Source organism: Niveispirillum lacus (assembly GCF_002251795.1).
GTDB classification, from domain to species: domain Bacteria; phylum Pseudomonadota; class Alphaproteobacteria; order Azospirillales; family Azospirillaceae; genus Niveispirillum; species Niveispirillum lacus.
This window is the reverse complement of record NZ_NOXU01000024.1, coordinates 225765-283435: the sequence shown is the minus strand read 5'-3', so window position 1 is coordinate 283435 and position 57671 is coordinate 225765. Positions and strand designations below refer to the sequence as shown.

Genomic DNA, 57671 nt, shown 5'->3' with positions numbered 1-57671 from the left:
GTCCAAGGACGCCGATGGCCGATGGGTGGGAGGCGCCATCATGTTGCAGGCCTTGCCGCCCGAAGATGCTGGCACCTTTGCCGATCATCAACCCGGTGTCCGGGACGAGGATTGGCATCGCGCCGGCGTCCTGCTGGAGACGGTGACCGCGCAGGAGCTGCTGGACCCGGCTCTAACGGTCAACGACCTGATCTACCGCCTGTTCCACGAGGAACGCCCGCGCATCTATGAACGCAAGGAGCTGCGCCCCGGTTGCCGCTGCTCGCGCGAACGGGTGACAGGTGCCCTGCGCAGCATCGACCGGGCTGATCTGGATGACATGCGCATTGATGGGGTCGTTGCGGTGAGCTGCGAGTTCTGCAACGCTACCTATAATTTCACCGATACCGACCTGGACGAGGTTTATGCCGGGTTCTGACCCGGCATAAACCGTCACGGCGCGCATGCGCCGCAAGCCAGGCTGCTGAATGCGGGTATCCGGCTTCGCGTCCTGCCAGGCCCGATTTAACCGTTGCTGACCGCCATTCCATCCGTGTGATGCCGCCTTTCATGTGGTAGGGATACCCGACCGGCCGCCCTTCCTGGGGGTCGGGCCTGGTGCTTCGCGGATGGAACTGGTCAGGCCATGACGATGATGAGCGGCACCCCGGCGATCCTGCCGGAGGTGGGGCGCAGCCCCGATCCCGTAGCCGGCGCACGGCGCCTGCTGGCGCGGTTGCGTGACGTCATGGCGGGCAGCGGGTCGGCGCAAGGTCGGCTCGACAAGATCGTGATGACCATCGCCCACGAAATGACGGCGGACGTTTGCTCCTGCTATGTCATGCGTGCGGGTGAGGTCCTGGAACTGTTCGCCACCATCGGCCTGAACCCGGATGCCGTTCATAAGACCCGCATGCGTGTGGGCGAGGGGCTGATCGGCGATGTCGCGGCCCATTCCCGCCCCATCGCGCTGGCCAATGCGCCCAGCCATCCGAATTTTGCTTATCGTCCGGAAACGGGGGAAGACCCGTTCAACGGCTTCCTGGCCGTGCCCATCCTGCGCGGGGGCCGTGTGCGCGGTGTGCTGGCCATCCAGCACAAGGACCGGCGCGAGTATGATGAACAGGAAGTGGAGACGCTGCAGACCATCGCCATGATCGTGGCAGAACTGGTGGTCGTCGGCGAACTGGTCGATAGCCGCGAATTGTCGGTGGTCAATGATCTGGTCCTGCTGCCCTCGCGCGTTGAAGGCACCAGCTTGAACCGCGGCGTGGGCATGGGCGTGGCGGTCCTGCACCGGCCGCAACTGACCATCCGGCAGATGGTGGCCGATGATCCGGAGACCGAACTGGCCCGCCTGAAAGAGGCTGTGACCAGCATGCATTCGGCCATTGATCAGATGCTGATCGCGGTGGGCGAGTCTGACAGTGAACATGCCGAGATCATGCAGACCTACCGCATGGTCGCCGCCGACCGCGGTTGGCTGAACCGGATCCGTGAGGCGATCCGGTCGGGCCTGACGGCGGAAGCGGCGGTACAGCGCGTGCAGGATGACAATTCCGCCCGCATGGCACAGGTGGCAGACCCCTATATCCGTGACCGGTTACTGGACCTGAACGATATCACCAACCGGTTGTTGCAGCATCTGGCCGGTAAGCCTGTGGCAGCCACGGGTGGCACCCTGCCCGATGAATTTGTGCTGGTGGCCCGCAATCTGGGGCCGGCGGAACTGCTGGATTATGATCGCCGCCGCTTGCGGGCCCTGGTGCTGGAGGAAGGGTCGGCCTACAGCCATGTCGCCATTGTGGCCCGCGCGCTGGATATCCCTGTCGTGGGGCAGGCCGCCGATATTTTGCGCCGGGTTGAACCATTGGATTTCCTGATTGTCGATGGCGACAATGGTCAGGTCTTCGTCCGGCCCGCTGATGATATCCAGGCGGTTTTTGTGGCCAGCCTGGCCGCGCGTCAGCGACGTCAGGCGGAATATGCCCGGCTGCGCGACCTGCCCGCTGTCACCCTGGACGGGCAGCATGTGACCTTGATGTTGAATTGCGGCCTGTTGATCGACTTGCCGCATCTGAAAACAACCGGGGCGGACGGTGTCGGGCTGTACCGCACCGAAATCCCCTTTATGGTCCGCCCTTCCTATCCCGACGTGGCAACCCAGTTCGACAATTACAGCAAGGTGCTGGAGGAAGCCGGCGATAAGCCGGTCAATTTCCGCACCCTGGATGTCGGCGGCGACAAGACCCTGCCCTATTTTCCGGAACTGGGCGAAGAGAACCCGGCGCTGGGCTGGCGTGCGATCCGCATCGGCCTGGATCGCCCGTCGATGCTGCGCAAACAACTCCGCGCCATGCTGATGGCCGGGGCGGGCCGCGAGGTGCGGATCATGTTCCCCATGGTGGCCACCGTGGCGGAATTTATACAGGCCCGCCGCATCCTGGACCTGGAGGTCAAGCGCCTCAAGGAGAGCGGCCATCCGGGGCCGGCCAACCTGAAGGTCGGTGTGATGATGGAGGTGCCGGCCCTGCTGTTTCAGTTGGATGCCCTGCTGCCGCTGGTCGATTTCATGTCGGTCGGCTCGAACGATATGTTGCAGTACCTGTTTGCCAGCGACCGGGGCAACCCGATGCTGAACAACCGCTATGATCTTTTGTCGCCGGCTTTGCTGCGGGTCTTGAAGATGCTGGTGGAACAATGCGGGCAGTCGGGGGTGACCCTGTCGCTGTGCGGGGAAATGGCCAGCAAACCCCTGGATGCCATGGCCCTGCTGGGGGTTGGCATTCGCCACCTCTCCATGTCCGCCCCCGCTTTTTTTGAGGTGAAAAGCATGTTGCGCACCCTGCATGCGGGGGATTTATCGGCCTATATGGACCGGCTGTACCACCTGCCCGTCCGCAGCCTGCGCCCCTATCTGAAGGCCTATGCCGCCGATCATGGGATAGTGCTGGGCTGAGACCCACACTCGCCTGCCCTGACCGGGACCGGCGGGCGTGAAGCCGTCACCCGGTTTCGCTACGGGCCAGCATGGCGCGAAACTGTGGCAGGGCAACCGCCAGGAAACCCGCGCCCAGGCCGGCCAGCACCAGCATCTGCGGCCAGACAATCTCCAGTCCGGCCCCGCGATAAAGGATGGCCTGGGCGAGCTGGACAAAATGCATGGTGGGCGACAATTGGATCAAGGTGCGCAAGGCATCCGGCATGCTTTCCAAGGGGGATGTCGCCCCCGACAGCATGTTCAGCACCATGAAGATTGGAATGGCGATCAGGGCGAATTGCGGCATGGACCGGGTAACGGTGGCCAGCAGAATGCCCAGCGATGTGGTGGCAAACAGGTAAAGCGCCACCCCGGCCAGAAACAGGCCCAACGACCCTTGGATGGGCACACCCAGCCAGCCTTCGACAACAAAGGCCAGCGACAATCCCGACGCCACCAGGATCACCAGACCATTTGCCCAGATCTTGGCCAGGGCGATTTCCGACGCCGTGATGGGCATCACCAGCAGATGCTCGATGGTGCCATGCTCCCGTTCCCGGATCACGGCGGCACCGACCAGAAGAATGGACAGGATGGTGATGAACTGGATCACCGCCATCACAGCCTGGAACCACAGGCCTTCCAGATTGGGGTTGAACAGGGTGCGGGACACCAGGGCGACGGGAGTGACTGTGCTTGCCCGTGGGTCCAGGGTTTCAGCCACTTCCTGGGCGATGATCTGCTGGATATAGGCGCTTCCCAGCCCAGCCTGGGTCATGGCGGTAGCGTCGATATTCAGTTGCACCAGGGGCGAATGGCCGCTGCGCAGGTCCGCCTCCATCCGCGGGGGCAGGTCAATGATGAACGTATAGTCACCGCGATCCATGGCGGCATCGACGTCACTGCGGTCCAACCGGTCGGGCGCGCGGAAATAGGGGGGGAGCAGGGCGTCCCCGATGCGGTGTGTCAGGGCTGACCGGTCACCATCGACCAGGGCGACGCGGGCATGGCTGACATCGGTCTTCACCCCGGTCGCCACCGTGTAAACCGACAGGGTGAAACTATAAAGGATCAACGCCAGCAGCACCTTGTCCGCCAACAGGGAGGACAGTTCCTTGCGGCCCAGGAACCAGACAGTGGCCAACCAGTGCCGCATGTTCAATCCTCCTGCTTGTTCAGCAACAGGCAGGCCGCGCCCAGAAACAGCAGGGCGAACAGGGCCAGCATGGTGAATTCCAGATGGAACGCGGCAAAGCCCCGTGCCTTGGCGAAGCTGCCCAGACTGATGGTTTGAAACCACAAGGAGGGGAAGGACAGGCCAAACAGCCGCGCCCCGCCTTCCAGCGTGGCGGCGGGATACAGAAAGCCGGAGAAGTTGACGGCGGGCACCGTACAGAGAATGGCCGTCAGGGCGATGGCTGCCACCTGTGTGCGCACAAAGGTAGAGATCAGCAGGCCCAGTCCCGTGCCGGCCACGATATAGAGCACCACACCCAGGCACAATGCCGCCAGCGACCCTTTCACCGGCACGGCAAACAGCAGCCAGGTCACGATCAGCATGATCAGGAAACTGGCAAATCCGATCAGGATATAGGGTGCCTGCTTGCCGATCAGGAACTCGCCGACACTGGCGGGCGAGGCGTAGAGATTGGCGATGGACCCGATCTCCCGCTCCCGCACCACACCGATCGCGGTTAGCATGGGCGGGATCATGATCAGCAGCACCATGATCACGCCGGGCAGGATCGCGGCCGCACTGCGGAATGGCTGATTATAGCGGAAGCGGGGTTCGATCCTGACGGTGACGGCGGCCGTGTCGGGCGCGCGGGATCGCTGTGTCAGATCCTGGATATAGGCCAGGGCGATGCCCTGCACATAACCGTGGGCCGTTTCCGCCCGGAACGGCATGGCCCCGTCCAGATAGACGGCCAGTTCCGGCCGACGTCCCTGCATCAAGTCACGCCCGAACGCGGGCGGGATGGAAATCACCAGGCGCAGCTCGCCGGTTTTTAACCGATGTTCGATGGCGCTGTCGCTGGTCACCGGCGCACGTTCCTGGAAATACCGCGACCCGGTCAGGTTTTCCACCAACTGCCGGCTTTCCAGGCTCTGGTCTTGATCATAGACGGCAAAAGGCAGGGCCTCCACGTCGAAGGTGATGCCATAACCGAAGGTCAGCAGCAGGATCAGCGGTCCAAAAAGGGCAAAGGTCAGGCGGACACGGTCGCGCAGCACCTCCACCATCTCCCGCCGGGCAAAGGCCCAGATCCGGGCTAATGACGTGGAAACGCCTCCTCTGGCATCGCGCGTCGCCGGTTTATGGTCGAGCGTGGCGGCAGGCGGCGGCTCCTCGCGGATACCGCCGGCCTGTTTCAGCACCATGACGAACGCATCCTCCAGCGTCGCCGCCCCCTGCCCGTCGCGCAACTCTGCCGGTGTGCCGACGGCCAGCACCCGGCCGGCATGCATCAGGGAAATACGGTCACACCGCTCTGCTTCATTCATGAAATGGGTGGAGACAAAGATCGTCACCCCATCACGGCGCGACAACGCGCCCAGATACCGCCAGAACAGGTCGCGGGCGCCGGGGTCTACCCCGGATGTCGGTTCATCCAGGATCAGGATTTCCGGCCTGTGCAGGCAGGCCGCTGCCAGTTGCAGCCGCTGCCGGATACCCAGTGGCAGCGCGGGGGGGAGGGCGTCCGCCACCTCTGACAACCCGAAATCGGCCAGGGCTTGCGTTGTGACCGCGGCCACGCGGTCGGCCGCAAGTCGGTACAGCCGCGCATGCAGTTCCAGATTGGCGCGGACGGATAATTCCTCGTACAGCGAAAAACTTTGGGACATGTAGCCAACGCGCAGCCGCGTTTCCAGATCGGCTTTACCGATGGGCTGGCCCAACAGGGTGGCCGTGCCCGATGTGGCGGGCAGCAGACCCGTCAGCATCTTCATGGTGGTGGTCTTGCCGCAGCCGTTCGATCCCAGGAAGCCGAAAATCTCACCCCGCCGGATGCAGAAGCTGACCTTGTCAACCGCCGTGAAATCGCCGAACCGACGGGTCAGCCCATCGGCCATGATGGCATCCGGCCCGTCCCGGTGGACAAAATCCGGCATGGTAAGCGGGGTCGGGCGGGTTCGGCCGCCGGCTTGCAGGACCGCATAGGCCTGTTCCGGGGTGGCGGCCCCGGCTTGAGCCAGCATCGCATCCTGCGGTCCGGCGGCCAGAATACGACCCTGGTCCATGGCGACCAGATGGTCGAAGCGCGCTGCCTCGTCCATATAGGCGGTGGCAACCAGAAGGGTCATGCCGGGCCGCTCGGCACGGATGGCATCGATCAGGGTCCAGAATTGTCGCCGGGAGAGCGGGTCTACACCTGTGGTCGGTTCATCCAGGATCAACAGGTCAGGGTCATGGATCAACGCGCAGCACAAAGACAGCTTTTGCTTCATGCCCCCGGACAATTTGCCCGCTGCCCGGTCTGGAAACGGGTCCAGGCCCGTGGCTTTCAGCAACCGACCAATACGTGCCGCCCGCTCTGTTGGTGTCTGCCCATACAGGCGACCGAAAAAGTCGATATTTTCTGTCACAGACAGGGTTGGATAGAGGTTGCGGCCCAGCCCCTGCGGCATATAGGCGATACGCGGGGATACAATGTCCCGGTGGCCCGCGTCGTCCATTTGCCCACCCAGCACCCAGACCCTCCCCGTCTGGAGTTTCCGTACACCGGCGATCAGGCCCAGCAGGGTGGATTTGCCCACCCCGTCCGGCCCGATGATGGCGACGCTCACCCCTGTCGGGATCGTCAGGCCAACCCCCGCCAGCGCCTGCTTTTCCCCATAGGCATGGTGGACGCCTGACAGGGTGATGGCGGGATCAGTGGCCGGCATGGGCGGGCGCTGCTGGTAGTTTCGTGGCCAGCCGATCCGGCCAGGCCACCGCCGGGTCCAGCTTGACATAGGCCTGCCCCGTCAGGCCGGCGCGCACATAGTCGCGATAAATGGTCAGCAGCGCCGGATCAATGGACAGCTTGACCCGGTACATCAGCTTTTCGCGTTCATCCGCCGTTTCTACCGCCTTGGGGGTGAACTGCGCCTCCGCCGCGACAAAGCTGACCTTGGCCGGGATCACATAGTCCGGCGCAGCGTCCAGCACAATGCGGGCATCCGACCCATGCGCCACCCGCCCTGTCTGACCCGTTGGCAGAAAGACGGTCATGAACACATCCGACAGGTCCAGCAAGGTGGCTACCCGCCCGCCGGCGGCCAGCACTTCGCCGGGATGGGCCAGCCGGTATTCGATGCGGCCGGCTGTGGGGCTGGTCAGATCGGTTTCCGCCAGGTTGGTGTCGATCAACAGCAGTTGCGCCTTGGCGGCCTCCCAGGCGGCCTTGGCATCGCCGACATTGGCCCGCGCCGCTTCCAGCGTGGCGGACGCGACATCATTCTGCGCCTTGCGCCGGTCCACCTCGCTGGCCGGCATAGTACCGGTACGCGACAGTTCCATGCCGCGTTTCAGTTCCACCCCCGACAGTCTGACTTCAGCCTGCCGGACCGCCACCTGCGCCTCGGCCTGCAGGATCGCCTGTTCGGCGCGGCGGACGGCAGCCATTGCAGCGGCCCGCTGGGCCATCAACTCGGCCTTGTCCAGGCGCGCGACCACGGCCCCACGCGCCACCCCATCGCCCTCGCGTACGGCAATCTCCAGCACACGGCCAGGCAGCTTGGTGGCAATGTCGATGCGTTCCACCTCTACCCGGCCATTGGCATGGGCCAGTCCCTGCGGCAACTGTCCGGCTTGTGCGTTCCACCAGTAAAGGCCGAAACCACCCCCCACGGCAGCCACAGCCAGCAGGGCGATCAGGGGTGGCGCACGCATGGGAACACTCCGCAACAGCCGGATGATGCGGTCACCCTAGCGTGCGGACAGGATATGGGCATTGCGGCATGTCAATTCCGCACCTGCGAAAGGCGTCTGGGCTGGCCCGCCTGGGTCTCAGCCTTTGGCCATGGCAATCTCGGCCGCCTTGGCTTCAACCAGTTTCACCAGATGATCGACGATGCTCTCGTCCTTCAGGCGGTGCGCCGGCAAGCCCCCCAGATAGACCTGATGTGTGCCCTTGCCGCCGCCGGTGAAACCGATATCGGTCATGGTGGCTTCCCCCGGCCCGTTCACCACACAGCCGATGACAGAGACAGTCAGCGGCGTGGTGATATGGGCCAGCCGTTCCTCCAGCACCTCCACGGTCTTGATGACGTCAAACTGCTGACGCGCGCAGGAAGGGCAGGAAATGACGGTCACGCCCCGGCGACGCAGGCCCAGGCTTTTCAGCATCTCATAGCCGACCTTCACCTCCTCCACCGGATCGGCGGACAATGACACGCGGATCGTGTCGCCGATACCGGACCAGAGCAGCATGCCCAGTCCGATGGAGGATTTGACAGTGCCGGCCCGCAGGCCCCCCGCTTCGGTGATGCCGATATGCAACGGATAGTCACAGGCTTCCGCCAGCCCCTGATAGGCGGCGACAGCCAGGAAGACGTCGGATGCCTTCACCGAGATCTTGAACTCCCGGAAATCATGGTCTTCCAGGATCTTGGCATGGGTCAACGCGCTTTCCACCAGCGCCTCGGGGCAGGGTTCTCCATACCGTTCCAGCAGGTCCCGTTCCAGGCTGCCGGCATTGACCCCGATACGGATGGAACAGCCATGGTCCTTGGCCGCCTGCACCACTTCGCGTACCCGCTCCGCCGACCCGATATTGCCGGGATTGATGCGCAGACAAGCCGCTCCGGCCTGAGCCGCCTCGATGGCGCGACGATAATGGAAATGGATATCGGCCACGATCGGCACCTGGGCCGCGCGTACGATCTCGCCCAGGGCCGCCGTGCTTTCCTCATCCGGGCAGGAAACACGGACAATGTCGGCCCCCGCTTCTTCGGCCCGCCGGATCTGCTCGATGGTGGCCTTCGCGTCCGCTGTGGACGTGTTGGTCATGGTTTGCACTGTGATCGGCGCATCGCCGCCCACCAGCACCGATCCGACCCGGATCTGGCGGGATTTACGGCGCAGGATCTGGCGCCAGGGACGGTGGGCGGCGGGGTCGTGGTTGGGGCTCATGGATGAACCTTCAGGAAAAGGGGGGCGTGCAGGCCGGGTTGCATGTTACCGTCCGGCCAGCGCTTCCGGTGTCAGGGGGACGCTCCGCAGTACCTGGGACTTGGCCCCCAGCGGGGCAAGGTCGCGACCATCCAGGCTGACCACCAGACCACCGGCATTGCCGGTATTCAGCACCATGCCCGGTATGTCGGGGGCCCGGAACAGGTCGCCCCGGCGCAGCACACGGGACGCCCAGAGGGTACCTTTGCCGTCCCGTACCTCCACCCAACTATCCTCGACGGCGCGGATGGTGACACGCACATTGCCCTCTGCCTGACCGAAGACCCGGCCCGTCGGCACCACCTGTTCGGGTGTGGCGGTCGGGGCGTTGGCGGCGGGCGGCGCCGGCATGGCAGCGGCCTCGCCGGCAGCGACCGGTTCCACATCCGGGGTGGCCGGGTCAGCAGCGGGCGGCAGGCCCGTTTGCCCCAGATCGGGCAGTTGTGGCACTTCGCTGTCTTCGTCATTGACCGGGCCCTCAGCCACGGGGCTGGTATCGGTCGCGGGCAACGGTGTGCCGGCATCGGGGTCACGGCGCTGAACCGGCGCCGGCAGGGGGCTGGCCCCGGCCCCCCCCACTTCCGGTGCCGACGGGGCCGATCCCTCGACCAGCGCTTCCACCTGGCCGGCATTCAGCATGGGTGTCGGGCTAGGTGGTGGCTCCACCACCGTGCCATCCCCATAGATCAGCTTCGACAGCCGTTCCGGCAAGGCGGGGACCATGTCGCCGACCGACCGGTTGGACGCGGATAGTACGTACCAGCCGCCATAGACAGCGACGGCCAGCAGGGCCGACAGCAACTGGACGGCCCCCCCTGGCACGCGGCTTTCATTCACCGGTTCGGGGAAATAAAGTTCCGGGGCCGGTTCATGCCCGGCCGCATCCTGCTTGAACCGGAGCAGCACCGCACCGGGGTCCAGCCCCACGATCTGGGCATAGGAACGCAGAAAACCGGTGGAATAGGCATGGCCCGGCAGATCCCCCCAGCGCCCTTCCTCGATCGCTTCCAGAAAGTTGAGGCGGATGCGCAGATTGGCGGCCAGATCGGGCAGTGCATAACCCAGCGCCTCGCGCCGCGCCTTCAGCGCTTCGCCGACATGCCGGGGTCCGGCCGGCGCCTGTGCCGCCGTGTCGGCGGTGTCAAAGGCTGCGGTTCCACCCTGGCGCATGTTGCGCAGATCCTGCTGTTGTCCGTACTGGTCGCCCATGGTTCCCCGCCGGCTTGGCCCTGGCCTGATCTGACCTGTCTTACCAACCGCCGCCCACCGGCGCAACCCGCCCGCCCCAAGGGTACGAAGTCCCCATAAATAACACCGCGAAGCGCAGGCTCCGCGGTGTTTTCAGACAGTGAAGGCGACAATCGGATCAGGCATTGCCCTGCGCATCGCCCATTTCGCCCTGCTGGGACAGGACCTGACGGCGGTACAGGTCAACAAAGTCCAGCGGCTGCAACAGCAGCGGCGGGAATCCGCCCTGGGCGGTGACGTCGGCGATGATCTGGCGGGCGAACGGGAACAACAGGCGGGGCCCTTCGATCAGCAGCACGGCGCGTTGCGTCTCGGCCGGCATGTTGGGCAGGGTGAAAACCCCGGCATAGACCAGTTCGGCAATGAAGGCCGTTGCCTCACCCACGGTGGCTTCGGCGCGCAGGCGGATCTGCACTTCGGCGACATTGTCGGCCAGACCCTGGGCCTGCAGATCGACCTGCAAATCGATCTTCGGCTGTTCGGATGCGCTGGCCAGGATGCGCGGCGCGTTCGGGTTTTCGAACGACAGGTCCTTCACATACTGCATATTGACGACCAGTGGCGGCACCGGGCGCGCGGACTGGGCTTCGGCGGCGTCATCACCCTGATTGATCGTCTCGTCGGACATCTGGAACTCCGGAAAAAAGCGTGAAGGGTTTGGCGCGGGACCTAGCACGGATCAGCCCCCTTCGGCAACCAGACCCTTGCCGCCATGCATGTGCGTGGCTTGACAAGCCGGCAGCGGCGGGATTTAACGGTTCCCGCGTGGTGATTTGGTGACCGGATTGCAGGCCACGTTAAACGAAGCTGCTAAAAGGTCGAAGCCAGGGATCAGGCGCCGAAAGGGCGCCACCGGGCCTCGATCGAACCGGTCGAGGCTTTTTGAGGACCCTGGCCATGAGCGACCTGCCTGATGATCTGAACCCCGCCACCCAACTGGTGCATGGCGGCACCCGCCGTTCCCAGTTTGAGGAAACGAGCGAGGCGATCTTCCTCACTTCCGGCTTTGTCTATGGCAGCGCCGAGGCCGCCGAGGCCGCCTTTGTCAATGATGGCTCGCGCTTCGTCTATTCCCGGTTCCGCAATCCGACCGTGGCCATGTTTGAGGATCGGCTGGCGCAGTATGAAGGCTTCCCGCGCTGCTTTGCCACCGCATCGGGTATGGCCGCTGTTCATGCCGCCGTCTTTGGCCTGTTGAAGGCCGGCGACCGACTGGTGGCCAGCCGCGCCCTGTTCGGCTCCTGCCTTTACATCGTGTCCGATCTGGCCCGCCGCTTCGGTATCGAAAGCGTGATCATCGACGGCACCAAACATGAGGAATGGGAAAAGGCGCTCTCGGTCCCTACCAACCTCGTTTTCCTGGAAACACCCAGCAACCCCTGCCTGGAAGTGGTTGATCTGGAGCATGTGGTGCCACTGGCACACAAGGCCGGGGCCAAGGTGGTGGTGGATAATGTTTTCGCCACGCCGGTTTTGCAGAAACCGCGCCAATATGGCGTGGATGTAGTCGTCTATTCCGCGACCAAGCATATTGATGGCCAGGGCCGCTGCCTGGGCGGTGCCATTCTGTGTGATGACGAGGTTGCGGCTCAATTGGCGCCCTATCTGCGCCATACCGGCCCGGCCATGAGCCCGTTCAACGCCTGGGTGCTGCTGAAGGGTCTGGAAACCCTGGAACTGCGGGTCAAGGCGCAGTCGGCCAGCGCCTTGGCGGTGGCCACCTTCCTGGAAAACCACCCGGCGGTGGAACGGGTCCTCTATGCCGGTCTGGACAGCCACCCGCAGCGCGCCCTGCTGAAAAAGCAGATGAAGGCCGGCAGCAACCTGATCTGCTTCCATCTGAAGCCGGTGAACGGTGATGCCAAGGCGGCCGCCTTTGCCACCTTGAATGGACTGAAAATCGTCAAGATTTCCAACAATCTGGGCGACTCGAAATCGTTGGCCACCCATCCTTCCACGACGACGCATCAGCGCCTGACGGTGGAGGAGAAGGCGATCCTGGGCATCGGCCCCGGCACCATCCGCCTGTCGGTGGGCCTGGAGGATGCCGACGACATCATCGCCGACCTGAAGCGGGGCTTGGATACGCTGGTATAAGAAGCGGCTATCAGGTGCTTTTCCGCTGATCCTGTGGGCTGATCCTGTGGGCGGTGAGGGTTCTACCGCATCCACCGTCACCCCGGCTTTCGCCGGGATGACGGTGGAGAGTGTGGAAAGTCGTTACAGACCAGACTGCCGCTGGGATGGCCCGCCATGGGCACCCAGCCATAAAGGCTGATTTTCCACCCCTTTCGTGCTACGCTTTGCGCGTCAACCCTATCGTCACGTCTATTGACCGGAGCCGGAACCCTGTCCGCTCCGAATAGACCTTCATTTCTGTTTCACAATGTTTCATCCGGTTAGAGCGGGGCTTCCCCGCGCGCTGAAACACACCCTGTTTTTGTGGTGCAGACTGTTGCATAGGCCCGGAGTCCGGGCCTGGCTGGCTCCGAATGGTCGGCAACCCCACACCCTGGCAGGCGTGCCTTGCGCCCCGCCATTCTGGACAGGGCTTTCCTGGATCGTTACATGAAAGCTTCCCACGGGTGCGGATGCTGATCTGTGCCCTGTCCGGGCATTGCCAACCACATGGGTGTCCCATGACCGCGTCCAACCAGACCTTCCAGCCCTATCCCGCCGCCGAACCCAACCCGGATTTTCCGCGGATTGAGGAAGAGGTGCAGCGGATTTGGAAGGAGAACGCGGTTTTTCAGCAGTCGGTGGATTTCCGCCCGCTGGAAAAGGATGGCAAGCACAATGAATTCGTCTTTTATGACGGCCCGCCGTTTGCCAACGGCTTGCCCCACTATGGCCATCTGGTCACGGGCTTCGTGAAGGATCTGGTACCGCGGTATCAGACGATGAAGGGCCGCAAGGTCGAACGCCGCTTCGGCTGGGACTGCCATGGCCTGCCCGCCGAATTGCAGTCGGAAAAGGAACTGGGCGTTTCCGGGCGTCACGACATCCTGAAATACGGGATCGACAAGTTCAACGCCCATTGCCAGGTGTCGGTGCTGCGCTTTACCCAGGAATGGGAATATTACGTCACGCGCCAGGGCCGCTGGGTCGATTTCCAGAATGATTACAAGACCATGGACATCACGTTCATGGAAAGCGTGATGTGGGCCTTCAAGCAACTCTGGGATAAGGGGCTGGTCTATGAAGGCTACCGCGTTGTGCCCTATAGCTGGGCCGTGGAATCGCCGCTCTCCAACTTTGAAACCCGCCTGGACAATTCCTACCGCGAACGCCAGGACCCGGCGCTGACCGTGCGCTTCCGCCTGGACCCGCGTGAGGGTGATGCAGGACCGCTGGACATCCTGGCCTGGACAACCACGCCCTGGACCCTGCCGTCGAACCTGGCCTTGGCTGTGGGGCCGGAGATCGAATACGCCGTCATGCGCAAGGGCGATGACCGGCTGATCCTGGCCAGCGCCGCTGTGGGCAAATATGCCAAGGAGCTGGAAGGCTACGAGCAGGAAAGCACGCTGTCGGCGGAAGACCTGCGTGGCCGTACCTACGAGCCGATCTTCCCCTATTTCAAAGGGCTGGAAAAGGCGCACCAGATTCTGGTGGCCGATTTCGTCACCACCGGCGATGGCGTGGGCATCGTTCACATGGCCCCCGGCTTTGGTGAGGACGACTTGGCCGTCTGCAAGGCCAACGGCCTGCCGGTCAAGGTGCCGGTGGACGTGGCCGGCAATTTCACAGCGGAAGTGTCCGACTATGTCGGCCTGAATGTGATTGAGGCCAACAAGCCCATCATCCAGGACCTGAAGGCGCGGGGCGTCGTGCTGCGGCACGAGACGTACCTGCATAACTACCCGCATTGCTGGCGCACCGATCAACCGTTGATCTACAAGGCGGTGAATAGCTGGTACGTGGAAGTATCCAAGTTCAAGGACCGGATGGTCGAACTGAACCAACAGCAGATCAACTGGGTGCCCGGCCATGTGAAGGATGGGTCCTTCGGCAATTGGCTGGCCAATGCGCGGGACTGGAACATTTCCCGCAACCGCTTCTGGGGTTCGCCCATCCCGGTCTGGCGCAGCGATGATCCCCGCTATCCGCGCATCGACGTCTATGGCTCCATCGAAGAACTGGAGCGGGATTTCGGGGTGAAGGTCACCGATCTGCACCGCCCCGCCATTGATCATCTGGTCCGCCCCAACCCCGACGATCCGACCGGCCAGTCGATGATGCGCCGCGTCGAAGACGTGCTGGATTGCTGGTTTGAAAGCGGCTCCATGCCCTTTGCCCAGCAGCATTATCCGTTTGAGAACAAGGAACGGTTTGAAGCCGCCTTCCCGGCCGATTTCATTGTCGAATATGTGGCCCAGACCCGCGGGTGGTTCTACACGCTGATGGTTCTGTCCACGGCGTTGTTCGACTGTGCGCCGTTCAAGAACGTGATCTGTCACGGTGTTGTGCTGGACGAGGACAAGCAGAAACTGTCCAAGCGTCTGCGCAACTATCCCGACCCGGTGGAGGTGCTGAACAACCAGGGTGCCGATGCGCTGCGCTGGTATCTGGTGTCCAGCCCCCTGATGGTGGGCGGCGATCTGGCCATGCCCAAGGATGCGCGCGGCATCGCCCAGGCGTTGCGCCAGGGCGTGCTGCCGCTGTGGAACGCCTACAGCTTCTTCACGCTTTACGCCAATATCGATCAGGTGAAGGGCACGATCCGCGCCGACCAGAAGGGTCTGTTGGACCGCTATATCCTGGCCAAGACGCGTGAACTGGTGGAAGGCATCGAATCCCGTCTGGACGGTTACGACCTGCCCGGCGCTTATGCCATCATCACCGGCTATTACGACGCGCTGAACAACTGGTTCATCCGCCGCTCCCGGTCGCGTTTCTGGCGTGAGGCCGGTGAGGGTGATGGTCAGGACAAGATTGATGCCTATGACACGCTCTACACGTGCCTGGTCACAGCCACCAAGGCGCTGGCTCCCCTTCTGCCGCATGTGACGGAGCGGATTTATACCGCGCTGACTGGCGAGGCATCCGTGCATCTGGCGGATTGGCCGGACGTGTCCTACCTGCCGTCCGATCATGAGCTGACCAGCCAGATCGATCTTGTTCGCGAGATCTGCGCCTCTGCCATGTCGTTGCGCGAAGCCAAAAAGCTGCGCATCCGTCTGCCGTTGCGCACGCTGACCATCGTCCATCCTGATGCCGATCGGCTGAAGGGCCAGTTCGATACCGTGCTGGGTGCCCTGGTGGCGGACGAGGTGAATGTGAAGAGCGTGTTGGTCTCCTCCGACATCTCCCTGGTTGGCAGCCGCCAGCTGGCCGTGAACGCCGCCATTGTCGGCCCCAAGGTGGGCCCGAAGATGAAGGAGGTGATGGCCGCCTCGAAGCAGGGCCACTGGACCGACAAGGGCGATGGCACCGTGGAGCTGGCCGGTGTCGTGCTGGAAGCCGGCGATTTCGACATCCGCATTCAGGCCAAGGAAGGCACCCATGCCGCGCGCTTTGCCGGCGGCAAGGGTGTGGTCGTGCTGGATGTGACCGTGGATGCGGAGCTTGAGGCCGAGGGCTGGGCCCGTGACTTTGTGCGTGCGGTGCAGTCGACGCGTAAGGAGTCGGGCTTCCAGGTGACGGACCGTATTACGATCCATACCGTTGTTCCCGACAACATCGCCAGTGCCCTGACCACGCATGCCGAGACCATCAAGCGGGAGACGCTGGCTTTGTCGCTCACGGTCAACCCGCCGGTCGATATCGGCGAAGCTGCTGTGTCGGTGGATATGTCGGGAACCTCGATTTCGTTGCTGTTGCTGCGCGAAAAGATTGAGGGCTGACGTCTAACAACAGATCCCAAACCGGCCTCCGCCGCGAAAGCGGGGAAAGCATTGTCTTCATCACGGCAATCCGTGTGCCCCGCGATGCGCACGCGCCTCCCCCTCAATGAAAATTCCGCCCTTCTCCGAACACCCGCGCCGGCCGGGCGTCGGGGTAGGGTGTGTCATGGGGGGTGGACGGTTCCTCACTCAGGGCGTGCAGATGCGCGGACAGGTCGATCAACCGGTCGGCCACGACATGGATCACCTCGCCTTCCCGCTGCAGCCTTCCACGCACCCCCAGCAGGGTGGCGGTCATCAGGGGGCGCCGGAAACGTTCCATGACCGATGGCCAGACCACAAGGTTGGCGACCCCCGTCTCATCCTCCAGTGTCACAAAGATCACCCCCGACGCCGTGCCCGGTCGCTGCCGCACCAGCACCAGGCCCGCCGTGCCGACCATGCTGCCCGGCCTGCCATCGCGCAGGGACGCCGCCGGCCCCATGCCCAGCCCGGTGAGCGTGGGGCGCAGCAGAGCCAACGGATGGGTTCGCAGGCTCAAGCCCTTGGTGCGGTAATCCGCCCATACCTGCTCACCCAGGCCCATCGCCGGCAGGATCGCCTCCGGTTCGTCGCCCATATCCACGGGTGGACGGTTATCGCCCACCCGTCGCGTCTGATCGGCGGCCTGGAACAGGGGCAGGGGTTTGGCCCCCAAGCGCTTCACCTCCCACAGGGCCTGACGCCGGTCCAGCCCCAGAGCGGCGAAGACATCGGCGTCGGCCAGTCGGTCCAGAATGCCCACACCCAGGCCTGTGCGCTGCCATAGGTCGCGGATCGTGTCATAGCCGCCGGCCCGTTTGCGGGCGATGGTGATGGCTGCATCCTCTCGCATGCCTTTCACCTGCCGGAACCCTAGGCGCAGCGCGGGTCCACCGCGCCCCTCTTCCAGCGTGCAGTCCCATTCCGATCGGTTGATATCCACGGGCCGTACCTCCACCCGGTGCTCCACCGCGTCGCGGACGATCTGGGCCGGTTGATAAAAACCCATGGGCTGGCTGTTCAGCAGGGCGCAGGCAAAAATCGCGGGGTGATGGCATTTCAGCCAGGAGGATTTATAGGCCAGCAGCGCAAAGCTGACCGCATGGCTTTCCGGGAACCCGTAGCTGCCGAAGCCCTGGATCTGCTTGAAACAGCGGGCGGCATAATCGGGGGTATAACCTTTGCCGATCATGCCATCGATGAATTCCTGTTCAAAGGCCCCCACCCCGCCTGTCTTCTTGAAAGTAGCCATGGCGCGCCGCAGCTGATCGGCCCGCCCCGGGGAAAAGCCGGCAGCGACGATGGCCATGCGCATGGCCTGTTCCTGGAAAAGCGGCACCCCCAGGGTCCGGTGCAGCACGTCGCGCAGTTCCCGACTGGGGAAGGTTACCGGCTCCAGCCCGTGACGGCGGCGCAGATAGGGATGCACCATGTCGCCTTGGATCGGACCGGGGCGGACAATCGCCACCTCGATCACCAGATCATAGAATTCGCGGGGTCGCAGGCGCGGCAACATGGTCATCTGCGCCCGGCTTTCGATCTGAAACACACCGATCGTGTCAGCCCGGCAGATCATCTCGTACGTATCGGGGTCATCATCGGGAATGTCGGTCAGGGCCAGGGGACGGCCCAGGCGCTGGCTCAGCATGTCAAGGCCGCGCCGCATGCAGGACAGCATGCCCAACGCCAGTATATCAATCTTCAGCAGGCCCAGTGCCTCGACATCGTCCTTGTCCCATTCGACGACGGTGCGATCCTCCATCGCCGCATTCTCGATGGGGACCAGTTCGTCCAGGCGTGAACGCGAAATGACGAAACCGCCGACATGCTGTGACAGATGCCTGGGAAAGCCGCGCAGGTCGTAGGCCAGTTCCATGCAGAGCGCCAGCGTCGGATCGGACGGGTCCAGCCCCGCTTCCCGCGCGGTCGCCTCATGGCTGCTGCTCTGACGGTTCCAGCCCAGCCGGACCAGGGCGCCGATGACATCGTCTGACAGGCCCAGGACCTTGCCCACCTCCCGGATGGCCATGCGGGAGCGATAGCAAATGACGGTTGCCACCAAGCCGGCATGGTCGCGGCCATATTTTTCATAGATATACTGGATCACCTCCTCCCGCCGTTCATGCTCGAAATCAACATCGATATCGGGCGGCTCGCCCCGATCTTCGGAAATGAAGCGTTCGATCAGCAGGTCGTGATGGTCGGGATCGACAGCCGTGATGCCCAGGCAGAAGCAGACGGCCGAATTGGCGGCCGATCCCCGCCCCTGGCACAAGATTTCGCGCGACCGGGCAAAGCGGACAATGTCATGCACCGTCAGGAAATAGGGTGCATAGTCCAGCTTGCCGATCAGGGCGAATTCATACTCCAATTGCTGACGCACCTTTTCCGGGATACCCCGGATATAATGGCGTTTCGCCCCCTCCCAGGTCAGCCGCTCCAACTCCTGCTGCGGGGTCAGACCGTCAGCGATGGGGTCGATGGGATAGTCATAGCGCAGTTCATCCATGTTGAACCGGCAGCGGTCGGCGATGGTGAATGCATTGGCCAAGGCGTCAGGGCGATCAGCGAACAGGGCTGCCATCGCCGCTGCCGGCTTGGGATAATGTTCGGCATGCGGCGACAGGATACGGCCGGCATTGGCCAGGGTGCGGCCATGACGGATGCAGGTCAGGATATCGTGCAGCCGCTGCCGGTCTGGATGGTGGTACCGCACATCATGCGTGGCCAGCAGACCGATACCCAGATCGTCCGCCATTTGTCCCAGCCGCAGCAGGCGTGACCGGTCATATCCCTGGTAAAGCGGGGCCACAGCCAGATACAGGCCGGCCGCCGGCAGGGTTCGGAACCGGTCCAGCATCCCCGACAAGTCTGCCAGCCGTTTCGGCGTGGCCCGGCCCTCGGGCGCCAGAGCGGCCAACACCTGTCCGGCCGCCGCATCGGTCAGATCGGCCAGGGTCAGGTGGCATTCTCCTTTGGCCCCGCGTCGTTTACCCAGCGTCAACAGGCGGGTCAGCCGTCCATAGGCCGAACGGTCGGTGGGATAACACAGCACAGGCGGCGCATCGGCCAGTGTCAGGCGGCAACCGACCACCAGTCGCAGGCGATGTTGTTTACAGGCTACATGCATACGCACGGCGCCGGCCAGACTGTCATGGTCTGTGATAGCGATGGCCTGGCGCCCCAGTGCGGCGGCGGCCAGCACCAGTTCATGGGGATGCGACCCGCTGGCCAGGAAGCTGAAATTGCTGGTCACCTGCAGGTCGATGAAATCCGGGTCGGTCATGCGCACAGACCGTGCAAATACCACGCCCCCCGATCATCCACGGTGCGGAACAGCCAGAGCCGGCGGCCATCAGCCAATTGCGCCCGATAATAATCCCGTGTTGGCCCTATGCGTGCCCGCCACCAGTCGGGCCGGATGCGTTCCGGCCCTTCCAGCCAGTCTATGGGCAGATAGTGTCCGCGCCAGGACAGGCCTGACCCGACCTGTACCGGTTCCGGTGGGTGCAGTAACAGCAGGGGTCGGGGGCCTTCCATCGCCCAGGTGCGGGGGCGTGCGGGCAGGGGACGGGTGGGTTGCGGTTTGGGCCAGGGACTGGTCGGTGTGGTGGCGTCGGCGGCGGTCCTGCACGCTGGAAGTTTTCTCAGGGTCGGGGAGCAAAGGGTCCCCGTATCGGTCTTCCCCTCCACTTCCCTGACCAGTTCCATGACCTGTTCCGGCCGGTGTGTGTCGCGGGGGAGGGGATGGCCCACCTGATCCTCGCCCAAGCGGTTGACCAGCCGGTCCAGAAGCCCCATGACGGCAAAGGCATCGCCACCACCAACCGCCAGCCCGGCCTGTTCGCCGGTGAAGCTGTCCGTACCTGTCGCGGTCAGCTCCATCATTTCGATCCCGAAACCAGGATCGATTTTATCAAACCGCTCTCTGAACAGATTTAACAATCCTTGCGGATCGCGCACAGGCCGGGCCGTACCGATACTGATGTTCTGGGCTGTGGTGTCGGTGCGTAAACAGGTCAGCCGCAGGCGTCGGACCCCGCGACCCGCCGCCTCCAGACGGATCGACAGATCGCGTAGCAGCATCAGCAGGGCCGTCTCAATCGCGTCGCGCGTCATGATCGGGTCGGCAAATGCCCGGTGTACCTGCCAGCCGGGGGTTGCCATTTCCGGCACCACCGGATCTGCGGCCACCCCCAGCATCCGGTCCAGCCGGCGCAGAGGACCGGTCCCAAACCGGGCGGCCAGGGGGGCCCGCGGCTGTCGTTGCAGATCACCCACGCTGCGCAGGCCGACACGTGCCAGATCCTTACACACACCTTCATCAAGACGCAGTGCCGCCAGGGGCAGGGACAGCAGCGACACCCAGGACCGTGTACCTGTGGGCAGCACTGGTCCTGCTGTCGCTGACCGATGCCGTGCCCAACCCCAGGCGGCGGCCCCGGTATCACCCACGGCCAGCCGGCAGGTCAGGCCGGCCCGACCCAACCTGTCGGCCAGATCAGTCAGCAACCTTTCCTCTCCCCCCAGCAAATGAGTGCATCCAGTGATGTCCAGGATCAATCCGTCCGTGCCGTCGGTGGCAGCCTGCGGCGTATAGCGTTGGGCCCAGATGGCCAGACGGGCCAGGGCCGCCCGATCGGCAGCCGGATTGGCCGGCATCGCGATCAAATCGGGACTCAACGCCCGCGCATCAGCCAGCAGCATGCCGGGTCGTAACCCGTCGGCTGTTGCCAGGGCATCCACGGCGTACAAGCGAATACCCCCCTGTCCCGCCAGGGTCAGGGCCAGCGGACCAGACATTGTCTCGACCTTATTCCGCCGCCGCCACTGGTCCGTCGGCCAGCGGCAGAGCCAGACGGAGACGAAACGCCGTGTCATCCCAAACAACCTCCCACCTGCTTGCACGCCCCTGCGATCCGCCACCGCGCGCCCGCAGCAGCGACACCAGCCAGCGGGGTCTGCCTCCATCCTCATGGGCTGGCCGGTCCCCCTGGGAGGTGACATGCCAACGGGTCAGAGAGGTGGAAGGGGGAGGGCGGCCCAGGGGGGGCAGGATCAGGATGCCCAGTGTCTGCCCATCCTCCGCCGCCAGTTGCAGGCGTCGTCCGGCCACCGGGCCGGGCATCACCCCGTCCCCGACAACAGCGGCCAGCCCTGGACAGCGCAACGCCTCTTCCAGCGCCCAGAGCGCGTCATCAGCATTGTCAGGCCGTATCAGGATCAGACGCCCCGCATCCAGGCCCAGAGCTGCCAAGCCCGGCCCATAGGGCATCTCGGCCAGCCCCAACGGGTCGCCCTTGTCCCGGTACCGACACCACAGGATGGGACCGGGTGGCAGACCCGACAGGATGGACGCGACGAAACCATGGCATCCCGCATCAGCCGGGGCCGGCAGGAATTCATGGACACCACCCCGCACCAACCCGCCCCCAGGCAATGCGGCATCCAGACAGGCCAGGCCCAGCGACAGGGCGGCGCACCCCTTGGGCGGGCGGACCCGGTCCATGATGGACAGCCGCTCCCGCAGGGCGGCGATGGTGGGGATCGTGTCGGTCATGGGGTTATTGTTCTTGTTTTGTTCTTTTTGGCAAGTGTTGAATCAGGTGGGGACGGATTGGATCAATCCGCCCGTTCGGCCTGGAAGGCCTGCATCGTGGCGGTGACCCAATCCACGAAAGCCTTCACAGGCGGGCGACGGAAATGCGGGGTGGGGGCCACCAGATGATAAGCATCATAGATGGCGGTCTGTGGATAGGGACGCACCAGCCGCCCCGCCGCTACATCATCGGCCGCGAGAATCGTGTCACCCAGGGCCAGCCCCTGTCCGGCCAGGGCCGAATCGATGGCGTTGCCTGCATCGAAAAAGCGGGTGCCGCGCAAGGGTGCGGTCACCACCACACCCGCCGCCCGGAACCAGGCGTGCCAGGGCATGTCCATCTCCTCCAGCAGCAGGTCGCCTTTCAGCAGATGAGCCGGATCGGGGGGAAGGCTGCTGGCCAGAGAGGGAGCGCAGACGGGGAAATTCACGACAACAGACAGAAGCTGCGCCTGCAGGCCCGGCCAGGGGCCGCTGCCATAGCGGATGCCCAGGTCCGCCCCGCCCTTACGGAAATCGGCGGCGACACGGGTGGCGTCAACCACGACTTCCACCTCCGGATGGCGGGCGCGGAAGTCGCCCAGACGTGGGATCAGCCAGCGCTGGGCAAAAGAGGGTTCCACCGACAGAATCAGGCGTGACCGGCCTGCCACGGGCGGGGCTGCACGCAACAGACCCGTCGCCCCCTCGATCAGGTCGAAGGCCGCGACCGCCGCGTCGCGATAGGCACGGCCCGCATCAGTCAGCATCAAACCCCGATTATGCCGGGTGAACAGCTTGCAGCCCAGCCAGACTTCCAGATCCCGGATCTGCCGCGACAGGGCAGGATGGGCGACATTCAGTTCCTCCGCCGCCCGGCTTAAGCTTTCATGACGTGCCGCCGCCTCAAAGGCGCGCAACTGGGTCAGGGGCGGCAGGCGGCGCATCGTGATCTCCGCAGGGTCAGCGCCCCACGGTGATGAAGGGCATTTGTGGGTTCGATGTAACTAAAAGCTACAGCGACTGTATTTGATTGATATTCGACGTCAAGCCAAGCTTCCGCGATGATGACCCCAACATCCAGACGATCTTTGCCAGGAGCAGCCATCATGTCCCGCCGAACCTTCATCCCTGATCCCGCCAGTTGGCCCTTTGCCACGCTATTCAGCCTTCTTTCCTGCCGGTTTTCGCCCGTTTCCCCGTGCCACCGGCATTGACAGGGGGGGTGGTTTGCGGCAGTTGAGAGGCACCCCAGTGACGGGCGGACGGCCGCCCCATGACTGACAGATTGCCGGGACCGACCAAGATGACCGACGTCGCCAACGCCGACGCCCCCCAGATGCCGCTTCTGTACAAGAATCCCGTTGCCGTGAGCGCGCAGCATCACGCCAATGTGAAGGTGAAGCGCAATCGTACCTTCCGCTACGCGTCCAAGATCCACGCCGTACCGGTGCTGGCGGAAGAGATGCCGCAGTTGCAGAACCATTACCCGCTGGTATTCGGCCCCGGCCCGTCGGCTGGTGTCATGGCCCTGCTGGGTCTGCGGGCGGGTGAGAACCTGTTTCTGCGCGAAGACTTTACCTGGGCTTACAATGCTCAGATCCCCGCCTATATCGGCCGCTATCCGTTCATCCTTGTCGAGATGCCGGAGGACAAGCGTCTGGTCTTGATCATGGAAGAGGATGAGGAAATCCTGATCCGTGGTGAGGGGGCCGAGGGCGATCTGCCGTTGTTCAAGGACGGCAAGGGGACCAAGGAAGGCGAAGATATCCTGAATTACTGTGTGGCCTTCAACCAGTCGGCCCGACAGACCCAGCTTTTCTGCGAAGAGGTCGAAAAACTGGGCCTGCTGGTCGATCAGCGCGCCGAGGTGGTGACGCCGGAAGGCAAGCAATTGTCGTTGTCAGGCTTCCGCGTCATTGACGAGCAGAAGTTCAACGAACTGCCGGATGAGACCTTCTTGGAATGGCGCAAGCGCAACTGGATCGGTCTGGTCTATGCGCATTTTGTGTCGTTGGGCCGCTGGCAGAACCTGATCGACCGTCTGCCCAAGGGCGTCTGATCGGTCTGTTGCTGCCACAGGCAGGAAATGGAACGGCCCCGGTGGTTTCCCGCCGGGGCCGTTTTCGTTGAAGTTTGGCAGCAATTACTGCGGTTGCGCCGGCTTGGTTTCCACCGAAGCCCCAGTGGTCGTGCTGGCTTTCACGGCCGGGGTCTTCACATCTGGTGTGTTGCTGTCGGCCGTCGGGCTCGCCTGCCTTTCGACACTGGATTCGGTGGACCCGCCGGTGACGTTCGCCGTCTCCATGGCCTTGGCAGCAGTTCCCGTTGCGGTGCCCTTGGCCGTATCGGCGGCCGTTTCCGCCTTGGCTGCAATTTCATGCTTCAGGCGACTGGCCGGTCCATGGACGCGATCCAGGGTGGAGCTGGCATTCAGGCTGCTCTGCACACTGCCTGTGCCCTGGGCACCGATACCCGCAACGCCCTGCACCGTGCCGCCCAGTGCAGCGGTGCCATTGCCACCAACTGGTTGCGCCTGGGCGCCGCTGGACAGCAGAGCGAGGGTCAGGCCGGTCATCAGCATCACAGTGCCACGCATTCGATCCTCCAGGTTTCATCTTCTGTCTGGGAGGCGTTACCGTTTGGTGCCGCCTGTCGCCCGACAGGTTCATGAAGCGCTGGAGCCATGGCGATGCTTTGACGGACCTGAGGCGAAGCCTCGGAAACTCAACGGCTTTTCCGCGCCATGCCTGACATTGTGCCGCCTTTATCCAGACCCTGCCGCCACGCTTCTGACATGATCAGTGCATTCGTCAAAATGATATTGATTCTCAACCGCATTCTTATTAATGATATTGAGAATGGTTCGCAAACGAGTGTGGAGTGTGGGATCGTGAGTTGCCGGAACATGACGGCGTTGCCCCTGATTTTGCTGGCCTTGGCCGGCACGGCAAGGGCCCAGGATAGTCAGGTGGCCGAAGCCGCCGACATGCAGGTCAGTGAGATCACGGTGATCGCCACCCGTACACCAAAGGAAACTGTGGATGCCCCGGCAACGGTCAGCGTCATCGGGGCGGAAAGGGTGAAGGACCGGCTGGTCACCGACATTAAAGACCTGATCCGCCATGAACCGGGTGTCTCCGTCCGTTCTTCTCCCACCCGTTTCACGGCCGCCGGGGCCAACACGGGGCGCGACGGCAATAGCGGCTTCAACATCCGGGGTCTGGAGGGCAACCGTGTCCTGATCCAGACCGACGGCATCCGCGCACCTGACGCCTTCGCCTTTGGCGGGCAGTCCGTTGGCCGTGGCGACTATGTCGATCTGGACCTGCTGAAATCGGTCGAAATCCTGCGCGGGCCGGCATCCGCGCTTTATGGCTCCGACGGGCTGGCCGGTGCCGTCAGCTTTGTGACTAAGGACCCTGTCGATTTCATCCAGGGCGACAAAGTTTATGGCGGGGAGGTCAAGGCCGGTTACAGCGAGGCCGACCGGGGCTGGGGCAAGGGCATGGTCCTGGCCGGCAAGGCGGGCAAATGGTCGGCCATGCTGGCCTATAACCGCCGCGACGCCAAGGAGACGGAGAATAAGGGCGCGATCAAGACCGCCAACATCACCCGCACCGCCGCCAACCCGCAGGACATTGCCGATAACTCGGCCCTGGCCAAGCTGGTCTGGCAGCCGACGGGGGAACATACGCTGCGTCTGACCTATGAGCTGTTTGACCACGACATGGAGGCCGATGTCCTGACGGCCATCGCCGTACCGCCCCTGGTCGCGACCAGCGTCATCGGTCTCAGGGCGCATGATACGGTACGCCGCGACCGGGTCAGCCTGGATCACCGCTATGATCCCGCCGATGGCGGCATGATCGACAGCCTGCATTGGACGCTTTACCGACAGGACAGCGACACGCGGCAATATTCCGCCGAGGACCGTAATACCGCCGCCGACCGGTTGCGCATCAATACCTTCGACAACAAGGTCACGGGCCTGAATGTTGATGCCAGCACCTCCATCAAGGGCAATGGCATCGACCATCTGATGGTTTATGGCGGTGATTTCTCCCTGACCGAACAACTGGGCACCCGCGATGGCACCGTGCCGCCGGCGGGGGAGACCTATCCCACCCGCGCCTTCCCGACCACCGACCATACGCTGGCCGGCCTGTTCATCCAGGATGAGGTGACCTTGTTGGGCGGCGCGCTGTCGCTCTATCCCGCCCTGCGCTATGATTATTACAAGATTGATCCCAAAACCGATCCGCTGTTCGTGGGCACCCCAACGGGGCAGAGCGATGACCATCTGTCTCCCAAATTCGCAGCCCTTTACTGGCTGAACGACCATGCCGGCCTGTTTGCCAATTATGCCGAAGGGTTCAAGGCTCCGGCCCCGTCTCAGGTGAATAACGGCTTTGCCAACCCGTTGCAGAATTACCGCTCCATCTCCAACCCTGACCTGAAGCCGGAAAGCAGCCGGACGGTGGAGTTGGGCCTGCGCCTGCGCGGCGATGACTGGCAGGCGGCCGTCACCGGCTTTAAGGGCTGGTACGATGATTTCATCGAACAGGTGCTGGTCTCGGGCAATTTCACGGCCGCCAGCCCTGCGACATATCAATATGTGAACCTGAACAAGGTGACGATCCATGGGCTAGAGGCCAAGGCCAACTGGGATGTTGGTCAGGGCTGGGGCCTGATCGGCGGGGCCGCCTATGCCAAGGGTGACCAGGAAACCGCCGGGGTGAAGCGCCCGCTGGACAGTATTGATCCTGTCAAGGTGACGCTGGGCGTCAGTTGGGACGAACCGACCGAGGGCCGCTTCGGCGGCGACATCTCGGCCATCTATTCAGCGAAGAAATCGGCGGGCCGGATTGGCACTGCCTGTACCGGCGGCTGTTTCGCGCCCGGCGATTTCATCGTGCTGGACGCCACCGCCCGCTGGCGCGTGACGGATTTCGCCACCCTGCGCGCCGGCCTGTTTAACATCACCAACCAGAAATACTGGTGGTGGGGCGATGTGCGCGGCTTGGCCGCCAGTTCTACCATCCGCGACAGCTACACCCAGCCCGGCCGCAATCTCAGCGCCTCGCTCACCGTCAGCTTCTAAGGAACCCCCGATGTACAAGTCTCTGAAAGCCGGTCTGGCAGCCCTGGCCCTGCTGGCCACGCTGCCCGCCGCCGCCCAGGTCGATTGCGGCAAGCCCGACTGCACTGCCTTCAATGCCGATCGTGCCGCCATCCTGGCCATGGCCGGTACCTACCGGGTGAAGTTTGACTTCAAGGAGACGGTGGCTATCGCCCCCGGCTATGAGCCGATCGAGCCGAAACGCAGCGGCGGGTTTGAGGCGGTGCGCGTGATCGAGGATACGGGCCGCACCATCCGTTTGCAGCACCTGCTGGTGGTGAAGGGTGAAGATGACAAGCCTGTCGTCATCAAGCATTGGCGGCAGGACTGGACCTATGAGCCGGAAACGGTGCTGACCTATGAGGGGCCGGATCAGTGGAAGGTGACACCCGTGCCGGCGGCACAGCGCACCGACGCCTGGGCCCAGACGGTCTGGCAGACCGATGACAGCCCGCGCTATGGCGGGGTAGGCCAATGGAAGCATGATCGCGGTGAACATCGCTGGATCAGCGGGGAGACGGGCCGTCCCCTGGCGCGGCGCGACGCCGTGCGAAAGCCGATCTATGACCGCTATTTTGGCACCAACCGCCATGCGCTGACGCATCAGGGCTGGGTGCATGAGCAGGACAATGCCAAGGCCGGGATGCGCGACGGCAAGCTGACCACCATCGTGCATGAGGTGGTGTTGAACAGCTACGTGCCCTCCACCGATTTCGATTTCCAGGCGGCGGATGATTACATGGCCAAGACCGCTACCTTCTGGGCCGCTGTGCGCAAGCACTGGGACGACATCGCCGCTCAGCATGGCGGCATCCATCTGGTGCAGGAGGCGGACAACGGCTCCAGCACGGGCAAGCAACTCATGGAACTCGCCGGGAAGGTGGCAAAGGGAGAGACGGGAACGGCGGATGCCGTGTCCCAGGCCCGCCACCTGATCACCGGCGCCACAGGACCGGCCGCCGCCACGGCCGGCGCGTCGCGGGGGTGACGCGCATCCGGGGGGACCGGTGGTATTGGGCATCGGGGTCCCGGATGGAATGCGGCCGGGCGGATCAGCTTGGGTTGATCCGCCCGTTCGCTTTGCGGCGCCCCGCCTCGCCGTTGTGTATATAGGCCGTTTGGTTGGATCTGCCGGCCGTTCCTATCCTTTCGTTCAGTTTCCCAACCTGTGCCCAAAAGGTCACAATCGTTGCGAATTAGCCATGCCTTTCACCCTTTGTGCCATATTGGTCGGGTAGGGCTGTTGGCGCGAAGGAAGGTGCGGGTGTGGAAGCCATCAATGAGATGATCTTCCTGGCGGGTTTGCTGCTGCTGTTGGCCATTCTGGCTGGCCGCATCTCCTCGCGCCTGGGCGCCCCGCTGCTGCTGGTCTTCCTTGGCTTGGGTATGCTGGCTGGGGAAGATGGGCCGGGGGGCATCCATTTCGGTGATTTCAAGCTGGCCTATCTGTTCGGGTCCACGGCGTTGGCCGTCATTCTGTTCGACGGTGGGCTGCGCACCCATACTGACACGTTCCGCCTGGCCCGTTGGCCTGCACTCAGCCTCGCGACCGCCGGTGTCCTGATCACCGCCGTGGTGACGGGGGCACTGGTCTGTCTGGTCATGGGGGTCGGCTGGAAAGAAGGATTCCTGGTTGGGTCAATCATCGCTTCCACCGATGCGGCGGCGGTCTTTTTTCTGCTGAACCTGCGTGGTCTGGCCCTTCGTGGCCGTGTCTCTGCGACGCTGGAGGTGGAATCGGGTCTGAATGATCCAATGGCGGTGCTGTTGACTCTGCTGGCTGTCACCATTTTGATCAGCCCCGCCGGGGTGGAACCGCTGCATCTGCTGCTTGAACTGATTCAACAAATGGTCGGTGGCGTGATCTTTGGGGTCGCGGCTGGATATGCCCTGGTCTGGCTGGTTAATCGGCTGGATCTGGCCGATGGCCTGTACCCGATCCTGGCCTTGTCTTTTTCCCTGTTCGTGTTCGGTGGAGCGCAGGCAGCAGGGGCATCGGGCTTCCTGGCCGTCTATCTGGCGGGTCTGATCCTGGGCAATCGCCCACATAAGGCCGACCGCCTGATCCGGCGGTTCCATGATGGTCTGGCCTGGTTGGCACAGATCGGGCTGTTCGTGATGCTGGGGTTGCTGGTCACCCCGTCGCTGCTGGGGCCGTATCTTCTGTCTGGCACGCTGGTGGCGCTGGGTCTGATGCTGGTCGCGCGGCCGCTGGCAGTCTTTGCCTCGCTGCTGCCCTTCCGGTTCACCCTGACAGAGTTGACCTATATTTCTTGGGTGGGGCTGCGTGGTGCTGTCCCCATTGTGCTGGCGGCCATTCCCGTTCTGGCGGGCGTGCCCAACGCCCAGGCCTATTTTGCCGTTGCCTTTGTGGTTGTGCTGCTGTCGCTTCTGATTCAGGGCTGGACCGTTGGGCCTTCAGCCCGGCTCCTGGGTCTCCTGGCTCCGCCACAGCCCGAACCGCCCAGCCGCGCCGATGTCGACCTGCCTGATGGGTCGGGGCAACTGGCCGTGTTCACGGTGGCCCGCGACAGTGAAGCTGCCAAGCGTGGGCGGGGTAAACTGATCATCCCTGAGTCGGTGCAGCTTCTGGCCCTGATCCAGAACGGTCGCCCTGTCCGGCCGGAAGATGCTCACCGCCTGCAGCCCGGCGATACCGTTCTGGCCATGGGCGACGGGTCGGCGCTGGCTGTCATGGACCGGCTGTTTGGTCGCAAGGTCGATACCTTTGACGAAGACCGTCCCGCCGGCGACTTTCAAATCCAGGGTGACATGCCAGCCATGGCGGTGGGTGGCATGTATGGGTTTGATGCTGGCGACGATCCGACACAGACCCTGTCCGATCTGATCCGCCGCCGTCTGGGCCATGATCCATCCCTGGGTGACCGCGTGCGCGTTGGTGAAATGGAATTGATCGTCGTCAGCCTGAAGGCGGGAGAGGCAGAGGTGGTGGGCATCGACCTCACCCCGCCGGCCACCGGATGGGCCGGGTTCCGCCAACAGTTGCAGGCCTATGGCACCCGTATCCGTCGACGCCTGTCCAAGCCACGGCACCGGCAGGAAGCCGGCGGGGATTGAAGCGGCGGATGATCATGGCCGCTGGGGGGGCAAGCGGTCCTATCCGCCTGTGCGGCCGGCTATGGGGCCAATACAATCAAGTCCTTGACGTGGATTGCCAAGCAGGCACCCTGCTTTCATCGGACATAAAGAATAACGGGTGTGTTTCCATGATTTCTCGTCGTCATCTCCTGGCGTTAGGTGGGGGTACCGCCACGCTGGCGTTGTTGCCACCGGCCTTTGCCCCTGCTTTGGCGCAGGAAGGCCCGGCTGACAAAGCGCTATACGCCTTCTTCGCGGAAACCTTCGAACGCGATGTGGCGCAAAGCCCTTTGCGCGCCATGCAGTTGGGCCGCAAGACGCTGTATGACCAGCTTGATGATGTCAGTGAGGCCCGCGCCCTGGCCGACATTGAGCAGAACCGGCAGGACTTGGCCCGTCTGGCCCGCGATTTCCCTGATGAGAAGCTGTCGCCGCAGGCGCGGCTCTATGCGCGCCTGTTCCGGGAGCGGGCCCAGGACGAAATTGATGATTTCCGGTGGCGCCACCATCAATACCCGTTGACCCTGGTCGGCGGGCCGCATGTGAACCTGCCCGTGCAGATGATCAATCAGCACAAGGTGGAAAGCCGGGCCGATGCCGAGGCTTATATCGCCCGACTGCGGCAGTTCCCGCGCTATTTCGGACAGGTGGAGGAACGGTTGCGTCTGGCCGATGCCGCCGGCGTGCTGCCGCCCCGATATTTCTTTCCCGACCTGATCCAGGCCTGCCGCAACCAGATCAAGGGCAGCCCCGTGGAACCGCAATCCACGTTACAGGCGCCCATCTTCACCGATATCAGTGCCAAGATCGCCAAGCTGAACCTGCCCGAGGCGGACAAGGCAGCATTGGTGGAACAGGCCGCCGACGCCATGCGGACCGCGGTTGCACCGGCCTATCTGTCCTTGATCAAGTGGCTGCAAGGGGCGGCCCCCCGGTCCAACCCCGACCATGGTGTCTGGCGCCTGCCCGAGGGTCAGGCCTTCTATGCTGCGTGCCTGAAGCGCTGGACCTCGCTGCCGCTGACGGCAGACTATATCCATGCCACCGGTCTGGCAGAGGTTAAGCGCATCCATGGCGAGATGCGGGCCATCATGCAGCAGGTGGATTTCAAGGGCGATCTGGCCGCCTTCTTCCAGTTCACGCGTCAGGATGATCAGTTTTATTATCCCGACAGCGCGGAAGGCCGGGCCGCCTATCTAAAGCAGGCCGCCGATTATGTCGATGCCATCCGGCCCAAGCTGGATCTGGTCTTCAACCTGAAGCCCAAGGCGCCGATGGAGGTGCGGGCCGTGGAGCCGTTCCGCGAGAAATCCTCGCCCGGTGCCTTTTACAACGGTCCCTCCCCCGATGGTTCCCGTCCTGGCATCTATTATGTGAATCTGTCCAACATGCGCGCCCGCTCGCGCATTGGGCTGGAAACCCTATCTTATCATGAAGGTATTCCCGGCCATCACATGCAGGTGGCCATTTCCCAGGAACTGACCGGCGTGCCCGATTTCCAGAAATTCGGCGGCGGCTATTCCGCTTATGGGGAGGGTTGGGCGCTTTATACCGAGCAGTTGGCCAAGGAGATGGGCTTCTTCCAAGACCCCTATAATGACTATGGCAGGCTGGAGGCGGAGCTGATGCGGGCCATCCGGCTGGTGGTGGATACGGGCCTGCATGCCAACAAATGGACCCGGCAGCAGGCGATCGATTATTTCACCACGAACTCTGCCATGGACCCAGGCGGGGCCGCGCGGGAGATCGACCGCTATATCGGCTGGCCCGGTCAGGCCACCAGCTACAAGATCGGCATGCTGAAGATTCTGGAACTGCGCGAGGCCGCGAAGAGGCGGATGGGGGCCAGGTTCGACATCAAAGGTTTCCATGACACGATCTTGAAGAATGGCCGCATGCCGCTGACCATGCTGCAAGAGCAAGTTGAGGCTTGGTCCAAACTTTAAGTCCCAGCATCAGGGGTTTCGGCGTATACCCAGCCTGGAATGACAGGGAGATGTTGAGTATTGTCTCAAACTGCTGCCGGGGTGGCGTCGGGTCCTGCCAGCGGTTGGCCGGGGGGCGGGGCAAGCGTGATGATTAAAGCCTGCCCCCATCGCGCAGGATGGCTGCCAGAAGGTCGTACTCGATCTTCTCAGCCTTGCGGAACCGCACACAGCCCTTGCCATGATCAAGGCGTGACCAGGGTTCTTGATATGCGGGAGGGACCGTCACCCCGGTCAGATACACCGACACGTATTGTTTCTGGCTGGCAAAGGCGATGATGGGCTTGCCGTCGACAGTATAGACGGCCATGCCCCATTGCATGCCCTCCACATGACCGGGAAGGTTGCTGCGCACCACATCGCGCAGTTTCTCCAGCCAGGGCCGACGAGTGGTGTCCGCCTCTGCCAGATAGGTTTCAACGGTGGTGGCCTTGGACTGCACCATGATCCTTTTCTCCAGCATTGGACGACCAAGCATGACCGCCCCGCCCGCCCGCCGCTTGACAGGCGGGTCGTCTTGACGCCCATAAGTCCCATCATGCCACGCGATCCTGCTTCCCGTCCCAAAACCCTTCGCCATGTCCGCGATCTGGCCGATCACGGTTTGGTGGACGGTTCGTCTTTACCGGCCCTGGAACGGGTGGCTGCCCAGTTTGCGGTAGCGGTGACACCAACCATCGTTGACCTGATTGATCCCAGCGATCCCTCCGATCCGGTAGCCCGACAGTTCCTGCCCGATGCACGGGAACTGGCGATACGGGACGAAGAACTGGCCGATCCCATCGGGGATGATCCGTTCACCCCGGTGAAGGGTATCGTCCATCGCTATAAGGACCGGGTGCTGCTGAAACCCGTTCATGCCTGCCCGGTCTATTGCCGCTTCTGTTTCCGGCGCGAAATGGTGGGCCCAGGGTCGGACGCCCTGAACGCCGATGAATTGGACGCTGCCATCGCCTATATCGCGGGCAACCCGCAGATCTGGGAAGTCATCCTGACTGGGGGCGACCCGATGATCCTGTCGCCGCGGCGCATGGGGGAGATAATTGCGCGCCTGAACGCCATTCCGCATCTGGGCCTGGTGCGTATTCATACCCGCGTGCCGGTGGTGGACCCGGCGAGGGTTGACGCAGAGATGGTTGTTGCCCTCAAGGGGCGACGTATCGCGACCTGGGTTGTGCTTCATTCCAATCATTGGCGGGAATTCGGCGAAGAAGGCAAAGCCGCCATTGCGCGGTTGGTCGATGCCGGTATCCCCATGCTGGGGCAAAGCGTGCTGATGCGCGGCGTGAATGATGATGTGGAGACGCTGACCCGCACTTTCCGTACCATGGTGGCCAACCGCATCAAGCCTTACCACCTGAACCATGGCGATCTGGCCAAGGGGACCAGCCATTTCCGTACCACGGTGGCGCAGGGACGCGCCTTGATGAAATCCCTGCGCGGCGACGTGTCGGGCCTGTGCCAGCCGACCTATATCCTGGATATCCCCGGGGGTCATGGAAAGGTGCCCCTGACCGAAAGCTATCTGACCCCCACGGGGGACGATGGCGAGTGGCGGGTCGAAGACCCACGTGGCACTCATCACCCCTATCGCGGCTGATCGCTGTGGGGCAAACCGGCACTGGCCGTTCGCCATCGGCCGCACTACATAAGGAGGGTGTGTCTCCTGCATGGTTGCCGTGATGAAGAAACTGGGCCTTTCCATTCTGTCCGCCCTGGTATTGGCCAGTGCCGTGCAGGCGGCACCTGTCCGCTCCAATCTGGCGGCCACGGAGAATGTGGAAACCTTCATCACGCTGGAAACAGCAGGCGTTGCACCGGGACAGACAGTATGGGCAGCCCTGACCCAAAATATCCGCCCGCACTGGCACACCTATTGGATCAATCCGGGTGACAGCGGCATCCCGACAGAAATCAAATGGACCCTGCCGGAAGGTTGGAAGGCCGACGCCATTACCTGGCCCGCCCCCAGCCGCTTTGCCATCGGCCCGCTGGTCAATTTTGGTTATGCCGATCAGGTGCATCTGCTGGTCCCGCTGACCGTGCCGGCGACAGCGACGCCTGGGCAGTCGGTGACGTTGGATGCCAAAGTGGACTGGCTGGTCTGTGAGGATATTTGCATCCCTGAATCGGCCGATCTGTCGATCAATATCCCGGTGGTGGCCGGGAGTGCCGCCCCGGTCGAGCCAGACGCCGCCGCCTTGTTCAGCCAGGCGCGCGCCAGTCTGCCGGTACCCAGCCCATTTCCGGCGATCCTGTCGCCCGGTGATAAGACCCACCGCTTGACCCTTTCGGCCCCCGGTCTGGATCGCGGGAAAATCAGTGACGCGTTTTTCTTCCCGCATGATTACAAGGTGGCCGCATCGAACGAGCCGCAGCCCTTGGTCATTAACAGCCAGGGATTAAGCCTGTCCTTGGCTTCTGGTGGCCCCTTGCCGCCGGCGCCCATTACCGGTGTTCTTACCTTTACCGAGGAATTGGACGGACAGAAACTGCACCATGCCTTCGCGGTGGCGGCCGCCATCGGCCCGGCCAGCGCTGCGGTTCCAGGAGAGGCGGAACAGACAAGCTGGGCCATGGCGCTGTTGCTGGCCTTGCTGGGTGGTGCTGTGCTGAACCTGATGCCCTGCGTGTTTCCCGTGCTGTCGATGAAGGCGTTGGCTTTGATGCAGCACGGACCTGGCCATGCCCGTCAGCATGGGGTGGCTTATACGGCGGGTGTGCTGACCTGCTTTGCGGTCGTTGCTGGGGCCTTGCTGGCCCTGCGCGCCGGTGGGGCCGCCATAGGCTGGGGTTTTCAGCTACAAGATCCGCTGGTCGTCGCCATTCTGGCCTATGTCATGCTGCTGCTCGGCCTGTCCTTATCGGGCGTATTTACGCTGGGCGGGTCGGTGATGGGAGTCGGGCAGGGATTGGCCGGGCGTGACGGGCTGGCCGGTAGCTTCTTTACCGGTGTCCTGGCCACCGTGGTCGCCACACCCTGTACGGCCCCGTTCATGGGCACAGCCTTGGGCTACGCCATCACCCAGTCCTGGCCGGTGGCCCTGTCGGTGTTCCTGGCCCTGGGGCTGGGCATGGCATTGCCTTTCCTAGCCCTGTCCTTCTCCCCCGCCTTGCTCCGGCGTCTGCCGCGTCCCGGTCTGTGGATGGAGCGGGTGAAGCAGGCTCTGGCGTTTCCGCTTTATGCGTCTGCCGCCTGGCTGGTCTGGGTCCTGTCGATCCAGGCGGGGCCGGCGGCCTTGGCGACCGTATTGGCCGGTATGGTGGTGCTGGCCTTTGCCGCCTGGGTCTATGGACAGACACGCCTGTCGGGCGGGTTGGGCCGAACGCTGGGCAGTGTGCTCGCCCTGCTGGCAGTGGGCGGTGCCGTGGCCGGCGCGACCACGGCGGCCCCTGTTGCCGCTCCTGCCCCGGCCAGTGGCACAGACACGGCTGGCAGTGCCGACTATGAACCATGGAGCGAGGCGCGTGTGGCGGAACTGCGGGGCCAGGGTAAGCCGGTCTTTGTCAATTTCACCGCCGCCTGGTGTGTCACCTGTCTGGTCAATGAACGCACGTCCCTGTCGACCGACACCGTCAAGCAGGCGCTCAAGGACAAAGGTGTTACCTATCTGAAGGGTGACTGGACGAACCGCGATGCCACCATCGCCCGTGTGCTGGAAAGCCACGGTCGCAGCGGTGTGCCGCTTTACCTGCTGTATCTGCCGGGTAAGCTGGAACCGGTGATCCTGCCGCAGATCCTGACAGAAGGCATTGTGCTGGACGCGTTGTCCGCCACCTGATCCGATCGCGCCGCCAGGACCTTCCACCCCCATTCTTGGGGGGGCACACTCAGCATTGCTGGCAGCCATGGGGCGCTATGTTCTTGTGGATATGACCCAGGGTGGGCTTGCGGCCCCGGTATAGGCACCCTATCTTAGAATTATTCTAAGCAGGATAGGCGCGGTCGGCCGCTGCTGCGGCCTCGCCCTGTCCGGGGAGAAAGACCATGGCCAGTTACAACGAAAGCACCGAGTTCCTGCGGACTTTCACGGCCCAGGCTAACCGTTATCCCATGTTGCTGCCCGAACAGGAGGCGCAATTGGCGCGCGACTGGACCGAAAGGCAGGATCGCCGCGCCTTCGACCAGCTTGTCCGATCCCATATGCGCCTGGCGGTGAAGGTCGCAGGCAAATATGCCCGTTCCGGCCTGCCCGTTGCCGATCTTGTGTCAGAGGCGAATATCGGGCTGATCAAGGCAGTCCAGCGTTTTGACCCCACTCGTGGTTTCCGGCTGGCGACTTATGCGCTGTGGTGGATTCGGGCGGAGGTTCAGTCCTTTGTCCTGCATAACTGGTCGATGTTGAAGGGCGGCAATACCGCCACGCTGAAGCGCCTGTTCTTCAATCTGCGTCAAACTCAGCGCAGGCTGGGCATCCATGACCGGGTGATGAGTGATGCCGAGGCGCAGCAGGTGGCGGCAACCCTGGATGTCAGCATCGAAGATGTGCGTGAGATGGAACACCGTTTTGCCACCCCAGTCGCCTCGTTGAATGTGCCGGTGGGTGATGATGGCGACCATGAAGCCATCGACCTTCTGGCCGATGAGAGGGAAAGTGTTGAGGAGTTGCTGGTCGACCAAAGCGAACTGAAGGCCCGTCGGGCCTTGATGAAGGACGCGCTGACCCAGTTAGGGGAACGAGAACGGCACGTCTTTGCCGCTCGCAACCTGTCGGACCACCCGGTCACGCTGGAAACCCTGGCCCGTCATTATGGGGTCAGCAAAGAGCGAATCCGTCAGATCGAGAGTGGCGCTTATAAAAAGGTCGTCCGCCGTGTCCGCGCCCAAGCCGAGGCTGCCACCTTGCCGCCGCCGATGGCGCTGGGCCGTCGGATGGGCGTGATGGCGATGGCCTGACAAGCGGCTGAGTGCGAAAGGACTGACTGGGGCCCTTTAGACAAACAACATATGGTCCCCTTGTCGCACCTGAGCCAACAGGCTGACCATGCCTGTGGTTTCGACATGCAGGTCAGGGCGAAGGGATGGTTCGCGGATGCCCAGCGCCCGCCAGCCCATCTCACAGGCCAGGAAAGTCACGCCCAGTTCTGCACACGCTGTCAGCAATTCGTCGAAGGTGCCAACCCCCCGCAGGGCCAGAGTGGCATCGCGTGCCTCGGGGCTGGTGCCGTCGTCAGAGAAATCCAGGCGTTTCCAGCCTTCTCCCGCCAGCAGCGCCGGCAGGGCCCGTCCTGTGAAGAACAGGGTTACCGGCCGGCCTGTGGCAACCGCGGCGGCGGCGGTGACCAGCGCATAATGCACACGGTCATAACCACCGGACTGGATCACCAGAACCAGACCCCATTTACCGTCGGACATGCAGACGCTCCCGGCGTGGTTTCATTGATGGTGAGACAGGTCCAGATAGGTCGGGTGCGTGCCACAGACAGGGCAGTCCGGATCACGGCGGATTTTTACGGTACGAAAGCTGGTCTCGAGCGCTGAATACATCAGCAGACGACCGGACAGGCTGTCACCGATTGCCAGCAATTCCTTTAGCACCTCTACGGCCTGCAGACTGCCCATGGTGCCGGCCAGCGCACCCAGCACCCCGCCTTCGGAACAGGATGGGATCATACCGGGCGGCGGCGGTTCGCGGAAAATGCAACGGTAGCAGGGGTGCGGGTCACCCAGATGCGCCTTGAAGGTGGATAGCTGCCCGTCGAAGCGCAGCATGGCGGCACTGACCAGCGTTTTGCCGGCCAGATAACAGGCGTCGTTCAACAAGAAGCGTGTGGCAAAATTGTCGGTACCGTCGGCCACAACATCATAACCGCGGATAATGTCCAGCACGTTGGACCGATTCAGGCGGGTCTTTTGAACCTCCACCTTTACATCAGGGTTGATGGCGGCGATGCGGGCTGCTGCGCTCTCCACCTTGGCGACGCCGATGCCAAGGGTGTCATGGATCACCTGGCGTTGCAGGTTCGACAGATCCACAACATCATCATCGACAATGCCAATACGCCCCACCCCGGCGGCGGCCAGATACAGCAGCATCGGTGCACCCAGGCCCCCGGCACCCACGATCAGGGCGGAAGAGGATAATAGCGTCGACTGCCCCTTTCCGCCAACCTCGCGCAGCATGATATGGCGGGCGTAACGGTCGATCTGGCTGTCGGTGAGGTCGCGCATGACAGTTCCTCAGGCGGCGAACAGGTCGCGGACGAGAAGATACAGAGGGTGGTCGGGTTGCGCCACCAATCGGATGGTCATACCCAGACAGACGATGACCAGCAACGGTCGTACCAGCTTGGTGCCAAAGCGCAGCGCAGCATGGCTGCCGGCCCACGCACCGATCACCTGCGCTAGCGCCATGATCAGGCCGGCCTTCCAGACAATCTGCCCCCCCAAGGCGAAGACGCCCAGACTGACCACATTGCTGGTGAAATTCAGCAGCTTGGTGTTGGCCGTGGCGCGGCGCATATTCATGCCCAGCAGCGCCACACAGCCCAGCGCAAAGAAGCTGCCCGTGCCCGGCCCGAAAAACCCATCATAAAAGCCAACCGCGATTCCGACCGTCAGGCTGAAGGCCGGCAGGGTCATGCGGGCCTTCGCCTCCACGTCACCCACGCGCGGGCTGAACAGGAAATAGACAGCAATGGCGACCAGCAGAATGGGGATCAGCGCCATCATGAAACCGGTACCTGTCATCCGCACCAGCAGCGTACCTGCGGCTGACCCGGCAAAGACGCAGGCGACGGTGAAGGCCATGGCTTTCAGCTCGATCTGCCCTGCCCGCCAGAAGGTGATGGTGGCCATGGCGGTCCCGAAACTACCCTGCAACTTGTTGGTTGCCAGGGCGGCGGCGGGCGGCATGCCCGTGGACAGCAACGCCGGAATGGTGATGAGCCCACCCCCGCCGGCAATGGCATCAATGAAGCCGGCCAGCAGTGCGGCACAGGCCAGAAAGACCAAGAGGTCAGGGGTCAGCAGTTCGGGCAAGATCGACCATTGGGCAATGGGGAGACGCATTGATACTGATACGGGGTACAGAGGAGCGGGGGAAGTGGCGGTGTCGGGTGACAGTCCGGCACACGTGCGTCTGCCGATTACCCTCGCTCCCTGCTCCCGCGTTTGCTAAGAAGGTTGTTCCTGTGAAACTCGGGAGCGGGATGGCCGGGATGCCGGAGCATGGTGTGGATGGGTGGCGGCTTTATGCCCGCCCGGACCTTTGATCCCTGCCGTTGGTGATCATGGTTCAGATACATGCAAGCTGTGTCGCGATCGATGGAACCGCTCTGCTGCTGCGGGGTCCGTCAGGTGCGGGCAAGTCCGATCTGGCGCTGCGCCTGATCGATAACGGGGCGCGTCTGGTGGCTGATGACCGTGTCGACTTGATCATGGATGGGCAGGGGGGGCTGACTGCCTGCTGCCCGCATTCCATAGCCGGCCTGATGGAGGTTCGTGGCCTGGGTGTGCTGCCGGTGCCGGCTCTGGATGCGGCCCCTTTGGGCCTGATCGTCGATCTCGGCGAAGATGAGCAACGGCTTCCCGATCCGGGGTTTGAAGTCATTGCCGGCGTGGCCGTAGCCCGTATCTGTTTGAACCCGTTTCATGTCTCTACCCCGGCCAAACTGCGCCTGGCCATGGCCGCCTTCGCCCGTGGCTGGCCACTGGTACCGGGGGAAGCCTCCTGGCGGGAACTGGTCGCGGCCACCACCCAGGGGGGGCAGGCATGAACGGTTCCACCGGCCTGGGCCCCGATGGCCGTCTGCCGATTGTCGTCGCTACCGGCATGTCCGGCAGTGGCCTGTCCACGGCCATGAAATGCTTGGAGGACCTTGGCTACGAAGCGGTGGATAATCTGCGCCTGTCCTTGTTGCAGCCCCTGGTCAGCCAACCGCATGATCGGCCGCTGGTCATTGGCATTGATAGCCGTACCCGCGATTTCAACACCCAGGCGCTGCTGGCCCAGATATCGCTGCTGCGCGGGCGTCCGGACCTGCGGGTGCGGTTGCTGTTCATGGATGCCCATGCCGATGCCTTGCAGCGGCGTTACACCGAAACCCGCCGCCCGCACCCGATGGCGCTGGACAGACCGGTTCTGGATGGGATCGCCACCGAGCGGGTGCTGATGCAACCCTTGCGCGACAGCGCAGATGAGGTGGTGGACACCACGAATTTTTCCGTTCATGACACGCGGCGTCACCTGACGGGGCTGTTCCGGTTGGATGGCGGGCCAGGCCTGTCGATCTTCGTCACCAGTTTTGCCTACCGTCACGGCGTCCCGCGTGAGGCTGATCTGGTCTTCGACGTGCGGTTCCTGGACAATCCGCATTGGGACAAACACTTGCGGCCCCTGACCGGAATGGACCAGCCGGTGGCCGATTACATTACCCGCGACCCGGACTATGCCGAATTTTTCGGTAATCTGACCCGGCTTCTGGAACCTTTGCTGCCCCGCTATGTGCGGGAGGGCAAGCATTACCTGACCATCGCGATCGGTTGCACCGGCGGCCGCCACCGATCGGTTTTCATTACCTGCAATCTGGCCCGTTGGCTGATGGAGCGGGGATACAAGGTGGGCGAGGCGCATCGCGACCTCGACCGCAAGGAACAGGCACCGCCCCCCGTTCCCGAAGACCGGGCGGCTGCCGGCACAAACCTGAGGGAAAACGCATGATTGGCTTGGTCCTTGTCACCCACGGCAATCTTGCTGTGGAGTTCATTGCCGCCATGGAGCATGTGGTCGGCCCGCAGAAACAGGTATGCGCCGTCTGTATCGGGCCCGAGGACGATATGGAGCAGCGCCGCAATGACATCCTCACCGATGTAGCCAAGTGCGATAGCGGCGATGGCGTTGTGGTGCTGACCGACATGTTCGGCGGCACCCCCTCCAATCTGGCCATTTCCATCATGGACCGCGCCAAGGTGGAGGTAATCGCCGGCATGAACCTGCCCATGCTGATCAAGTTGGCGTCTGTGCGCAAAACCGGCGCCGATCTGAAAACCGCCGTGGCAGCGGCGCAGGAGGCGGGGCGGAAATATATCAACGTTGCGTCCGCCCTGCTGTCTGACGGCTGACCCCCTTTGTCCCTTCCTATCCCCTTTCTGTGCGGTTCTCGTGAATGAGCGAAAGCATCCTGCCCCCCGGCGCCCTGTCGCGAACAGTGACTATCCGCAACCGCCGCGGCCTGCATGCCCGCGCGGCAGCGAAGTTCGTGAAGCTGGCCGGCGATTACGACGCACAGGTAGAGGTTGAACGGGCCGATAATATCGTATCCGGCGTCTCCATCATGGGGCTTATGATGCTGGCAGCCAGTATCGATACAACGATTGATATCAGGGCGACCGGCAATCAAGCCCTTGAGGTGCTGGATGCCCTGACCAAGCTGGTCGACGATAAATTCGGCGAAGACTAAGAAACGTTCGGGGAGTGCCCGCCCATGACCACGCGACAGCATCCCGCCCGCCCTGGCGCGGGGGACGCCGCCACGGCTGAACGCCTGCTGCGGGGCTTGGGTGTTTCACCGGGCATTGCCATTGGCCCCGCCCATGTGATGGAAGCTGGTGCCATCCAGGTGCCGGAATATTGTGTAGCCGACACTGCCGTGGACGAGGAAGTGGGCCGATTCCACGGCGCTGTGGAAAAGGCACGCCGCCAGTTGGGCAAGCTGAAATCCAAGGCTGGCACCTTGCCTGCTGATGCCGCTGCCGATGTGGCCACCCTTTTGGAAGCACATCAGGCCATGCTGTCGGGGTCGCGCCTGATCCGGGGGGTGGAAAAGCGTATCCGGGCTGAACATCTGAATGCTGAGTCGGCGGTGCAGCAGGAGATCACGGTTCTGGCGCAGAGTTTTGCCGCCATGGACGATGCCTATCTGGCTGCGCGCGTTGCCGATGTGCGCGAGGTCGGGCGACGCTTGATCCGTAACCTGATGGAAACGCCTTATCAGGCCTTCTCCCGATTGCCCAATGGCGCCATTATCCTGGCGGAGGAATTGTCGCCCGCCGATACAGCCCTGTTGGACCCCCGCCGCATCGGCGGTTTCGCCACCGTGCTGGGTGGGGCGGAAGGCCATACGGCCATCATGGCACGGTCGCTGGGCTTGCCTGCCGTGTTGGGCGCTGCCGGTCTGCTGCAAGGGGTGGAGACCGGTGACCTCGTGGTTGTCGACGGGCGCGCCGGCCGTGTCCTGATCAATCCGTCGGACGATGTGCTGGCCGATTACCGGCAGCGCCAAGCCCTGTGGCGGGCGGAGCGGGAGCAGTTGAAAGCCCTGGCCGGGCTGCCCGCCATTACCCGCGATGGCACCAATGTCACGTTGAATGCCAATCTGGAATTGCCGCGCGAACTGGATGGGGCCCGCGATGGCGGTGCAGCGGGGGTTGGCCTGCTGCGTACCGAATTTCTGTACATGAACCGTGATGATCTGCCCGGAGAGGAAGAGCAGTATCAGGTGTTGCGTGATCTCGTGATCGCCATGGAGGGCAAACCCGTCACGGCTCGCACGCTGGATGTGGGGGGTGAAAAGCTGGCGGGTGCCTTGGCCGAGCATTTTGCCACGCCAGCCAATCCGGCCTTGGGACTGCGTGCTATCCGCCTGGGCCTGAAGGAGCCCAAGCTGCTGGAGACGCAACTGGCGGCGATGCTGCGCGCTGGTGCTCACGGGCCGATCCGCATTTTGGTCCCAATGATCAGCAACCCGTCGGAAATGCGCAAGGTGCGGGACCTGATGCGCGCTGTGGCTCGTCGCCTGCTGCGTCGAGGCCACGCCATTGCTGACCCGCTGCCCCCTCTGGGCGCGATGATCGAAATTCCCGGCGCCGCCCTGGCCGCCGACAGTCTGGCCTCGGTTTCCGACTTTTTCGCCATAGGTACAAATGACTTGATCCAATACACGCTGGCCATCGACCGGGGCGATGAACAGGTGGCCTATCTCTATGATCCGTTGCACCCCGCCGTGCTGCGGCTGGTACAGTTTACTGTGGAGGCGGCGGGGCGGGCCGGCATTCCCGTGTCGGTCTGCGGTGAAATGGCGGGCGATCCGCGTTATGCCGCCCTGCTGTTGGGTCTGGGTGTGCGTGAATTATCTATGGCGCCGGGCAATCTGCCCCTGGTCAAGCGACGGGTACGGGGCATGGACCTGCGCGAAGCCGCGCGCCGCGCCGGCATGATCATGGGGCAGACTGACAGCGGACGGATTGCCGCCCTTCTGGATGATTTCAACGAAGCCTTGGGGTAATCTGAAGCGGTGTTACCCGACGGAGGGCACCCTGATGCGCCGGCACACCATCCTCCTGGCCCTGCACGCACTGCTGCTGACACCACCTGCAGCATTATCGGCTCCGACAGCCCCGCCGCCGGAAAGCCTCCGGGAAGAACAGCGATTGATGGTGGCGGGCAGCGAAGAGGTATGGCAACTGGTTTGGGTCGGTCCCGTCCGCGATTATTGCGAGGCGGTGAGCCCGGAAGTGGCCATCACCGCCCCCTGCGCTGGCTTTGCTTATGGCGAGATGGGGCGCCTGTCGCTGCGCCGGCTGCGCGATGGTCAGGTGATTGACCGTTTCGATCCCGGTCCCGCCTTCGAGGCGGCCTCAGAACTGATCAATGGCCACAGGGAGGCCGGTTGGTCGGTCCTGCCGCGCCGGACGGTCAAGGATGATGATTATGGCCGCTGGCTTGAGGATGAAGGCAAGTTTCTGAAAACGGTGGACCGGCGTCCCGCCATCACCCTGATGCGATTCGCAGATTATGACCGGGACGGGCGCAGCAGCGAGTTCCTGTTGCAGACAGATGTGGAGCCGGGGGGAAAGCCCCTCTATGCCGCCATCGGATTGCCGGCGGGGCGTGAGCGGCTGGATTTCCTGCGCTCCACCGGACATCCTGAGCGGGCATTGATGCTGAATGCGCGGGCTTGGGCAGCGCTGCGTGATCAGTCGGGGGCGGCGGTGGTCGCGCACCGGGCATGCGGCGATCGGGGAGACGAAACCCAATCCGACTATATCCTGTCCGCCGATACCGGGAAGATTAGCGTCAAACTGCGCGAGACCACTTGCCCCGACGGGTCGATCATCAGCGAAACGGACTGGTAACCCCGTCAGGAAACCGGTGGCGTTATGCCTTTGGGCAGCAGCAGCCAATAACGCCCGCTGCTTTTCATCAGACCAGCCCGATGTTCAGCGTCTGGCCCATGCCCCCAGAAGACATCACCGCGCACAGGCCCCCGGATGGCACCGCCGGTGTCCTGAGCCACCATCAGGCGCCGGACACGCGTCTTGGTCTGCACCGGATCTTCTGTATCCAGCCATACGGGCACACCATAGGCGATAAAGGTCCGGTCTACGGCCAATGACCGCCCTGGCGTCAGGGCAACACCCTGTGCCCCTAACGGCCCCTCCCCTTCCAGCCGGCGGAAGAACACGAAGGATGGGTTGGTGTTCATCACCTCCGCCGCCTTGGAAGGGTTGGCTTCCAGCCAGGCGCGGATGGATTGCATCGAGACTTCATCCTTGGTCAACGCACCGCGCGCCACCAGTTCACGGCCGATAGCGAAATAGGGATGGCCATTCTGTCCGTCATACCCGACACGAATCTGGTTGCCATCGGGCAGGGTGACCCGCCCCGACCCCTGAATCTGAAGGAAAAAGGCATCGACGGGATCGTCGACATAAAGCAGTTCCAGCCCCTTGCCGTTCAGGGCGCCGGATTCGATGGCGCGGCGGTCGGCATAGGGCTTCAACTGCCCGTCCACCACACGGCCGGCGATACGTTCACCCTTGAGGTTGGGACGGAACTCGCCCAGTTCGACCATCACCAGATCGGAGGGACGCTTATAAAGCGGCGTCTGGTATTTGCCCTGCCGTTTCAGCGACCCGCGTAGGGCGCTTTCATAATAGCCGGTAAACAACCCTTCCTCCTGGCCATTGTCGCCGGCGGCCCAGGGCTGGAACAGGTCTTCCACTGTGCGGCGCAGGGCAACATGATCTCCCGGCGGCAGCTTGGCGATCACTGCACAGGGGCCTGTCCAGTCGCGGATGCGGCCCATCATGCCGTCTGGCCCCAGGGGGCGGTCTGCCGGCTGCTTTGCCAGCCGGTCGCAGCTTTTCAACAGTGCCGGAAGGGCTTCGGCCGTGCGATCCACCGACCAGCCCGGCAGGTCGGTGAAGCGCGCGGGGCGCAGTGTCAGTCGTGCGGCGGGTCTTTCAGCCTCCACAGCCGGGGCAGGCGCAACAGTCGGGGCAGGCGGCTTTACGGACTGCGGAGCGCAGCCCGTTAGCAGGCCAAAGGCAAACAGGACGGCAAGGGAATGACGGCGCATCAGGCGATCCATGGAGCGGACATGGAAAGGGCGCCCGGTATGGGGCGCCCCGAAAGGATCGGGCGACCGCGACGACATCAGCCGCCGCTGCGCGTTTCAGACAGGTGCCAGTTGGGGTCGCTGGCGCGGGTATTGCGGCTGAAGGTCCAGATATCGACCACTTCCTCCGGCCGCGCTTCATCCCCGTCAATCACAACGCCCTGTGCATCACGGGTGACATGGGTCTGGCGTGTCGTGAAAGTAACCGTGCAATGGGCCGTGCGCCCGTCCAGGCGCGCGCCGGTGAGATCAACCGACTCGATGCTGTGGATACGGCTTTCCAATGTCTCTCCCGCTGCCTGCCGCTCCCGGATGGCGGCGGCAAACCGGTCATAGACTTCATCAGCCAGCAGCGGCCGCAGGGTCGGCGTGTCACCGTCGGCAAAGGCCTTAACAATCATTTCAAACGCGGCCTTTGCGCCCAGCAGGAAGGTGCGTTCGTTGAAAGTCGGGTCTGCTGCCCGGATCATACGCAATCCATCCTCCAGCGACACGGGGCCGGAAGGGTCGGGCAGGTCCGGGAGATCAGCGACGGGCCCGCGCGAGGGCAGGGGAATGACATTGTCACTGTCAACTGTCGGGCCAGTGGCGCCGGTATTGTCGCGCGGCGTGAAGGGGTTCGGACGTTCCCGTTCCTCCCCATGCTTGCGGCCCAGGACATTGCGCAGGCGGTAGATGAAAAAGACCGCCGCCATCGCGAAAATCAGGATTTCCAGCCAGACGGAGCCGCCGCCCATCGCATCACCTATTTCTGCCCTTGCACCCGGCCTAGCATCTGCACATCTGTTGCGAATGGCTATCCTCGCCATCCGCCCGCCGGGGCGTTAATTTATGAATGCCTATCCGTTAGATAGGCCCTCGACACGTAAAGAGCAAGGACAGCCATGCGTTTCCTTCTTCCGTTACTGATTCTGCCCTTATTAGAGATCGCTGGTTTCGCCTGGGTCGGGTCGCAGATCGGGGCGTTGAACACGGTTCTGCTGGTCTTGTTGTCCGGGATTGTCGGGGTGCTGCTGTTGCAACGTACCGGGCTGGAGAGCGTGCGGCGGGCACAGGTGGGCCTGCGCACTGGCGAAACCGAACCGATGCGGGACATGTTCAAAGGGCTGTGCATGGCCTTTTCGGCGATCCTGTTCCTGATCCCAGGCTTCATCACCGACATTTTGGGCCTGATCCTGTTTCTGCCGCCGGTGCGGGCGGCCCTGCTGGCCCGTATGACGATCTTCATGCAGGTGAATGGTCAGCCTGTCCGGTCCCGACCCCGTCCAGCCGGCCGCCAGCCAGTGATCGACGTTGATTATCAGGATGTGTCGACGCCGGGTGCCAGCGATCAGGCAGGTGACCTGCCCCCGCCCGACAGCAAATGGCGCCCGCCGTCGCCTTGACCTCCCACTGCCTATTTGGTTCCAAACAGCCGGTCGCCCGCATCGCCCAGGCCGGGCACGATATAGGCATTTTCGTTCAGATGGCTGTCGAGGGCCGCCGTGTAGACCGGCACATCCGGGTGGGCGGCGTGGAAGGTGCGCACACCTTCCGGTGCAGATACCAACGCCATAAAACGGATCTGGCTATCGGCCACGCCATGGCGGTTCAGCACATCGACTGCGTGGACCGCTGAATGACCAGTGGCCAGCATCGGATCGACCAGGATGAAGAGACGACCTGCCGCGTCCGGCAATTTTACCAGATATTCCACAGGCCGTTTGGTTTCATGGTCACGGTAAAGTCCGATATGCCCCTCCCTGGCGGCTGGGACCAGTTCCAGCAGCCCCTCTGCCATCACCAGGCCAGCGCGCAGGATCGGCACGACGGCCAGTTTTTTGCCTTCGATCACCGGCGCATCCATGGGGCACAGCGGCGTTTCAATCCGCTGTGTGGTCAACGGCAAATCACGTGTCACCTCATAGCCCATCAGTAGCGCAATCTCGCGTAGTAATTGCCGGAAACCCATGGTGGACCGGTCACGATCGCGCATGCAGGACAGTTTGTGCTGGATCAGCGGATGGTCGAGGACAAACAGATTAGGAAAGTCGGTGGTCATGGCCCGGTTCCAGCAGGGTGGGGATCGCGGGGCACCATAACGGGTTCAGGGCCCTTCCGGCCAGCCCCCGTTCCCAGATGCTTTTCCCCTTGCCTTCGCCCCGATCAGGCCAACCTTAATGGCATGGTCATGCAATCTCCGCCCTTTCCTGCCCCGGCGCTGCGCCGGTCGGTCGTCGCCCACTTGGCGGTGGCCCTGCCCCTGTTGGCCGGGGTGGGCTGGATGTTGGGACGGGGGATTGATCTGCCATCGGCTTATCCCGTGTTGGTGCTGGTTGCGTTCCTGCCAGCCCTTTGGTTTGCCCTGACACGGTTGGGAGCACATCAGGGCCCAGGGTGGGGGCATGCAAACCGGGTCACCCTTCTGCGTTCCGGCCTTCTGGCTCTGGTCGGGGGAACCCTCCCCTTCGCTCCGGCGTTGGATAGGGGCCAGACCTGGACCTTGGCCGTGATCGCCATCACGGCGCTGGCCCTGGATGGGGTGGATGGTTGGCTGGCCCGGCGTCAGGGCCTGTCCAGCCCGTATGGTGCCCGCTTCGATATGGAGATGGACACACTCGCCATTCTTTATCTTTGCCTGCTGCTTTGGCTGTCAGGGGAGGTGGGGGTTTGGGTTCTGCTGGCGGCCCTGCTGCGCCCGCTGTTCGTGGCGGCGGGCCTGGTCTGGCATTGGCTGAACTATCCCCTGCCCTTCAGTCGCCGCCGACGGGTCAGTTGCATGGTTCAGGTGGCTGTCCTGGCCATTGCCGTCACCCCCATTCTGGAGCCGCCGCTGACCGGGTTTGCGGTGGGCGCAGCTCTTGGGCTTTTGCTTTTCTCTTTCAGCGCCGATACGGTTTGGTTGATCAGCCACCGCAGCGACGCCGGTGGATCGAATAATGGATAGCATGGTTCTGGAATACGCCTCTGCCGATCACGCCACCCCGCCGGACAACGCGGCCCAACGCGCTGTTGACCGTGCCCTGTCTGACTTGCGTCGGGGGGAAGCTGTGGTCATCACGGCGGAAGATGGTGGCGCTCTGCTGGCCTTTGCCGCGGAGGCTGTGACCACCCAGGCGATGAACCATCTGGCACAACTGACCGGCAATGCCCCTGTCCTGGTGGTCACGGGGCAGCGCGGCCGGGCCCTGGGTCTGGATGTACCTGTTGACCGGCCTGTGCGTATCGCCCCACCAGCGGGGTTGACGCCCGATCTTGTCCGGGACCTTTCTGATCCTACCCGCCCGGCCCGTGCCGGCCAGGGCATGGGGGCCACCTCCCTGCCGGGTGGGGCGGAAGGGGCGGCCACCATCCTGGCCAAGATCGCCCGTCTGCTGCCCGCTGCCCTGGTGGCACCCTTGCCGCTAGGACGCGCGGGTGTGGTCGATGGAGCGGGTTTCGCCCGCCGCCACGATCTTTTGTGCGTGCGCGCCGTCGATATCATCGATTACCGCCGCCGCTCCGCCCGCAGCTTGGCCCGCGTCGCTGAGGCGTCGGTGCCGTTGGAGGATGCGGAACGTACCCGTATTGTGGCCTTTCGGCCCAGTGATGGCGGGCCTGAACATCTGGCCATCATCATCGGCGATCCGCCGGCGGGCCAGCCAGTACTGACGCGGTTGCATTCAGAATGTTTCACCGGCGATCTGCTGGGGTCACTGCGTTGTGATTGTGGCCCGCAGTTGCGGGGCGCAATCCGGGAAATTGCAGCGGCGGGCGCCGGCATCGTTCTGTATCTGGCCCAGGAAGGGCGTGGTATCGGTCTGATGAACAAGCTGCGAGCCTACCGGTTGCAAGATGGTGGGCTGGATACGGTGGATGCCAACACGGTTCTGGGTTTTGATGCCGATGAACGGGTCTATCTGCCGGCTGCCAGCATGCTGCGCCAGATGGGCTATGCCCAAGTGCGGTTGCTGACCAACAATCCCGACAAGATGGCGCAACTGGCCGCGTCTGGCGTGGACGTGGTGGAGCGTGTCCCCCACATTTTCCCGGCCAATGGCCATAACGAAGCCTATTTGCGCACCAAGGCGGAAAAGTCCGGTCATCTGTTCTGAGCCGCCGCCCGGACTGGGCAAAAAGCGCCGCCTCCACTTGGCACACGACCTGCATTGTTTTTCCCGAACCGGGAGGAACGCCATGCCGCCAAGTGCCATCCATATGGACCATGTCCGTGCCAGGACCCAGTCGCCACACCACACCGCCGTGGAGAAGCCATCCGGTGCTGAGAGCGACAAGGTCGAGAAGGGCGAGGGCATGTCTTTCTGGGACGTGCTGGATGTGGTGAACCCGTTGCAGCATATTCCCGGCGTCAACAAGATTTACCAGGCCATCACTGGCGATACGATCCGCACCCCGGCCAAGGTGGCTGGCGCCGCCCTGTTTTTTGGCCCTATCGGTATGGCGGTGGCCAGCGCCGACGCCATCCTGGAGAAAGAAACCGGCAAGGATGCCACCGACCATGTGGCCAGCCTGTTGGGCCTGAAAAAGGACAGTCCCGCTGCTGCCCCGGCGGAAGACCCCTTCACCGTCACCGCCCCCCGTCCCGCGCGTACCGCCAGCGCCGACACCGACATGGCCCCAGATGTGGTGCCGGGTACGAGCATGGCCGCTGCGGCCGCGACCAAGCCCGGTCAACCGGTCGATCTTTCCGCTGGGCAGGCGGCATTGCTGGAAAGCCTGATGGGGGGTGGTGGGCAGGCTTTGCCCAGTGCTTCCACCGGCACGGCGGTTCCTGCCGCCCCGAAACCGACCGCGACGGCTCCCTCAATGGCCGCCACCGCCACATCCATCAGCGCCAAGGCACCGGTAGCGGGGGGCATCGCCAACGCACAGCACCTGAAGGACCTTGAAACCACCCCCGGTGCATCGGCCGCCCTGACAGCGGCCCGTGGCATGGGCCCGGCCGCCATCGTGGCCAGCCTGCCGGCCCCTGGCGCCGCGGGTGCCGGCGACAATCTGCTGGCAGCCATGGAACAGGAACAGCAGCGGGCCAAAAATCCCAATGGCGGTAAGGGGTTGGCCGAATACCGGGCTGCCGCTATTTCCAGCGGTTCAATGGGGGTGAAACCCGTCATCCCGTCGCGGGCCAATCAGATGGTCCGGGCCGCTGGTGCCAACATGCCGGATGCCGCCATACCCACCCAGGTGACCGCTAACCGGACGCTGGTGCCGTCGGCGGGTGCCACCACGTCCGAACCTGTCGTTCCCGCCCCCGCCGCCACTGATGCGCCCAACAGCATGGCGCCAGCATCACAACCGCAGGCTGCTTGGCCGCCAGGGGGTCCGGCGCCGCTGCCCAAGGAACTGATTGCTGACATGATGACCCGCGTCATGGACAAGTATCAGGCGCAAGGTCGCAGCGGCGCTGCCAATGGTGCCAGCACCGTCCATTGATCCTTTCATCCTATACGGTTGATGAGCCTATCCTGACAACATTCACCCGTGTGCAATGGCACCAGTTAGACTATGATCATCCGCGTTAGCGCAGCCTAAGGGATGTATTGTCGGTGACTGTTCGCTTGTCACGTCGCCTGATGTTGGCCGCTGCCTTGACCGGGCTGGCGCCGTGGCCCTGTGTTTTTGCCGGGGCGGCACGGCTGCGCGTCGGATTTGTCAATCCCGGCCGTAAGGGGGACCGTTTTTGGCAAATGGCGCAGCAGTTGATGACCGCAGCCGCCAAGCATTTCAATATTGAGTTGATCAGCGATTATGCGGAACGGGACCGGCAACGGATCATCAGTAAAGGTCAGGAAATCCTTGCCAGCCTGCCGGATTTTATGTTGATCGTGAATGAACATCGCACGGCGGTTCCCCTGATGGCAGCGGCACAAGCGGCCGGGGTGCCGGCCATGATAGTGTTCAGCGGCCCGACGGCGGAGGATACGGCGCTTCTGGGCCGCCCCCGTGAACGCTCCCCTTTGTTCCTGGGCAGCCTTGTTGCCGACAATGCCGGTGCCGGCGCTTACATGGCTCGCGCCCTTCTGGCGGATTGTCGGCGGCTGCCGGGGGCCACCGGCCCCATTCCGCTGCTGGCGCTGGGCGGACTGGCCGCTACCCCGGCAGGACAGGAACGAACGGACGGGTTGCGCCAGGCCTTGGCCGAAGATGGCGGCGCTGCGTTGCTGGACCTTGTCGCAGTGAATTGGAGTCGTCCTGAGGCCCGGGAGAAGACTCTGTCGCTGCTGCGCCGGCAACCCCAGACACGCGGCATTTGGTGTGCCAGTGACGATATGGCCCTGGGTGCTCTGGACGCGCTTGAAGCCTCGGGCCGGGTACCGGGACGTGATGCCTGTGTGATCGGGTTGAACTGGCAAGAAGAGGCGTTGCAGGCGGTGGCGGCTGGTCGGATGACCCTGTCCATGGGCGGGCATTTCCTGCTGGGTGCCTGGGCGCTGGCCATGCTGCGTGATCTGGCCGATGGCCGGGATTTCGCCAATGCCGGCGGTACTGAACGGTTTCTGACGCTGGCCCCCTTGTATCCCGAACAGGTGTGGCCCTATCTGGCACGGTTCGGCGGCGACGGCTGGTCGCGGATTGATTTCAACCGTTTGCGTCAGCACAAGGGGCATTATGACCTGTCGGTCGCATCGGTGCTGACGAGTTGACCGACACCCGATAGGATGCAGTTCCCATGTGTCCGATCGAAGGAAAGCCGCCTGTGCGTGCCATTGTTCCTATCCTGGTTCTGTGCCTGTCGCTGCTGTCGGTGCCCGCCGTGGCCGCTCCCGCCAAGGGGGATGATGCACAGCGCCTGGACAAGGCCCGCATCCTGATGGAACTGTCTGGAAGCCAGGCATTGGCGGACCAGACCCTGTTGGCCGTGACCCGGCGGGCGGAAGAGTTGATGGCGCATGAGAATCCGGGACGCGAAGCGGAAGTGACCGCTCTGGTACGCGACCATTTCCTGCCCAAGGCGCGCACCGCTCTGCCAGAGTTGGCCCGGGGCATCACCGGGCTTTACGCCGCCTATTTTACGCTGGCGGAGTTGGACCAGATGATCGCCTTCTACGCGACGCCGGCAGGCAAAAAACTGGTAGCCTTGTCGCCCACCATCCTCCAGCAGAGCATGGCGCTGGGTCAGGCTTGGGCTGAAGGGGTTGCAGACCGGGCCTGGGACAGTTTTGCGCGTGCAGCACAGGAACGGGGGCTGACCATCCCCCAACAATTGTAAGGTGTCATCGGCCTGCTCAGCCTTTGCCCTTTGCCGCGAATTCAGGCCATTCCCGGGCCACGACCTCGCCGTCGGTGGCCCAGACATGACAGGTGTCCAGCATGGGCGGGCGACGACGGGGCGGCGGGGTTTCGCCGCGTTCGACCATGGCGGCCCGTGACTGCTTGTCGCGGTCTTCCAGATAGGGCGCGATGGTCTGGAACGCGGTGGTGGCCACCGGGCCGAGCAATTCCACCAGATGGGTGCAGCCCTCCACCCCGCCCAAACGCTCCTTAACGGCTGCGGTCCAGCCGCTGGCGATGGACAGGCCGACCAGACGCTGAAAATTCCCGGTGATTGATGGGCACATCCGATAGGGGGCAGCATCCGTGACGGCGGCCACCGCCTTCACCGTCAACCGATTATCCAGGGTCAGCCTTATCCACATTTCATGAATGGGATCGCCGCTGGATACCGTCCGCCCGTCGCGCTGAAAATCATAGGATTTGCGATCGGTGATATGCCCTTCAATGTCCCAAAGCCCGTCGGCCCGGCGATAGCCTGTGCAGGTCACCTGTCGTGTATGCAACGGCTCCCGCGCGGCGTCCGGGGGTGGCAGGGGCATGGCAGGCTCCAGGGGTTAGGGCGTTAGGGCTGCATCTTGGGCTGGGCCATGCCCGTGGGTCAAGCGTCGGGCTTACGTTTTCGGAAGCCACCCCGCCGCCCGGCATGGAAGGGCTGCCGGATCTTCCCTTCGCGCCGCTGCGGTTCCGCGTTAAACCTGCGCGGTCCCTTCTCATCTGGAGCCCTGAACCATGCGCCCCACCGACCGCGTCTTCGTCGCCCTGGATATGCCGGAGATTGAGGGCGCGAAGGCCATGGCGGCCAAGGTCACCGGCCTGGTGGGTGGGGTGAAGCTGGGCCTGGAATTCTTCATGGCGCAGGGACCCGTCGGCATCCGCGATGTCATCGCGGCGGGCGATCTGCCCCTGTTTCTTGACCTGAAGCTGCACGATATCCCCAATACTGTGGCCGGTGCCGTGCGCTCCGTCGCCCCGCTGGCCCCGAAGTTTCTGACAATCCATGCCGGCGGCGGCCCCGCCATGATCCGGGCGGCTGCCGATGCCGCGCGGGAGGAGGCAGAACGCCTCGGCTTGCCCCGCATGCGGATCCTGGCCGTCACCGTGCTGACCAGCCTGTCGGATGAGGACCTGGCCACCGTGGGTCAGGCCGTTCCCGCTGCGGATCAGGTGCGCCGTCTGGCCAGTGTGGCGCACGCCAATGGCGCCGACGGCATTGTCTGCTCGCCCGCCGAAGTGCCGCTTTTACGCCGTGACCTGCCTGCCGATTTCACATTGATGGTGCCCGGCATCCGCCCCTCTTGGGCCGCTGCCAATGACCAGAAACGGGTGATGGGCCCGCGCGATGCCGTAGCCGCCGGTGCCGACCATCTGGTCATCGGGCGTCCCATCACGGCGGATGACGACCCCGCCGCCGCCGCCCGGCGTATTGCGGAGGAGCTGGGCGCATGAGTGCAGTGAAGGCCAAGATCTGTGGGATCAGCACGCCGGAGACCATGCAGGCCGCCCTGGATGCCGGGGCGCGCTGGGTTGGGCTGGTGTTCTTCGCGAAATCGCCGCGCAATGTCTCCATCGCCACCGCCGCCGAACTGTCGCGTATGGTGGGCACGGGGACCCGTGTCGTGGGTCTGTTCGTCGATCCCACCGATGATTTCCTGGAGGATGTCACGGGCCAGGTGCCGTTGGACCTGATCCAGTTGCATGGCGGTGAGACGCCGGAACGGGTGACGGCCATCCGGGCGCGCTTCAAGCTGCCCGTCATGAAGGCCCTGAAGATCGGTGACGCCGCCGACCTGGACGCGGCCAGGGCCTATGAGCCGGTGGTCGATATGCTGCTGTTCGATGCCAAGCCGCCCAAGGGTGCCATTCTGCCCGGTGGCAATGGGGTGGCCTTTGACTGGTCCTTGCTGACAGGCCGTCAATGGCAGAAACCCTGGATGCTGTCAGGCGGGCTGGACCCCGCCAATGTCGCCGACGCCATCCGGGCCACCGGCGCCAAAGCCGTCGATGTCTCATCGGGGGTGGAGGATGCGCCGGGCCGGAAAAGCCCGGACCTGATTCGGGCCTTCCTGTCGGCGGTCACTTCAGCGGGAGCGTGAAGCCATGAGCCAGTCCGCGTTCACCCCACCGCCCGGCGGTACGGCTGCCGCCTTTGGCCCGCCGGGTTTATGGCTGCGGGCACGGCAACTGGATGATGCGGCGGCGATGGCGGCCATGGCGTCGCTGCCGAAATTCCGCCATGGCACGCTGCGCCCGCCCTTTCCCAGTGTGGAGGGAACCCGCGCCTGGATGGAGAAGGGCGGGGCCGACGATTTGCAGGTTGTCGCCATCCTGGATGGCAAGCTTGTCGGGTCCGCTGGCCTGTTCCGCCATGGTGGACGGCGCCGGCATGTGGCCGATCTGGCCATCGGTGTACATGACGAGGCGCAGGGTATGGGCGTGGGCAAGTCCCTGATGCATGCCCTGATCGATGCCGCCGACCGCTGGCTGGACCTGCATCGCGTGGAACTGACGGTCTTTGCCGATAATGACCCCGCCATCCGGCTTTATCGGCAGTTCGGCTTTATCGAAGAAGGCCGCTTGCGCGACTATGCCTTCCGCGACGGCGTCTATGTCGACGCCCTGGCCATGGGGCGCATTCGGCCAAAGCGGGGGTAGGTGCCGTTGAGGCATAAGAAAAACCCCGCCGGGCGACCGACGGGGTTTTTCTTGTGCGTATGCGCAAGCCGGCAGGACGATTACTCGTCGTCGCCTTCCTCGGCATCGGCTTCGATCTGGTCGGCCAGATCACGCAGCATGTCAGCCACATCTTCGTGGCTGGTCTCTTCTACGGCCTGATTAACGGCGGCTTCGATCATGGCGATGGCAACATAACCCGAAAGGGCGCCGCCTTCCTTCATGGCCGCTTCCAGATGCTTTTCGGCCAGGTCGAGGGCCTTCTCGAAAAGCTGCTCTGCAGCGCTGGTGTTAGGTTCGGACATGGGTCGGGCTCCCTTCCGGGCAAGATTAAATGGTGCCCACCTTCTAGCATCCTTTCGTGTACAGTTCTTGCCAAATCCGCACGGCCCCCCTATGCCCTGATAAGGATTGATCCACACTCACAACACCCCCTTGGGGCCATTTGTTTCGTTAACGAAACAAATTTGGCTACTCTATATCGTTTCGGAACCGTACCTATGCCACCCCGCAGACACCCCCCTCGTCGCCCTCCTTCTCGCACCAATCCCGAACCGCCCACGCGGGGCCCGGTCGAGGTGACGATCACCCGTGTCGGCGGCCGTGGCGATGGTCTGGCCGAATGGCAGGGCAGTCGGCTTTATGTGCCACAGACCCTGGCCGGTGACCGGTTGATGGTAAAATTTGGCACCTATCGGGGCGATGGCTGGGAAGGGGTTCCTGTCTCTTTGCTGGAGGAAGGCCCCGGCCGGGCGGAACCGGCTTGTACCCATTTTGGTAGCTGCGGTGGATGTGTCGCCCAGCATATGGATGATGCCACCTATGATAAATGGAAGCAGGAGGCCCTCACCACTGTCCTTTCGCGGAACGACCTCCTGGGTGAAGGGGTGACCCTGCATCCGGTGGCCCGCACCCCCGCCGGCAGCCGCCGCCGCGCTGTGATGAATGCTGTGCGCCGGGGCAACCGCGTCTGGCTGGGCTTTAACGAGGCGCACTCCCATCGTCTGGTCGATCTTTCGGCCTGCACGGTGCTGGCACCATCGCTCCTGGCGCTGGTGGCGCCCCTGCGCGAGGCCCTGGCCCCGCTTTTGGCCGATGGCCAGTCGCTTGATGTCGCCATGACCCTGTTGGATGACGGGGTGGATCTTGTGCTGGAGGGATTAAACCAGCCCGACCTGCGCACCCTGGAACATCTGGCAGAATTTGCTGCTGGTCAGGATCTGGCACGCTTGTCCTGGCGGGCCCGCGATGGTCAACCGGCTGAACCGATTGCCATGCGTCGGACTGGCCTGCTGGGTTTCGGCGCAGTCAGCATCTCACCCGCCCCTGGCGCCTTCCTGCAAGCCAGCACGCAAGGCGAACAGGCCCTGGTCACCGCAATCCTGGCCGGGGTCGGAAACGCGGATACCATTGCCGACTTGTTTGCCGGCAGCGGCACCTTCACCTTCCCGCTGGCCACCAGGGCCAAGGTGCATGCGGTAGAGGGTGACCCCACGGCCTATAACAGCCTGATGGGCGGGGCGCGGCAGTTGGGGGGCAAGGTGACGGCGGAAAAGCGTGACCTGTTCCGCGATCCTTTGACACCCTATGACCTGAACCGGTTCCAGGCCGTGGTGTTTGACCCACCACGGGCAGGTGCCCAGGCACAGGCGGCGGAGATTGCAGCATCGACCGTGCCCACCGTGGTGGGGGTGTCCTGCAATCCCGTCAGCTTTGCGCGGGATGCTGAACTGCTGATCCGGGGCGGATACCGCCTTACCGATATCTGGCCCGTGGATCAGTTCCTGTGGTCTGCCCACATGGAACTGGTGGGCTGGTTCCGCCGGTAGAGCGTGTTCGCCTCAATCGCCGGCGCTGCATCGCCAGCTTGGCTTACGCGGCGCGGGCCGCGCGGCGGCAGTCGCCGCCGGAGCAGTTTTCAGTCTGATGAAAACTGCTCTGTTCCCCAACAACCACACCCCGGTCCCTGTGGCGGGCCGGGGTGTGGGCACAGACGGTGCGTCCGGTCGGGGGACCCTTACGCCGCCTTGTGGCTTTCGCCCTGGGTGCCCAGGGTGAACACGCGGTCGCTGGCCAGAACCTCTGTCGGGCCGATGGCCGGCAGGCTGCGCAGCCGGGCATAAAGTGGGGTGAAATCCACTGCTGTGGCGTTCATCAGCTGCTCATAGCTGTCGAGTACGAAATAGGTCTGCTGATAATCATCAATCCGGTACTGGGTGCGCATCACGCGCTCCAGATCGAATCCAATGCGGTGGGGCGAGGGGCTTTCGATGCAGAACTGCGTCTCCCCACGGGATGACAGCATGCCAGCCCCATAGGCGCGCAACCCATCCTTGGTGTTGATCAGGCCGAATTCGACCATGTACCAGTAAAGCCGGGCCAAATGTTCCT

At 63.5% G+C, this 57671-nt stretch carries 49 protein-coding genes and 1 riboswitch (2 of these 50 cut by a window edge); of the genes, 28 read left to right on the top strand and 21 right to left on the bottom strand.

Annotation, left to right across the window (positions count from 1 at the left end):
• Positions 1–418 carry the 3' end of an Hsp33 family molecular chaperone HslO gene (hslO, locus tag CHU95_RS07030; protein ID WP_094455088.1) on the top strand. It extends 554 nt beyond the left edge of the window, so the window shows 418 of its 972 coding nt (coding positions 555–972); its start codon lies beyond the left edge, outside the window; it ends in the stop codon at positions 416–418.
• A gap of 216 nt (positions 419–634) precedes the next feature.
• Entirely contained in the window at positions 635–2938 is a 2304-nt protein-coding gene (ptsP, locus tag CHU95_RS07025) for a phosphoenolpyruvate--protein phosphotransferase (RefSeq protein WP_425435953.1), read from the top strand.
• A 46-nt stretch (positions 2939–2984) separates the two neighbouring features.
• Here the strand turns inward: ptsP (CHU95_RS07025) and CHU95_RS07020 are convergent, their stop codons facing one another.
• The 6 genes from CHU95_RS07020 to secB all read right to left on the bottom strand — a co-directional run bounded on the left by CHU95_RS07020 (position 2985) and on the right by secB (position 10992).
• Entirely contained in the window at positions 2985–4115 is a 1131-nt protein-coding gene (locus CHU95_RS07020) for an ABC transporter permease (protein ID WP_094455086.1), read from the bottom strand.
• A 2-nt stretch (positions 4116–4117) separates the two neighbouring features.
• Positions 4118–6847 carry a ribosome-associated ATPase/putative transporter RbbA gene (gene rbbA, locus CHU95_RS07015; protein WP_094455084.1) on the bottom strand — a complete coding sequence of 910 codons (2730 nt, stop codon included), beginning with the start codon at positions 6845–6847 and terminating at the stop codon, positions 4118–4120.
• The gene (locus tag CHU95_RS07010; RefSeq protein ID WP_094455082.1) at positions 6834–7835 is read right to left on the bottom strand and encodes an HlyD family secretion protein; all 1002 of its coding nucleotides are present in this window, start codon (positions 7833–7835) and stop codon (positions 6834–6836) included. The genes rbbA and CHU95_RS07010 overlap by 14 nt, the downstream gene beginning before the upstream one ends.
• Positions 7836–7952: 117 nt before the next feature.
• The gene (ispG, locus tag CHU95_RS07005; RefSeq protein WP_094455080.1) at positions 7953–9077 is read right to left on the bottom strand and encodes a flavodoxin-dependent (E)-4-hydroxy-3-methylbut-2-enyl-diphosphate synthase; all 1125 of its coding nucleotides are present in this window, start codon (positions 9075–9077) and stop codon (positions 7953–7955) included.
• A 45-nt stretch (positions 9078–9122) separates the two neighbouring features.
• A complete protein-coding gene (locus CHU95_RS07000; protein WP_094455078.1) occupies positions 9123–10325 on the bottom strand; it encodes a helix-turn-helix domain-containing protein in 1203 nt (400 codons plus the stop codon).
• A gap of 157 nt (positions 10326–10482) precedes the next feature.
• Positions 10483–10992 (bottom strand): protein-export chaperone SecB, encoded by a 510-nt coding sequence (gene secB, locus CHU95_RS06995; RefSeq protein ID WP_094455076.1) that lies wholly within the window; start codon positions 10990–10992, stop codon positions 10483–10485.
• Positions 10993–11119: 127 nt separating this feature from the next.
• Positions 11120–11198: riboswitch (SAM riboswitch) on the top strand.
• Between the two features lie 63 nt (positions 11199–11261).
• On the opposite strand from secB, the gene metZ reads away from it, so the two are divergent.
• Together metZ and ileS are read left to right on the top strand one after the other, a co-directional pair.
• Positions 11262–12461 (top strand): O-succinylhomoserine sulfhydrylase, encoded by a 1200-nt coding sequence (metZ, locus tag CHU95_RS06990; protein WP_094455074.1) that lies wholly within the window; start codon positions 11262–11264, stop codon positions 12459–12461.
• 542 nt (positions 12462–13003) lie between these two features.
• Positions 13004–16210, top strand: a complete 3207-nt coding sequence (ileS, locus tag CHU95_RS06985) for an isoleucine--tRNA ligase (protein WP_094455160.1) — start codon at positions 13004–13006, stop codon at positions 16208–16210.
• A 103-nt stretch (positions 16211–16313) separates the two neighbouring features.
• On the opposite strand, the gene CHU95_RS06980 is transcribed toward ileS, so the two are convergent.
• From CHU95_RS06980 to gcvA, 4 genes are all read right to left on the bottom strand, one after another.
• Positions 16314–19517 carry an error-prone DNA polymerase gene (locus CHU95_RS06980; protein ID WP_094455072.1) on the bottom strand — a complete coding sequence of 1068 codons (3204 nt, stop codon included), beginning with the start codon at positions 19515–19517 and terminating at the stop codon, positions 16314–16316.
• Positions 19514–21034, bottom strand: a complete 1521-nt coding sequence (locus tag CHU95_RS06975) for a Y-family DNA polymerase (protein ID WP_165772059.1) — start codon at positions 21032–21034, stop codon at positions 19514–19516. The genes CHU95_RS06980 and CHU95_RS06975 overlap by 4 nt, the downstream gene beginning before the upstream one ends.
• A gap of 10 nt (positions 21035–21044) precedes the next feature.
• A complete protein-coding gene (locus tag CHU95_RS22375) occupies positions 21045–21791 on the bottom strand; it encodes an ImuA family protein (RefSeq protein WP_165772058.1) in 747 nt (248 codons plus the stop codon).
• 62 nt (positions 21792–21853) lie between these two features.
• The gene (gcvA, locus tag CHU95_RS06970; RefSeq protein ID WP_094455068.1) at positions 21854–22756 is read right to left on the bottom strand and encodes a transcriptional regulator GcvA; all 903 of its coding nucleotides are present in this window, start codon (positions 22754–22756) and stop codon (positions 21854–21856) included.
• 359 nt (positions 22757–23115) lie between these two features.
• Between gcvA and CHU95_RS06965 the strand changes: the two genes are divergently transcribed.
• Positions 23116–23871 (top strand): SapC family protein, encoded by a 756-nt coding sequence (locus CHU95_RS06965; protein ID WP_165772057.1) that lies wholly within the window; start codon positions 23116–23118, stop codon positions 23869–23871.
• Between the two features lie 84 nt (positions 23872–23955).
• Here the strand turns inward: CHU95_RS06965 and CHU95_RS06960 are convergent, their stop codons facing one another.
• Entirely contained in the window at positions 23956–24408 is a 453-nt protein-coding gene (locus CHU95_RS06960) for a hypothetical protein (RefSeq protein WP_094455064.1), read from the bottom strand.
• 309 nt (positions 24409–24717) lie between these two features.
• On the opposite strand from CHU95_RS06960, the gene CHU95_RS06955 reads away from it, so the two are divergent.
• From CHU95_RS06955 to CHU95_RS06940, 4 genes are all read left to right on the top strand, one after another.
• The gene (locus CHU95_RS06955; RefSeq protein ID WP_094455062.1) at positions 24718–26913 is read left to right on the top strand and encodes a TonB-dependent hemoglobin/transferrin/lactoferrin family receptor; all 2196 of its coding nucleotides are present in this window, start codon (positions 24718–24720) and stop codon (positions 26911–26913) included.
• 10 nt (positions 26914–26923) lie between these two features.
• A complete protein-coding gene (locus CHU95_RS06950) occupies positions 26924–27919 on the top strand; it encodes a DUF6607 family protein (RefSeq protein WP_094455060.1) in 996 nt (331 codons plus the stop codon).
• A gap of 278 nt (positions 27920–28197) precedes the next feature.
• Positions 28198–30009 (top strand): potassium/proton antiporter, encoded by a 1812-nt coding sequence (locus tag CHU95_RS06945; RefSeq protein WP_094455058.1) that lies wholly within the window; start codon positions 28198–28200, stop codon positions 30007–30009.
• A gap of 149 nt (positions 30010–30158) precedes the next feature.
• On the top strand, positions 30159–31976 hold the full coding sequence (locus CHU95_RS06940; protein WP_165772056.1) for a DUF885 domain-containing protein: 1818 nt from the start codon (positions 30159–30161) through the stop codon (positions 31974–31976).
• Between the two features lie 133 nt (positions 31977–32109).
• Here the strand turns inward: CHU95_RS06940 and CHU95_RS06935 are convergent, their stop codons facing one another.
• Complete coding sequence (locus tag CHU95_RS06935; protein ID WP_165772055.1) at positions 32110–32460, bottom strand: iron chaperone; 351 nt, start codon at positions 32458–32460, stop codon at positions 32110–32112.
• Between the two features lie 93 nt (positions 32461–32553).
• On the opposite strand from CHU95_RS06935, the gene CHU95_RS06930 reads away from it, so the two are divergent.
• The 3 genes from CHU95_RS06930 (at position 32554) to CHU95_RS06920 (ending at position 36912) form a co-directional block, all read left to right on the top strand.
• Entirely contained in the window at positions 32554–33615 is a 1062-nt protein-coding gene (locus CHU95_RS06930) for a lysine-2,3-aminomutase-like protein (protein WP_094455054.1), read from the top strand.
• Positions 33616–33685: 70 nt separating this feature from the next.
• Positions 33686–35797 carry a protein-disulfide reductase DsbD family protein gene (locus tag CHU95_RS06925; protein ID WP_207762403.1) on the top strand — a complete coding sequence of 704 codons (2112 nt, stop codon included), beginning with the start codon at positions 33686–33688 and terminating at the stop codon, positions 35795–35797.
• 206 nt (positions 35798–36003) lie between these two features.
• Positions 36004–36912: an RNA polymerase factor sigma-32 gene (locus CHU95_RS06920; protein ID WP_094455052.1), complete on the top strand. Its 909-nt coding sequence runs from the start codon at positions 36004–36006 to the stop codon at positions 36910–36912.
• A gap of 36 nt (positions 36913–36948) precedes the next feature.
• On the opposite strand, the gene CHU95_RS06915 is transcribed toward CHU95_RS06920, so the two are convergent.
• The 3 genes from CHU95_RS06915 to CHU95_RS06905 are packed head-to-tail and all read right to left on the bottom strand — an operon-like array spanning position 36949 to position 39027.
• Positions 36949–37371, bottom strand: coding sequence for a DsrE family protein (locus CHU95_RS06915; protein ID WP_094455050.1), 423 nt, complete (start codon positions 37369–37371; stop codon positions 36949–36951).
• 21 nt (positions 37372–37392) lie between these two features.
• Complete coding sequence (locus tag CHU95_RS06910) at positions 37393–38187, bottom strand: HesA/MoeB/ThiF family protein (RefSeq protein WP_094455048.1); 795 nt, start codon at positions 38185–38187, stop codon at positions 37393–37395.
• A gap of 9 nt (positions 38188–38196) precedes the next feature.
• Positions 38197–39027, bottom strand: a complete 831-nt coding sequence (locus tag CHU95_RS06905; RefSeq protein ID WP_094455046.1) for a TSUP family transporter — start codon at positions 39025–39027, stop codon at positions 38197–38199.
• Positions 39028–39248: 221 nt separating this feature from the next.
• Here CHU95_RS06905 and CHU95_RS06900 point away from each other — a divergent pair, with 221 nt between their 5' ends.
• Genes CHU95_RS06900 through CHU95_RS06875 form a run of 6 tightly spaced genes read left to right on the top strand, consistent with a single transcriptional unit; the run spans position 39249 to position 44091 of the window.
• The gene (locus CHU95_RS06900; RefSeq protein WP_094455154.1) at positions 39249–39734 is read left to right on the top strand and encodes an HPr kinase/phosphorylase; all 486 of its coding nucleotides are present in this window, start codon (positions 39249–39251) and stop codon (positions 39732–39734) included.
• Positions 39731–40678: an RNase adapter RapZ gene (rapZ, locus tag CHU95_RS06895; RefSeq protein WP_094455044.1), complete on the top strand. Its 948-nt coding sequence runs from the start codon at positions 39731–39733 to the stop codon at positions 40676–40678. The genes CHU95_RS06900 and rapZ overlap by 4 nt, the downstream gene beginning before the upstream one ends.
• Positions 40675–41079, top strand: a complete 405-nt coding sequence (locus tag CHU95_RS06890) for a PTS sugar transporter subunit IIA (RefSeq protein WP_094455042.1) — start codon at positions 40675–40677, stop codon at positions 41077–41079. Before rapZ ends, CHU95_RS06890 begins: the two co-directional genes overlap by 4 nt.
• Before the next feature lie 44 nt (positions 41080–41123).
• Positions 41124–41417 carry an HPr family phosphocarrier protein gene (locus CHU95_RS06885; RefSeq protein ID WP_094455040.1) on the top strand — a complete coding sequence of 98 codons (294 nt, stop codon included), beginning with the start codon at positions 41124–41126 and terminating at the stop codon, positions 41415–41417.
• Positions 41418–41441: 24 nt separating this feature from the next.
• Entirely contained in the window at positions 41442–43241 is a 1800-nt protein-coding gene (gene ptsP / locus CHU95_RS06880) for a phosphoenolpyruvate--protein phosphotransferase (RefSeq protein WP_094455038.1), read from the top strand.
• A 34-nt stretch (positions 43242–43275) separates the two neighbouring features.
• On the top strand, positions 43276–44091 hold the full coding sequence (locus tag CHU95_RS06875) for a hypothetical protein (protein ID WP_094455036.1): 816 nt from the start codon (positions 43276–43278) through the stop codon (positions 44089–44091).
• 5 nt (positions 44092–44096) lie between these two features.
• Here the strand turns inward: CHU95_RS06875 and mltA are convergent, their stop codons facing one another.
• Together mltA and CHU95_RS06865 are read right to left on the bottom strand one after the other, a co-directional pair.
• The gene (gene mltA / locus CHU95_RS06870) at positions 44097–45317 is read right to left on the bottom strand and encodes a murein transglycosylase A (RefSeq protein WP_207762402.1); all 1221 of its coding nucleotides are present in this window, start codon (positions 45315–45317) and stop codon (positions 44097–44099) included.
• A 77-nt stretch (positions 45318–45394) separates the two neighbouring features.
• Positions 45395–46093: a Tim44/TimA family putative adaptor protein gene (locus tag CHU95_RS06865; RefSeq protein WP_094455034.1), complete on the bottom strand. Its 699-nt coding sequence runs from the start codon at positions 46091–46093 to the stop codon at positions 45395–45397.
• 147 nt (positions 46094–46240) lie between these two features.
• Between CHU95_RS06865 and CHU95_RS06860 the strand changes: the two genes are divergently transcribed.
• Positions 46241–46741, top strand: coding sequence for an FxsA family protein (locus CHU95_RS06860; protein ID WP_094455032.1), 501 nt, complete (start codon positions 46241–46243; stop codon positions 46739–46741).
• Between the two features lie 11 nt (positions 46742–46752).
• Here CHU95_RS06860 and upp read toward each other — a convergent pair whose 3' ends face one another.
• Positions 46753–47397: a uracil phosphoribosyltransferase gene (gene upp / locus CHU95_RS06855; RefSeq protein ID WP_094455030.1), complete on the bottom strand. Its 645-nt coding sequence runs from the start codon at positions 47395–47397 to the stop codon at positions 46753–46755.
• 129 nt (positions 47398–47526) lie between these two features.
• On the opposite strand from upp, the gene CHU95_RS06850 reads away from it, so the two are divergent.
• The 5 genes from CHU95_RS06850 (at position 47527) to CHU95_RS06830 (ending at position 52545) form a co-directional block, all read left to right on the top strand.
• Complete coding sequence (locus CHU95_RS06850; RefSeq protein WP_165772054.1) at positions 47527–48282, top strand: CDP-alcohol phosphatidyltransferase family protein; 756 nt, start codon at positions 47527–47529, stop codon at positions 48280–48282.
• The gene (gene ribA / locus CHU95_RS06845; protein ID WP_342744704.1) at positions 48275–49429 is read left to right on the top strand and encodes a GTP cyclohydrolase II; all 1155 of its coding nucleotides are present in this window, start codon (positions 48275–48277) and stop codon (positions 49427–49429) included. The genes CHU95_RS06850 and ribA overlap by 8 nt, the downstream gene beginning before the upstream one ends.
• Before the next feature lie 82 nt (positions 49430–49511).
• The gene (locus tag CHU95_RS06840; protein ID WP_094455024.1) at positions 49512–50768 is read left to right on the top strand and encodes a hypothetical protein; all 1257 of its coding nucleotides are present in this window, start codon (positions 49512–49514) and stop codon (positions 50766–50768) included.
• 113 nt (positions 50769–50881) lie between these two features.
• A complete protein-coding gene (locus CHU95_RS06835; RefSeq protein ID WP_133065458.1) occupies positions 50882–51979 on the top strand; it encodes an ABC transporter substrate-binding protein in 1098 nt (365 codons plus the stop codon).
• 53 nt (positions 51980–52032) lie between these two features.
• The gene (locus CHU95_RS06830; protein ID WP_165772053.1) at positions 52033–52545 is read left to right on the top strand and encodes a DUF2059 domain-containing protein; all 513 of its coding nucleotides are present in this window, start codon (positions 52033–52035) and stop codon (positions 52543–52545) included.
• A gap of 16 nt (positions 52546–52561) precedes the next feature.
• On the opposite strand, the gene CHU95_RS06825 is transcribed toward CHU95_RS06830, so the two are convergent.
• A complete protein-coding gene (locus CHU95_RS06825) occupies positions 52562–53149 on the bottom strand; it encodes a DUF2889 domain-containing protein (RefSeq protein ID WP_094455018.1) in 588 nt (195 codons plus the stop codon).
• A 190-nt stretch (positions 53150–53339) separates the two neighbouring features.
• Here CHU95_RS06825 and pyrF point away from each other — a divergent pair, with 190 nt between their 5' ends.
• Genes pyrF through CHU95_RS06810 form a run of 3 tightly spaced genes read left to right on the top strand, consistent with a single transcriptional unit; the run spans position 53340 to position 55262 of the window.
• A complete protein-coding gene (gene pyrF / locus CHU95_RS06820; RefSeq protein ID WP_094455016.1) occupies positions 53340–54056 on the top strand; it encodes an orotidine-5'-phosphate decarboxylase in 717 nt (238 codons plus the stop codon).
• Positions 54053–54703: a phosphoribosylanthranilate isomerase gene (locus CHU95_RS06815; RefSeq protein ID WP_094455014.1), complete on the top strand. Its 651-nt coding sequence runs from the start codon at positions 54053–54055 to the stop codon at positions 54701–54703. Before pyrF ends, CHU95_RS06815 begins: the two co-directional genes overlap by 4 nt.
• Before the next feature lie 4 nt (positions 54704–54707).
• Positions 54708–55262 carry a GNAT family N-acetyltransferase gene (locus tag CHU95_RS06810; RefSeq protein ID WP_094455013.1) on the top strand — a complete coding sequence of 185 codons (555 nt, stop codon included), beginning with the start codon at positions 54708–54710 and terminating at the stop codon, positions 55260–55262.
• Positions 55263–55342: 80 nt separating this feature from the next.
• Here CHU95_RS06810 and CHU95_RS06805 read toward each other — a convergent pair whose 3' ends face one another.
• On the bottom strand, positions 55343–55585 hold the full coding sequence (locus tag CHU95_RS06805) for a hypothetical protein (RefSeq protein WP_094455012.1): 243 nt from the start codon (positions 55583–55585) through the stop codon (positions 55343–55345).
• Positions 55586–55858: 273 nt separating this feature from the next.
• On the opposite strand from CHU95_RS06805, the gene CHU95_RS06800 reads away from it, so the two are divergent.
• Positions 55859–57109: a class I SAM-dependent RNA methyltransferase gene (locus CHU95_RS06800; RefSeq protein WP_094455010.1), complete on the top strand. Its 1251-nt coding sequence runs from the start codon at positions 55859–55861 to the stop codon at positions 57107–57109.
• Between the two features lie 188 nt (positions 57110–57297).
• Here the strand turns inward: CHU95_RS06800 and phhA are convergent, their stop codons facing one another.
• Positions 57298–57671: the final stretch of a phenylalanine 4-monooxygenase gene (phhA, locus tag CHU95_RS06795; protein WP_094455008.1), read on the bottom strand. The gene runs 538 nt beyond the window's last position; only the last 374 of its 912 coding nucleotides appear in the window; its start codon lies off the right edge, out of view; its stop codon occupies positions 57298–57300.

Bases quoted from the DNA above. Each gene is read 5' to 3' on its own strand.
- CHU95_RS06975 (WP_165772059.1), bottom strand. From the start codon at position 21,034: ATGTCTGGTCCGCTGGCCCTGACCCTGGCGGGACAGGGGGGTATTCGC.
- CHU95_RS07010 (WP_094455082.1), bottom strand. From the start codon at position 7,835: ATGCGTGCGCCACCCCTGATCGCCCTGCTGGCTGTGGCTGCCGTGGGG.
- CHU95_RS07000 (WP_094455078.1), bottom strand. From the start codon at position 10,325: ATGGGCGACCAGTACGGACAACAGCAGGATCTGCGCAACATGCGCCAG.
- CHU95_RS06865 (WP_094455034.1), bottom strand. From the start codon at position 46,093: ATGGGCGGCGGCTCCGTCTGGCTGGAAATCCTGATTTTCGCGATGGCG.
- CHU95_RS06905 (WP_094455046.1), bottom strand. From the start codon at position 39,027: ATGCGTCTCCCCATTGCCCAATGGTCGATCTTGCCCGAACTGCTGACC.
- ptsP (WP_094455038.1), top strand. From the start codon at position 41,442: ATGACCACGCGACAGCATCCCGCCCGCCCTGGCGCGGGGGACGCCGCC.
- CHU95_RS06885 (WP_094455040.1), top strand. From the start codon at position 41,124: ATGAGCGAAAGCATCCTGCCCCCCGGCGCCCTGTCGCGAACAGTGACT.
- rapZ (WP_094455044.1), top strand. From the start codon at position 39,731: ATGAACGGTTCCACCGGCCTGGGCCCCGATGGCCGTCTGCCGATTGTC.
- CHU95_RS06875 (WP_094455036.1), top strand. From the start codon at position 43,276: ATGCGCCGGCACACCATCCTCCTGGCCCTGCACGCACTGCTGCTGACA.
- ptsP (WP_425435953.1), top strand. From the start codon at position 635: ATGAGCGGCACCCCGGCGATCCTGCCGGAGGTGGGGCGCAGCCCCGAT.
- CHU95_RS06805 (WP_094455012.1), bottom strand. From the start codon at position 55,585: ATGTCCGAACCTAACACCAGCGCTGCAGAGCAGCTTTTCGAGAAGGCC.
- ispG (WP_094455080.1), bottom strand. From the start codon at position 9,077: ATGAGCCCCAACCACGACCCCGCCGCCCACCGTCCCTGGCGCCAGATC.
- secB (WP_094455076.1), bottom strand. From the start codon at position 10,992: ATGTCCGACGAGACGATCAATCAGGGTGATGACGCCGCCGAAGCCCAG.
- upp (WP_094455030.1), bottom strand. From the start codon at position 47,397: ATGACCACCGACTTTCCTAATCTGTTTGTCCTCGACCATCCGCTGATC.
- CHU95_RS06810 (WP_094455013.1), top strand. From the start codon at position 54,708: ATGAGCCAGTCCGCGTTCACCCCACCGCCCGGCGGTACGGCTGCCGCC.
- mltA (WP_207762402.1), bottom strand. From the start codon at position 45,317: ATGCGCCGTCATTCCCTTGCCGTCCTGTTTGCCTTTGGCCTGCTAACG.
- CHU95_RS06925 (WP_207762403.1), top strand. From the start codon at position 33,686: ATGGTTGCCGTGATGAAGAAACTGGGCCTTTCCATTCTGTCCGCCCTG.
- CHU95_RS06860 (WP_094455032.1), top strand. From the start codon at position 46,241: ATGCGTTTCCTTCTTCCGTTACTGATTCTGCCCTTATTAGAGATCGCT.
- ribA (WP_342744704.1), top strand. From the start codon at position 48,275: ATGGATAGCATGGTTCTGGAATACGCCTCTGCCGATCACGCCACCCCG.
- CHU95_RS06825 (WP_094455018.1), bottom strand. From the start codon at position 53,149: ATGCCCCTGCCACCCCCGGACGCCGCGCGGGAGCCGTTGCATACACGA.
- CHU95_RS07020 (WP_094455086.1), bottom strand. From the start codon at position 4,115: ATGCGGCACTGGTTGGCCACTGTCTGGTTCCTGGGCCGCAAGGAACTG.
- CHU95_RS06910 (WP_094455048.1), bottom strand. From the start codon at position 38,187: ATGCGCGACCTCACCGACAGCCAGATCGACCGTTACGCCCGCCATATC.
- CHU95_RS06980 (WP_094455072.1), bottom strand. From the start codon at position 19,517: ATGACCGACCCGGATTTCATCGACCTGCAGGTGACCAGCAATTTCAGC.
- gcvA (WP_094455068.1), bottom strand. From the start codon at position 22,756: ATGCGCCGCCTGCCGCCCCTGACCCAGTTGCGCGCCTTTGAGGCGGCG.
- CHU95_RS06850 (WP_165772054.1), top strand. From the start codon at position 47,527: ATGCAATCTCCGCCCTTTCCTGCCCCGGCGCTGCGCCGGTCGGTCGTC.
- metZ (WP_094455074.1), top strand. From the start codon at position 11,262: ATGAGCGACCTGCCTGATGATCTGAACCCCGCCACCCAACTGGTGCAT.
- CHU95_RS22375 (WP_165772058.1), bottom strand. From the start codon at position 21,791: ATGACCGACACGATCCCCACCATCGCCGCCCTGCGGGAGCGGCTGTCC.
- CHU95_RS06915 (WP_094455050.1), bottom strand. From the start codon at position 37,371: ATGTCCGACGGTAAATGGGGTCTGGTTCTGGTGATCCAGTCCGGTGGT.
- CHU95_RS06955 (WP_094455062.1), top strand. From the start codon at position 24,718: ATGACGGCGTTGCCCCTGATTTTGCTGGCCTTGGCCGGCACGGCAAGG.
- CHU95_RS06890 (WP_094455042.1), top strand. From the start codon at position 40,675: ATGATTGGCTTGGTCCTTGTCACCCACGGCAATCTTGCTGTGGAGTTC.
- CHU95_RS06930 (WP_094455054.1), top strand. From the start codon at position 32,554: ATGCCACGCGATCCTGCTTCCCGTCCCAAAACCCTTCGCCATGTCCGC.
- CHU95_RS06920 (WP_094455052.1), top strand. From the start codon at position 36,004: ATGGCCAGTTACAACGAAAGCACCGAGTTCCTGCGGACTTTCACGGCC.
- pyrF (WP_094455016.1), top strand. From the start codon at position 53,340: ATGCGCCCCACCGACCGCGTCTTCGTCGCCCTGGATATGCCGGAGATT.
- CHU95_RS06960 (WP_094455064.1), bottom strand. From the start codon at position 24,408: ATGCGTGGCACTGTGATGCTGATGACCGGCCTGACCCTCGCTCTGCTG.
- rbbA (WP_094455084.1), bottom strand. From the start codon at position 6,847: ATGCCGGCCACTGATCCCGCCATCACCCTGTCAGGCGTCCACCATGCC.
- CHU95_RS06950 (WP_094455060.1), top strand. From the start codon at position 26,924: ATGTACAAGTCTCTGAAAGCCGGTCTGGCAGCCCTGGCCCTGCTGGCC.
- CHU95_RS06900 (WP_094455154.1), top strand. From the start codon at position 39,249: ATGGTTCAGATACATGCAAGCTGTGTCGCGATCGATGGAACCGCTCTG.
- CHU95_RS06940 (WP_165772056.1), top strand. From the start codon at position 30,159: ATGATTTCTCGTCGTCATCTCCTGGCGTTAGGTGGGGGTACCGCCACG.
- CHU95_RS06815 (WP_094455014.1), top strand. From the start codon at position 54,053: ATGAGTGCAGTGAAGGCCAAGATCTGTGGGATCAGCACGCCGGAGACC.
- CHU95_RS06965 (WP_165772057.1), top strand. From the start codon at position 23,116: ATGACCGACGTCGCCAACGCCGACGCCCCCCAGATGCCGCTTCTGTAC.
- CHU95_RS06840 (WP_094455024.1), top strand. From the start codon at position 49,512: ATGCCGCCAAGTGCCATCCATATGGACCATGTCCGTGCCAGGACCCAG.
- ileS (WP_094455160.1), top strand. From the start codon at position 13,004: ATGACCGCGTCCAACCAGACCTTCCAGCCCTATCCCGCCGCCGAACCC.
- CHU95_RS06935 (WP_165772055.1), bottom strand. From the start codon at position 32,460: ATGGTGCAGTCCAAGGCCACCACCGTTGAAACCTATCTGGCAGAGGCG.